The organism is Janthinobacterium sp. TB1-E2 (genome assembly GCF_036885605.1).
Classification (GTDB): domain Bacteria; phylum Pseudomonadota; class Gammaproteobacteria; order Burkholderiales; family Burkholderiaceae_D; genus Janthinobacterium; species Janthinobacterium aestuarii.
Genome location: NZ_CP142523.1, coordinates 2010116 through 2066253, shown reverse-complemented (window position 1 = coordinate 2066253; position 56138 = coordinate 2010116). Strand labels below are relative to the sequence as shown.

Sequence of the window (56138 nt, the reverse complement as noted above, 5' to 3'; positions counted from 1 at the left end):
CGCAAGGATCGCGCCCGGGGAGGACGGTATTGAACAGCACCTTGCCAGCGGTCAGCACGGCACTGTTGATGCTGCGTTCGCCCGTTTGCGCGGTATCGAGAAAATCGAGGTACCAGCCGCGCATCGCGTCGCTGCCTGTGTAGCGCAGTTCGGCGCCGTCCACGCGCACGCCGCCCGCCGTCTCGCCCAGGCTGCGCTGTTCCAGGTCGGACCGGCTGCGCGTTGGGGACGACTCGCGCACATCGTCGTGCACGGCGTAAAACGACTGCGACAGAAAGGCGGCGGGCCAGGTATCGGCCGCTTCTACCAGCTTGCCCGTGCCGAACAGCAGCAGATAGCCGCCACCGGGCGCGTAGGCCACGTTCAGCTGCTGCGTCACGGGCTGGCGCCGGCCCAGCGCATCGCGCGCGACAAAGACGAGCTTGCGCCCCTGCCCATCCTTCCACGGCGGCCCGCCAGTCAAGTCGAAACGCCAGATATTGCCCTGCAAATCGCCCGCATACAGGAAAGCCAGCGCGCCGTCGCCACCCGGCACCACGGCGGGCGGGCCCAGCGCGTGGGGGGCGGCATTGGCGCCCGTATCCGCCTCGCTGTCATGGCCACCATCACCGCCACCGCTGGCCACAGGCACCTTGAGCCGGAAGTAATTACTTCCCAACGTCCATGGCGTGCCGGGCGCCTTGTCCAGCGCCAGCAGGAAGATGGCGGCGGCCGATGCGGGCGCCGTCGTGTCCTTGCCGTCATTGACATGGTTGTTATAGCCGCTGGCGACGACAGCAAAATCGCGGTAGGCAGGCGCGCCCTCCTTGCCGCCCATGTTGATGCGGGCGAAGGCGGGCGGCGCACGCACGTTGCCCATCAGCCTGTCGTCGCGGTCCGTGAATTCCCACAGCGCCCCGTCGTGCGCGAAGCGGGCCGGGTCGGTAATGTCGAGTGCAAACACGCCTTGCGCCCCGCCGCCCATACCCGACACCAGCACCGTCTTCCAATGTCCGAGCGCCATTACTTCCGCCGTGGCCGCCGCACCGTCGAGCAGCGGGCCAGGGCTGTAGTGAGTGCTCGCAACGGCTGACGCAGCGCGCAGCAGCGCTTGCGGCAGATAGGCAAACACTTCGCTGCCCGTACGCGCATCGAAGCCATGCAGCAAGCCGTCGTTGGCGCCCAGGTACAGCATTTTGCGTCGCTGCAGCAGCGCCTTGCGGTGCACGCCATAGCTGGCGCCCGGCATGCCCAGCCCGGGCGCGCCCACGTACAACAGATTGCCATGCGGCGCGGTACCCAGGCTACCTGAGCGGCGCCGCAGGAAGCCGCCCGGCTGGCCCACCTCGTGCGTGCGCTGGCCCAGCAGATACGCCAGGCGCGCTTCTCCCCGTCCATCGCCGCCGTCGAATGCACCGCGCTGTTCCGTATCGAGCCCCTTCCAGGCCAGCGGCATCAGGGCACCCTTGGCATCGAGCGTGTAGACGGGGCGCAAGGCCGGCGGCGCTCCATCCGGCGCAGGCTTATCCAGGCCGCCGGCGCGCCACCATGGCTTGCCGGGAAGCACTGCGCCATCGGCGCCCACGGCAAACGCGGTGCGCGACACGGTCATGCCGCCATCGGCCAGGCGCAGCTGCGTCTGGAACCAGTATGCCTCTTCCGTACCGCTGGCCAGCGCCATCAGGGACGGCCCGGCGAGCGTCGCCGGCAAGGTAGCCTTGTCGGCGGCCGCAAAGGCTGCGCGCAGTCCCGCGATCAGGGCGACCGGATCGCTGCCGGGCAAGTAATGGGCGGGCCAGCGGCCATCCAGGCTCCACTCGTCCAGCGCGCTGCCCGTTGCGCTCGTGAACGGGTTGGCGTCACCGTTCGCATCGAGAAAGCCGCCATATTTGGCTGCCAACAGCAAGGGCGTAGAAAGGGGCATGGCGGCCGGGTCGCCCTGGCGCAAGTCGCCCGCGTAGTGCTCGACCTTGGCAACGCCGTCGTTCTTGCCGCCAGGACGCAAAGCCTGCACATGCGACCAGTAAGCCAAGCCAGCCGCATGGTAGCTGGCGCCGCCAGCCCCGTCGGCCAGCAATTCCAGTGCCGCCAGGTCGGGCCGCGGCGCGGGATTGCCCTGCGCGCCGCCGCTTTCCAGGCTGCCCACCGCATGCGTCCAGGCCATCGCGTCGAACGCCGGCGGCGCGAATCCATCGGCAGCGCGTGCGCGGTCGCCGTTGGATGCGGGAATCACAGGAGCATTGCCGGGCACGTAACGGTCGCCCGCCATGCCAGCATCGCCGAGGCTGACGACGATGTGGCGCTGGCAACTGGCTGTTTGCGGGTCGCTCCATGGCGTCACGACCGGCAAGCCATCGTCGATGGCAGGCGGGGCCGTGGCTGGCGGCACGACAGGGCTTGCCTGCCGTCCCTGCAGGTAGCGCAGCGATTCGTACAGCAATTCAGCCAGCGGCGCCGCCTTCGCGTACGCACCGGGATGCCCGGCATTGCCGCGGCCCAAGCCATTGATGTAAGCGGTCACCCCGCCGCCAAAGCCCGCAGCCTGAGACGTAGATTGAGCCGCATACACGCCGTTGGCGGGATTCCACTCGGCGTCGGCATTGTCTTGCGGCATAAAATCGGGCGCCGCCCAGCGCTGCCTGCCCACGTGGGCCAGCGGCGCGCGCAGCACGCCGCCATACACGGGGCCGGCGCTGGCGGGCTGGCCGTTCAAGTGGCCGAACACGCCCACGCGCACCCTGCCGCCATGGCGCTGCACGGCGCCCACCGGCTTGTAGTTCTTGCCATATGCGAGGCACAAGTCGTCGCGCAACGGCCCCTCTTCCGTGTCGCAAACGCGCACGCGCGCGAGGAACACGCCGTGCGAGGCCGCAGCGCCGGGCGCGTCGCAACTGCCGCCCGGGGGCAAGCTGGCGTCGCCGAACAGCAAGCGGTTGCGGCAAGAAACGATGGCCAGTTGCGCCAGCGCAAACGGCGTCGCGGCCGCCACGCCGGTCTGCAGGAGCTTGCGCGGGAAAAAGACGGGGTGGGCAAAGAAGTCGATGGGGCTGTCCGCGTCGGGCAGGTAGGCGCGCTGCAGCACCGTCTTGCGCACTTCGTCGATGACGCGGTCGCCGCCCGTCAGCGCATAGCGGACGATGTCGAGCATGCTGGCACTGGCCCAGTTGAGAAAATTGCCGCTGAAACTGTCACCGCCGCAGCCGTGCAAGGCATCGGCCGGTTTCAGCACGGAAAAGTAAGCGGTCGCTACGCGCAAGTCCGGCAGCATGACGCCATCCTTGCTGCGGTAAGGATAGCTGTAGCACATGCGCGCATGGAAGTAGCCTGCATACTCGCGCTGCGGCGCATAGTCGCCCCCATGCGCGGCAGCGGCGGCAGCGTGCGTGAGGGACAGGTTGAGCAGGAGATTCGGCAGCACCCTGGCGCCGTACAAACCCGTGTCGGCCCGCGCCAGCACCACGGGAGGAGCGCCCGCGACGGCGGCGCCGCAAGCCAGGAAAATCCAGCCGAACAGCAGCCAGGCAAACATCAAAGCCCTCATGGCCCCGCTCCCACCGCCTGTTTGCGGTAATAACTTTGCAGCACGACTTGCGTGCTTTCCTGCGCCCCAAAACCGATAGCCGTGATGCGGTACACATAGCTTTCCGTGGCCATACCGCCGGCCGCTGCCGCAGCCTGCGCGCCGGGCGGATGAAACGGCAGCAGTTCGATCAGGTAGCGGGGCCGGCGCGACGGCAGAAAACCCTGCCCCGTCTGCATGACGGCGCCCGTAAACTGGCCATACGGCACCGTGCGGCTGCCAGCTTCGGCGCCATCGAGGTCCGTGCTCAGCCACAGCGCCGGTGCGTCCGGGGCGGCGGGCAGGCACAGGCCCAGTGCGCCGCCCTCGCCGCAGCCGTCCGCGAACCCTGCCGCACTACCTGGCGCGAAGAGGCTGCTGCGTCCCGGCGCGCCAGGCAAGCCTTCGATATCGTTCTCCGCATCCACCAATGCCTCCTCCGCCGCCTGAAACGCGATCTGCCGGTCGCGCTCGCCGCGCGCCGCCTTCTCGCCCTGTAATGCCATCTGCGCCGCCGATATGCCCAGCAACAAGATGATCACCAGCAGGCACAGCACATACACGAGGGTCGCGCCACTGTGGCGTACGCAAGATGGACACCAAGGTTCGCACCGGCGGACGCCCCTGCCTGCCATCGCGCCGCCCGCCTAGGCCGGCCCGTTGCGCAGCATGATGCTCGTCTGCACCAGTTGCCGCAGCCGCAAGCGCGTCGCGGCGGGCAAGGACGCGCGCACAATGCGCACGCCCGTGTCGCTGGCGCCGTGCGCCTCGGCATAGGCCTTGCCGAACAGGTCGAACTGCGCCGGCCCCAGTTCCGCCATCTTGTCCGCCTGGCCCGCCTCGCCATGCAGCAGCAGCGCCACACGCACGCTGGCCACGCGCTTCCAGTGCGTGCGGCGGTGCAGATCGCGCTGGCGCGCGGCCGCATCCGCGCCCTCCAGTACCAATGCCGCATCGTAGGCGTCGAGCGCGCTGGCGTTGACATAGCGGTTCGCCACGCCATCGGGCGGCGTATCCGTGTCGAGACCATACAGCACCTGGAAACCGTCGACGCCGCGAATGATGGCGTCCGCGCCCCAACCGTTCGCACCACGGTATTTACAACGCAGCTCGCCCTCGCCATCGGCGCCCTGCGCCACATAGAAAATGCTCCAGCCCCGCTGCGCCTGCGTTTGCGCGACGCCCACGCCGAAGCCCGCGCAATTGAGCACGGAACCGTCACCACCCTCTTCCTTGCCGGCGCCGTAATAGCGCAAGGCCAGCACGTCGCTGCCATGCAGGGCGCCGGGCAGCGCGCCGCTGATGCCCTCGCTGTTCTTGCCCAGGCTGCGCGCGTCGAGCCCGGCCACATTGGCGCTGTCGTCATCGGCATGGGCGACGGGCGCGGCGCTGCTGTCCCAGTTTACGTACGCCGTCTGACGCACGGCGCGGGCGATGGTGTCGAGTGCATAGCGGCCGTTATCGTCCAAGCGCGCGCTGGCGGACTGGTCGCCATAGCTGCCGCTGGCGGCCAGCAGCACGCTACTGGCCGCCAGCATCAGCAGCGCGCCCAGCGACAGGGCCACCAGCAATTCGACGAGGCTCATGCCGCGATGCCGATACAGGACCTCGTTCATGCGCCGCCTCCGCTCAGCTGGAATGCCAGCCTGGGCAACGACTCGCCTGCCGCATTCACGGCAGGCGAGCCATCGGGCAGGCGGCCGCGCCAGCCCAGCTTGATAACGATGGGCGCGCCCTTGCCGCCGCTGCACGCCCACTGCAAGCCTTGGGCGGCGGCATCCCACGCGGAAGTGTCGCGGCAAATATGCAGGCGCGCGCCGGGCAAGGCCGCATGCAGCCGCTGCTTCCATTCGGCGATATCGAATTGCGCCAGTTCGGCCGCGCTGCAGGCGGTGGCGCCGAAGCAGTCGGGCGCACCGCCGCCCGCTTCAGCGTCGTCCGCCGCCGCGTAGGCCACGTTCAGGTAGGGATTGCCAGCATCGGGGCCATTCATGAGCACGCTGTTCGCGCGCATGCGTTCGGCCATGCCGGCAGCCAGTTGCACGCCCGCCGACAATAGCCCCGACTCATGACGCGCGCGCAGCGAGTGCAGTTGCAGGATGCTGGCGCCCAGCAGACCCAGCGCCAACAGCAGCAGCGACACCAGCACCTCGACGAGGCTGCTGCCCCCCACAGGAAACATAGTGCGACCGCTATTGCGCATGCGCTACTCCCTTTCGCAGAAAGAGTCGCAGGAACAGGCGGCCCAGCTACAAGATAGGCGTGCGCAAAAAACCGGGTCTGCGCTGGCGCAAACAGCACGGCGATAAGTCGAGAAGAACAGCGTTGGGATTGATCAGACCGCTTGCCAGGCAAACCTTGGCGTGGTGAAAACGGAGCGCATAAGCAGCCCCGCCTTCACTAAGGTGAACAAGAAGCCGAAGGTCAGGGCTTGCGCGCCTGCCCCACTTCGGCAATCGCATCCTGGAACTCGGCCAGGTCTTCGAAATTTTTGTACACGGAGGCGAAGCGGATGTAGGCGATCTTGTCGAGGCGCTTGAGTTCCTGCATGACGAGTTCGCCGATATAGCCGGAATCGACTTCGCGCAGGCCGCTGGTCAGCAGTTTTTCCTGGATGGACGCGATGGCCGTATCCACGGAGGCGGCCGCAACGGGACGCTTGCGCAAGGCCAGCATCAAACTGCCGCGCAACTTATCCGCAGCGAACTCCGTCCGGCTGCCATTCTTTTTGACGACGGCCGGCATGATAAGTTCAATGCGCTCGTACGTGGTAAAACGCTTGTCGCATTTGCCGCAGCGGCGGCGGCGCCGAATGACATCCCCTTCCTCCGATACGCGCGTATCGAGAACCTGGGTGTCGCCGTGCTGGCAAAATGGACATTTCATGGGCTGGTTACAACTTTATAGTAATAATTACGGGAAATCGCCGTCCTTGTGCAAAGGGCGCCCGAATCACTCCGGGCGCCCTTGGGCACGAAGGAATGTGTCATACAGAATCTTACTCCGTATGACACATTCTGGACAAATTATTATGCGGCGTACACAGGGTGCGCGTCGGCCAGGACTTTCACAGCCGCTTTCACGCGCTCGATGGTGGCGGCGTCATGCGGATTGTCCAGCACGTCGGCGATCAGGTTGCCCACTTCTTCCGCTTGCGCTTCCTTGAAACCGCGCGTCGTCATCGCCGGGCTGCCCAGGCGGATGCCCGAAGTGACGAATGGTTTTTGCGGGTCGTTCGGGATACCGTTCTTGTTGCAGGTGATGTGCGCGGAACCGAGGATGGCTTCGGCTTCCTTGCCCGTCAGGTTCTTGGCGCGCAGGTCGACCAGCATGACGTGCGATTCGGTGCCACCGGAAACGATGCGCAGGCCGCGCTTGATCAGGGTTTTCGCCAGCACGTCGGCGTTCTTGATCACTTGCTTCTGGTATTCGACGAATTCAGGGCTCAGCGCTTCCTTGAAAGCGACGGCCTTGCCGGCGATCACGTGCATCAGCGGGCCGCCCTGGATGCCAGGGAAGATGGCCGAGTTGATGGCTTTTTCGTGTTCGGCCTTCATCAGGATGATGCCGCCGCGCGGGCCGCGCAACGATTTGTGCGTGGTCGAGGTGACGAAGTCGGCGAACGGCACCGGGTTCGGGTACAGGCCGGCGGCGATCAGGCCGGCGTAGTGGGCCATGTCGACCATGAAGTAGGCGCCAACTTCCTTGGCGATCTTGCTGAAGCGTTCGAAGTCGATCTTTTTCGAGAACGCGGACGCGCCGGCGATGATCAGCTTCGGCTTGCGTTCGCGGGCCAGGCGCTCCATTGCCTCGTAGTCGATGTCTTCTTCCGCCGTCAAACCGTAGGAGACGACGTCAAACCATTTGCCGGACATGTTCAGCGGCATGCCGTGGGTCAGGTGGCCGCCTTCGGCCAGCGACATACCCATGATCAGGTCGCCTGGTTTCAACATGGCAAAGAACACGCCCTGGTTCGCTTGCGAGCCGGAGTTCGGCTGCACGTTCGCGCATTCGGCGCCGAACAGCTGCTTGACACGGTCGATGGCCAGTTGCTCGGCCACGTCGACGTATTCGCAGCCGCCGTAGTAGCGCTTGCCTGGATAGCCTTCGGCGTACTTATTCGTCAGCTGCGAGCCTTGCGCTTCCATTACGGCTGGCGACGTGTAGTTCTCCGACGCGATCAGTTCGATATGATCGTGCTGGCGCGTGTTCTCTTTTTGAATGACGGCGAACAATTCAGGATCGACGTTGGCGAGGGTGTGATCTTTTGCAAACATGTAAAAACTCCAAGTATGAGGGTGCTTGTACTGGCAGATTGGATCGAATGAGGGGAGCCGGCGTTAAGTGAATAACAACATTGGACAGGCAGCCTCTTCGTGCTTTTCCATAGTGGCTACCCAGGCGAACGGCTGATGAAAAATCTCACGTTTCCCGGTGGGTGCCCACCTTTCGCCGGATTGCCGATCGCCACTCATGGAGATCGCCCGACTTTTCGCCAGTCACGTGAGACGTAATGGAATGCAAATTGTAAGTTAAGTGCCCAAATTGAGCAAGGAATGCAAGCGTGCGGCTATAATCGCCGCCCGGGCAGCGCCGGCCCATCGTCTTAAGCTGGATGTAAACTTTGCTCAGGCATGTAAGCGTATGTTACGGGGCTTGCCATTGCAGCCCTCCGTTTTACAATGCTGCGGTGCAACTTATATGCAGCTTTTGCATGGCTTTCCAGCAAGCGCCCACAGTCACAAGAAGAAAAATCGCGTAAAATGTTGCTCAATCTCACTACTGGCGCAATAAACATGCCTTCAGTCTTTACCTGGAACGTACGTGTCTACTATGAAGACACCGACGCCGGCGGCATCGTCTATTACGCTAACTACCTGAAATTCTTCGAGCGCGCGCGCACCGAATGGCTGCGCGCCATCGACGTGGGCCAGCAGGAATTGCTGGAACAGCACGACGCAATGTTCGTTGTCAAAAGCGTCAACGCCGACTATCATGCGCCAGCCAGGCTCGATGACACGGTAAGATTAACCTTAAACATAGAAAAAATGGGGCGCGCCTCCATCGTTTTCCTGCAACAAGCCTGGTGCGGCGACCGCCTGCTCAACACGGCCCGCGTCAAGATCGGCTGCGTCGATTCGGCACTGCGTCCGCGCGCCGTGCCTGATGCAGTCGCGGCCCGCATGCGCGCCGCCTGAGCCCTACCCGCCACCTCCGGACAATTCACCCAACAGACTGCCAGCCAATGAACGTTACACAAGATCTTTCTTTCCTCGCGCTCATCTCCAATGCCCATTTGATCGTGCAACTGATCATGGCCCTGCTGCTGCTGATTTCCCTGACCAGCTGGACCTACATTTTCCGCAAGATGTTTGCCGTGCGCCAGGCGCGCAAGCAAACCATCGAATTCGAACGCAGCTTCTGGGCCGGCGGCAACCTGCATGCGCTGCACCAGAACGCCAGCGGCAACCGCGACCAGAGCGGCGCGCTGGCCCGCATCTTCGACGCAGGCATGGGCGAATTCATCAAGGGCAAGGCTTCCTACGGTTCGCGTGAAGCGCTGGACGTCGGCGCCGTGCTCGACGGCGCACGCCGCGCCATGCGCGCCGCCTTCCAGCGTGAAATGGACGTGCTCGAATCGCATCTGGCCTTCCTCGCTTCCGTCGGTTCCGTCTCGCCATACATCGGCCTGCTCGGTACCGTCTGGGGCATCATGAACGCCTTCCGCGGCCTGGCCAACGTGCAGCAAGCCACCCTGGCCGCCGTCGCGCCCGGCATTGCCGAAGCGCTGATCGCCACCGCCATCGGCCTGTTCGCCGCGATTCCCGCCGTCGTCGCCTACAACCGTTTTTCGCATGACATCGACCGCCTGGCGATCCGCTTCGAGAGCTTCGTCGAGGAATTCTCCAACATCTTGCAGCGCCAGTCGCGCTAAGAGGGGGCAGCGTCCATGGGTTCCTCATTCAATAGCGGCGGCATGCGCGGCGGCCGTGGCCGCAAGTTCAAGTCCGAAATCAACGTCGTGCCGTACATCGACGTGATGCTGGTGCTGCTGATCATTTTCATGGTGATGCCGTCGTCGAACAATCCCAGCGTGGTGAACTTGCCCAACGCGGAAAAGTCGGCTAAACCGCCCGATGACTATATTCAGATCGTGCTGAAACCGAATGGTTCACTGTCGATCGGCGTCATCGGCAAGGAACAGCTGTCGCCGGAAACGGAACCGAACCGCGACGCCCTGCTGCGCAAGCTGCGCGGTTTGCACGAGAGCAATCCCGACTATCCCGTGATGATCGCGGGCGACAAGGAAAGCAAGTACGACGATGTGATCCAGCTCATTTCGGAAGCGAAAAAGATGGGCATTACCCGCGTTGGCCTGGCCACCAAGTAAGCGCAGCATCGTGTTTCCAGACTTGACCGTTTTTAGATAGACTAGACTTTGCAGAACAAACAAATCGACCATGTACTCGGCAAGCCCTACAGCGTGCCGCGCGAACGCAGCCGCTGGCCCTCGCTGGGCCTGGCGCTGGCGATGCACCTTGGGCTGCTGTTTTTCCTGTGGGTGGGCGTACACTGGCAAAATACGGAACCTGTCGCCGTCGAAGCGGAAGTGTGGGACATGAAGGTGCAGACGGCCGCGCCGCCGCCCGAAGTGGCGACGGAACCGGAGCCGACACCGGCCCCGCCGCCGGAACCGGAAGTGGAACAGCCGGCCCCGCCGCCACCGCCGCCGGTGGCCGTGCCCGAGCCGAAGGTCGACCTGCGCGAGGCGGAGATCGCCCTTGAGCGCAAGAAGGCCAAGCTGAAGGAAGAAAAAGAGAAAGCGGCAGCGGAAGAGCGCCGCAAGCAGGAACAGAAGGAACGCGAAGAAGAAAAGCGCGAACTGGAAAAACAGAAGCAGAAAGAAAAAGACAAGGCTGAAAAGCTGGAAAAAGAAAAGGCCGACAAGCTGGAGAAAGCCAAGCAGGCCAAAGAGAAAGAAAAAGCGGCGGAAGAAAAAGCCGAGAAGGAACTGTCCGATAAAAAAGCGGCGGCGGAAAAAGCTGCCAAGGCGAAAAAAGCGGCGGAAGAGAAAAAAGCCGCCGACAAGGCACGCGCTGCGGAAATGAGCCGCATCACGGGTGCGGCGGGCGCCGGCACGACGGGCACGGCCGAGAAATCGACCGCGCCACGCAAGGACAGCGGCTATGTCGCTGCCCTGACGAGCAAGATCAAGAGCAATATCGCGTACAGCGGTAGCACGGACGTGCCGGGCAACCCGCGCGCCGTGTTCAAGATCGAGCAACTGCCAACTGGGGAAATTATTTCGGTCCGAAAGATTAAAAGTAGCGGCCTGCCGGCGTATGACAGCTCGGTGGAAAACGCCATTAATAAATCGTCGCCACTGCCGAAGAAAAAAGACGGCACCGTGGAACGCGAGATTGAACTCATATTCGAGATGAAGGATTTGCCTAAATGATGACCATGAAAAAAATGAGCTATGTCGTGCTCTGCGCCAGCCTGGTGCTGGGAGCGTCCAGCGCCCAGGCGCAGTTGCGCGTGGAGATTACGGGGATCGGCAGCAACCAGATCCCGGTGGCTGTCGCCAGCTTCGTCAATGAATCGGCGGCGCCGCAATCGCTGTCGGGCATTATCAAGGCCGACCTGGCGCGCAGCGGCGTGTTCAAGCTGATCGATGCCGATGCGCCCGTATCGGAAACGGCCCCCGTCAGCTACGAGCAATGGAAATCGCGCGGCGCCGACGCGCTGGCGGCCGGCACCGTGCAAAGCATGGCCGATGGCCGCTTGGACGTGCGCTACAAGCTGTTCGACACCATCAAGGGTGCGCAGATTTCCAGCATGAACAATGCGGCCGCACCGCAATTCAACCGCCTGCTGGCGCACAAGATCGCCGACGATATCTATGAAAAGCTGACGGGCGTCAAGGGCGCGTTCGCCACGCGCATCGCCTACGTCACGCAATCGGGCCGCGAATACCGCTTGGAAGTGGCCGACGCCGATGGCGAAGGCATCCAGGTCGCGCTGCGCTCGAACGAGCCGATCATTTCGCCATCGTGGTCGCCGGACGGCACCAAGGTCGCGTATGTGTCGTTTGAAAAGAAAAAGCCGATTGTCTACGTGCAAAACCTGGTGACGCGCCAGCGCACCATCGTATCGAATGAAAAAGGCAGCAATTCGGCGCCGAGCTGGAGCCCGGACGGCTCGCGCCTGGCCGTGGCCCTGTCGCGCGATGGCCATACCCAGGTCTACACCGTCAATGCCGACGGCAGCGGTTTGCGCCGCGTCAGCACCAGCAGCGGCATCGATACGGAACCCCAATTCTCGGCCGATGGCCAAAGCATTTACTTCACCAGCGATCGCAGCGGCGGACCACAAATCTACCGCATGTCGGCCAGCGGTGGCGAAGCCAAGCGCGTGACGTTTGGCGGCTCCTACAACATCAGCCCGCGGATCTCGTCCGACGGGAAGACACTTGCTTATATTTCCCGTCGCGACGGCAATTTCCAGCTCTACGCGCTCGACCTGGCTAGTGGCCAGGAACTGCGCCTGTCGGACACCGCCAACGACGAATCACCGAGCTTTTCGCCCAACGGGAAATATATCATGTACGCGACCGAATCCGGACGACGCAAGTCGCTGGCAGTGGTATCGGTGGATGGCCGCGTCAAACAGCGTTTGACTACGCAAGCTGGCAATATCAAGGAGCCCACCTGGGGTCCTTTTATGAAGTAAATGCTGTACAGTTTCACCTTTAACCATGACCCGGAGAATAAAAATGAGTAACTTTAAAAGTTTGGCTTTCATCGCCGCTACCGCAGCTCTGCTGTCCGCCTGCAGCACCCCAGTCAAAGTAGCAGAAACCCCAGTGGTTGAGCGCGCTCCTGAAAAAGTCGCAGCTCCAGTTGACACCCGTCAAGTTCAGCCAGTGACGACCGCATCGGTCGATCCACTGGACGATCCAAAAGGCGTGCTGGCTAACCGCAGCATCTACTTCGACTTCGACAAATACGTCGTGCGCGAAGCGGACACCCCAGTCGTGCAAAACCACGCTGCTTACCTGGTGAAAACGCCTAGCCGCAAGATCCTGATCCAAGGTAACACCGATGAACGCGGTGGCGCTGAGTACAATCTGGCCCTGGGCCAGAAACGTGCTGAAGCCGTGCGCAAGTCGATGGCAGCCCTGGGCGTGCCAGAAGGCCAAATGGAAGCCGTGTCGCTGGGCAAAGAAAAGCCTAAAGCACAAGGCAGCAACGAAGCAGCATGGGCAGAAAACCGCCGCGCTGACATCGTTTATTGATGTTGACAGGTGAGCGCGGCAGCATTGGCGCTTACCTAACTGGCCAGTCATAGGCATAATAATGGGGCGCAGCGCGGTGATTCACCGCCCGGCGCCCCGTTTGCATGTTTGCGTAACCTTAGAAAGCCCGACCCATGATGACATTCTCGAAAGCCGGCCTCGCCGCCGCCTTGATGGCCGCGTTTGCCTACCTGCCCCTGCACGCCAACGCCGCCCTGTTCGATGACGACGAAGCGCGCAAGGCCATCCTCGAGCTGCGCGCCAAGGTCGACGCCATGGCGCGCGACCTGAACAGCCGCGTCGACACCAAGGCGGACAAGACCAGCACCCTGAGCCTGATCAACCAGCACGACCAGACCATGCAAGAGATCGCCCGCCTGCGCGGCCAGATCGAAGTGCTGGGCAACGACCTGGCGAATGTACAAAAGCGCCAGAAGGATTTCTACACCGACATCGATGCGCGCCTGCGCAAGCTCGAGCCGCGCCAGGTCACCATCGACGGCCAGGAAGCGGCCGTGGGCGTATCCGAGCAAAGCGCGTACGAATCCGCGTTCGGCCTGTTCAAGTCGGGCGACTACAAGGGCGCCGTCACGGCCCTGGACGGCTTCGTGAAACGCTATCCGGAATCGGCCTACGCGGCCAACGCGCAATACTGGCTGGGCAACGCCTATTACGCCCAGCGCGACTGCAAGAGCGCCATCACGGCCCAGCAGGCAGTGCTGAAGAACTACCCGGACAGCCCGAAGGCGCCCGACGCCATGCTCAACATCGCCAGCTGCTACACGGAGCTGAAAGACAAGGCCAACGCGACCAAGACCCTGAACGCGCTGATCTCGCGCTACCCGGACTCCAGCGCGGCCCAGGCTGCCAAGGAACGGGGCGGCAAAAAGTAAAAGCGGGGAAAAAGTTGCCCGTTAGGTTTGACAGAATCCCGGGCACCCCCTATAATCTTTCTTCTTCGGGTCGTTAGCTCAGCTGGTAGAGCAGCGGACTTTTAATCCGTTGGTCGCAGGTTCGAATCCCGCACGGCCTACCACGAATACGCAGTACTGATCTGCTTGCGAGTTGTTATAGCAAGCATTTTTTTACGGCACAGTGTTACCGAAGTTGTTGTAAAAAGTTTTTGGGTCGTTAGCTCAGCTGGTAGAGCAGCGGACTTTTAATCCGTTGGTCGCAGGTTCGAATCCCGCACGGCCTACCAAATACTTCAGAGAAGCCAACCGTTCGCGGTTGGCTTTTTTGTTTTCAGCAGCATCACTTGCACGCGATGCCATCGCTGACACAAATCAAACGCCTTGCCACCTGCGATACAGCTTTATCGGACTGTCGTATAATCAGACAATCATGAACGCCACACCATCCTCGACCATGTCCGAATTTGCTACAACGGAAGCAGCCGAAACCTATGAACAATGGTTTCGCGCAAAGGTGCTGGCGTCGCTCAATGATGACCGCGCTACCGCCTCGCACGAGACAGTCATGGCGCAACTGAGGAAAATCGTCACGCCGCAGACTGACGGCCATGCTGCCGATTCAATGGAAGGTTGAAGCTCAAGAAGATTTGACCGCGATACTCACGTATATCGCGCAGCACAACCGGCCGGCAGCGCTGCAGCTTTACCATGACATCGACAACGCCATCTCCCGGCTTCCCTGCCACCCTCACCTATACCGGTCCGGAAGAGTTTCAGGCACGCGCGAACTGGTTGCCCATCCAAACTATGTCGTCGTGTATCGAGTTGAAGCAAGCGCGATAGAAATTCTTGCCGTCATGCATACGCGGCAACTATATCCTTGAGCAACAATACCTCCACCCTTTTGCATGACGCCCCGAGTTTCTAACGCGACACCAGCGCCTGCCGCCCGGCCAGATGCGCCACCACACTCCCCATCACCCGCCCCAGCGGCACCTCCACCCAGCGGTAAAACGCCGCGCCGGCCGCCAGGCTGGCGCCCCAGGCCGTCAGCATGCCCAGTGCCTGCCACTCGGGATCGAGTGGAACGTAGGTGACAAACAAGGCATTCACCAGCAGGCTGACGGGAAAGTGGACGAGGAACACGGCGTACGAGATGCGGCCCAGCGCGTTGATGATGTTCCAGGCGCCGCCCTGTGCAGGCGTGCGGGCGCGGCCGAACAGGAACAGGGCGCAGGCGACGATCAGGGCCAGCGCGATGCGGCTGCGGTAGTCGACGGCCAGGGCCAGCAGGACGGGCACGGCGGCCATGGCCATGAGCACGGTCATGGCGCCGGGTTTACGGGCCGGATCGCTGGCCCACCAGGCCAGCATGCCGAGACCATAGCTGCCGAAGAAATACGGCGCCCAGTTATCCCAGTCCGCGTCGAGATTGAAATACAGCAGGGAAAAGGTGATGCCCACGGTGACGGCCAGCGGCATCAGCCAGTGCCGGCGCCGCTTTCCCGCCACGCGGCCACTCAGCCACAGCAGCGATACGGTCAGCAGGTACAGCTGAAAATCGATGGCCACGTACCAGGCGCCGGCCGACAGCGATTCGTAGCCCAGCACGCCGTGCAGCAGCAAGGCATGGGCGCTCAGCTGGCCCAGGGTGACGGCGGCCGACATGGAATCGTGTTGCATCCAGATGCCGGCCACAGGCGTGATGATGGCCGCGAGCAAGGTGGCAGCCAGGAAAGGTGGCGCCAGCTTGGCATAACGGCGCCAGACCGCTTGCAGAGGGTTGGCAATGCCGGGGCGGCCTGCGGGCGAGAGCGATTTGGCGACGAGAAAGCCGCCGATGACGAGGAACACTTGCACGGCGATGCGCGCGCTGCCGCCGAGCCAGTCCAGCAGCTCGGGCCACAGCGGCTGCACGTAGTCGGACATAGGCCCGTAAAACGCCAGATGGTGCAACACGATCAACTGCGCCGCGCCTGCCTTCAAACCATTGATCCAGCCAAACTGCGGACGATGTGCCAGGTCCGCCTGTGATACCACTGCTGCTGCCGTCATTCCCTATCCTTGCCGTGCCAGGTAGTCTCGCCGGCCATGCGCGCAACGGGCGCGCGGCCGAGGATTTACCGAAAGGCCGACATCATAGCCGAGCCTGGCATTTCGGTGACGCGCGGCAGACGACCGATATCAATCCTTGCGCGACAAATCGGCACGCAACAGGGTCTGGATCACGCTGCCGCCCTGCTCGTTCGCACGCACGGCGACCACCATGGACGGCATGACGAACAGCACGCCATCGTGCTCTTCCCAGGTATCGAGCAGTTGCTCCAGTTCGCGTCCCAGCGACTGCGCCCGCCCGATCTGCCGAGCCAGCTGCGCCTCGCACTTGCCGTCATAGCCGACGCGGCGGGGGCACTCATCGATGCGCACGAACGGCGTCTTGCTGTCGCGCAAGCGCGCGGACAATTGCGCGGCCACCGCCGCCGGCGCGCCATCGAGATACAAATGGTAAGACGGCACACGGCAGCATCTCCCGGACAACAACAGCAAGCCGACCCTGGCGCCGAATGCGGCCGTGGTGGCTACCGGCACATAGGCAAACGGCGGCGTGTTGCCGTCCCATACAAAAGTCTTGCGCTGCTCGGCGGCGTTCGCCCCGCGCCAGCCGGACAGGCAGACGGCATTGTCGGCGGCAAAACAGGTTCGGTAGCCGGTTTGATCGCTGATAAACAATTGCTCTACCGGATTGCGCGCGCCGGCAGCCTCGGGCGCGGTGCCGTCCGGCCGCACTTCCCAGCTGCCCGCGCCGTTCTTGTGCCATGCCAGCGCCGTGCGCGACCAGGCCCATAGCCGCTCGTAAGGGTGGAATTGGTAGGTAGGCGTATCGGCCAGGTAAATTCTCGGCAGCGGGATCGGGTCTCGCCGCTTGCCGTCCGCATCGACGACAAGCACCACGGACGGCGCATATTCGCTATCGACATATGCAAACGACCTTCCATCAGGCGAGATGGCCGCCAGGACATACGCGTACAGGTTGCCATCGCTTTCTGGCGGACTGGGCAGCACAGTGGTTTTTAGGGGCAAGCCACGCAACAGGAAACCGGGGCGCTGGTCGCCGGGAAAATAGCGCACGCCGGGAAAGAGGGGAAAGCCATGCGGATACGCCTCGGTGCCCCTGTAGCCGTCTCTCGACGCCGCGACCTTCTCGACCACGGCCTTGCCCGCTTGCTCGTGGACCAGCGCCAGCACGCTGTCATCGTCAGGCAATCTGACGAAATAGACGGGCTGGGCGAAGTCGGTCCAGCGTTCGATACCACCGGTGGTCTTGACGATAACTTTATCGCCATATATCAGCCGCATGGAATTGTTGTGCGTGGACATCAGGGAACCGCCGCCCTGGCGGTACTCGACCGACAAGGCGGCAAACCGCCCGTATGTGTCGGCCTTGGTCACCTTTTCGCCGCGCCGCAACACATCGGCATATTCGCCCGTGGCCGGCTCCGTGTAAGGCCAGCAGCCAGTGAGCAGTACGAAAGCGGTGGCGCAGCACCAGCGATACCGTGCAGGAATTCTCATGCGTGATCAACCTTTCAGCTTGAGACTGCACTCCAGTGCTGTAAATTCGGCAATCTTGCAGGCATTCTACGACAGATTCAAGGCTGATTCGCTTGCGGCTGCGCGAGGATGGCGTCGAGCAAGCCGGGAAAACGGCTCTCGATATCGGCGCGGCGCAGGGTGTTCATGTGCGTCGTGCCCGCGTTTTCCGTGTAGACGAGGCCCGCTTCGCGCAAGACCTTGAAATGGTGGGAGACGGTCGATTTCGGCCGCCCGCCGTCCAGATCGCCGCAAGCGGCCGCGTCGACTCTGGCCAGGTGGCGCACGATGTCGAGGCGAATGGAATCGCTCAAGGCGTACAGCACTCTTTCGAGGACGAATTCGCTGGCGGGAGGATGTTTGTGTGGACGCATGTGCAGAATCATACAGCATGCGCTATACTAATTCCATTCTTCGAATATTTACGAACTACCGAATCAGCATTCACCCACATTTCCACCAACAAACACAAAGGCCACCATGTCCGCCCTCTTCCAGCCCTACACCCTCAAAGACATCACCCTGCGCAACCGCATCGCCGTGCCGCCCATGTGCCAGTACATGGCCGTCGATGGCCAGGCCAACGACTGGCATCTGTCGCACTACGCGGGCATGGCCCGTGGCGGCGCCGGCCTGGTGATCGTCGAAGCGACGGCCGTGGCTCCGGAAGGCCGCATCACGCCCGGCTGCACCGGCATCTGGAACGATGACCTGGCGCAAGCCTTCGTGCCTGTCGTGAAAGCCATCAAGGCGGCCGGCTCCGTGCCCGGCATCCAGATCGCCCACGCGGGCCGCAAGGCCAGCGCCAACCGCCCATGGGAAGGCGACGACCACATTCCTGAAGGCGACGCGCGCGGCTGGCAAACCATCGCCCCGTCCGCCATCGCCTTTGGCGGCGGCCTGCCGAAAGTGCCGCGCGCCATGGACCTCGACGATATCGCCCGCGTGAAACAGAACTTCGTCGACGCGGCCGTGCGCGCCCGCGAAGTGGGCTTTGAATGGCTGGAACTGCACTTCGCCCACGGCTACCTGGCGCAAAGCTTCTTTTCCGCCCACTCGAACCAGCGCGACGATATCTATGGCGGCAGCCTGGAAAACCGCAGCCGCTTCCTGCTGGAAACATTGAAAGCCGTGCGCGAAGTGTGGCCCGAACACCTGCCGTTGACGATCCGCTTCGGCGTGCTGGAATTTGACGGCCGCGACGAGCAAACCCTGCTCGAATCGATCGGCCTCGTGCGCCAGTTCAAGGACGCGGGCATGGACATGATCAGTGTCAGCATGGGCTTCACCATTCCCGACGTGTCGATTCCATGGGGCCCGGCCTTCATGGGCCCGATTGCCGAACGCGTGCGCCGCGAAGCGGGCGTGCCCGTCTCGTCCGCCTGGGGCTTCGGCACGCCGGCGATTGCCGAGCGCGTCGTCAAGGACGAGCAGCTCGACGTGGTGATGGTGGGCAAGGCGCACCTGGCCAATCCGCACTGGGCATACTTTGCCGCCAAGGAACTCGGCGTGGAACGCGCCTCGTGGACCCTGCCGGCGCCGTACGCGCACTGGCTCGAGCGCTATTGATCGTCCTTGACCGTTGCCGGATGCCCCTCCAGAGGCAGTTCCGGCAGGAACAGCAGGAAGACCAGTCCCAATAGCAGCAGCACGGCGCCGGCGCCAAACACGCTGGCGATCGCATGGCGGTACACGTCCACCGTCTGCGCCGCCGCCTGCGCACCCAGCGCCGAGACGGCTTCCACGCCGTGCTTGTGCAGCTGATGCGCGAGGATGGCGCCCGACGCCGTCACGCCCAGCAAGCCGCCCAGCGAGCGGAAAAATGCCAGCATGGCCGTGCCAACGCCGCGGCGCGCCAGCGGCAAGGCATTTTGCACGGCGATCGTCATGTTCGGCATCACCAGTCCCAGCCCAGTGCCGAGGAAGAAGATGGCCGGCTCGATGATCCAGTAGCCGCGCGACGTTTCCATGCCCCAGGCCAGCACGGCAAACGCCAGCAGCGCCACGGCCAATCCCGCCACCTGCACCATCTTGTACTTGCCCGAGCGCGACAGCACCCGGCCATTGAAGATCGACGAGGCCACCAGCCCCACCATCATCGGCACCGTCATCACGCCGGACTCCGCCGGACTCGTGCCCATCACCAGCTGGAAGAACAGGGGAAAGAAGACGCTGGCGCCCATCAGGCCCATGAAGGTCACGGCCATCACCAGGCTGGCGATATTGAAGGTGCGGTTTTCGAACAGGTCGGGCGGCAGCACGGGCTCATCCACCTGCCCCACGTGCACCGCCAGCCAGATCCCCAGCAGCACGGCAATGCCGCCGCACACCTTGATGGCCAGCCCATCCCACGGCCACTCGGTGCCGCCCAGCGCCAGCACCAGCAGCGCCGCCGTGATGGCGCCCGTCAGCAAGGCCGAGCCCAGATAGTCGATCTTGTGCGCATGCGTGCGCGCCGGTTTGCGCATGGCGCGCGCGATGATGACAAAGGCGGCGACGCCGATGGGCAGGTTGACATAGAAAATCCAGTGCCACGACAAGGCATCCGTGATCACGCCGCCCAGCACGGGACCGAGCACGCTGGTGACGGCATACACGATGGGCACCATGCCCTGCCGCTTGCCCCGCTCGGCCGGCGGCACGATGTCGCCGATGATGATTTGCGCCAGCGGCATGAAGCCGCCCGCACCGAGACCCTGGATGGCACGGAAGATGATCAGCTCCGTCATGTTCTGCGCCAGCCCGCACAGCACGGATCCGAGCAAGAAGGTCAGCAGGGCCGTAATGATCATGGGGCGGCGGCCGTACTGGTCGGCCAGCTTTCCGTACAGGGGCATGGTGGCCGTCGAGGCCAGCACGTAGGCCGTCACCACCCACGACAGATGGGCCATGCCGCCCAGGTCATCGACAATGCGCGGCAAGGCCGTGGCGACGATGCTCTGGTCCAGCGCACCGAGTCCCAGCACGGCCATCAGGCCCAGATAGATGGCGCGCACTTCGCGCTCGGTGACGGGTTTGGCAGCACCTTTTTCTGCGCCTGTGGCTTGATCGTGGCGGCTCATGCTTGTCCGATCTCAAGCAGCGGCTGCATGGCCGCTTCCAGTGCATCGATCTGCTGCGGCGTCAGACGGGCAATGCGCTGCGCCAGCACATCGCGGCGGCGCGCACGCAGGGTTTCGAGGATGGCCAGGCCTTGCGCGGACACCTGCAGCCCCGAGCGGCGCCGGTCTTGCGGATCGGGCGCGCCGCGCTCGACCAGCCCCGCCTCTTCGAGCGACTTGACCTGCGCGCTGACGGTCGGCCCGCGCACATTCTGCAGGCGCGCCAGCGCGGCCACGCCGATGCCGGGCTGCTCGTGGATCAGGGCCAGCAGCATGTATTGCATCATCGACACGCTGCCTTCCAGCTCGCCCCCTTCGCGTTGCATGGAGCGCAGCAAACGCTTGAACGCCGTGCGCAATTCATCGGACAGCGCCAGCGCGCGTTCGGGGATGGGAAGGTCTTCGGTAGTGGGCATGGGAATATATAAGTAGGTAGGCTATCTACCTATATTAGTGCACCTCCGAGCGCTGCGCAAGGTTTTTTCCATCCCCGCCCTTCCCAAAACCGCCGCTGGCCGTCATAATAGCCGCCCTTGGGTCGTTAGCTCAGCTGGTAGAGCAGCGGACTTTTAATCCGTTGGTCGCAGGTTCGAATCCCGCACGGCCTACCAAGAATTTGCAGTACGCTGACTTGCCGCCATGGCAAGCCCGTACCGCACAGTGTTACCGCAGTAAGTAGTCAAAGTTTTTGGGTCGTTAGCTCAGCTGGTAGAGCAGCGGACTTTTAATCCGTTGGTCGCAGGTTCGAATCCCGCACGGCCTACCAAGAATTTAGCAGGACAGGGCAGGGTTACCCGCTTCGGCGCGTAGCCCTTTTTTGCGTCCCTGTATTTCTATTTTTAAAGTCGCCCTGGCAACGTCGTCTCCTTGCTTAGCTTAGGTTCGTCCAACAGCTTGGCTTTGAAACTAAGCAGTTCCTCAGGCGGCACATCAAAGCGAGCCATCCAGCGAGCGGCAGCAGCGCCACGGATACGCGGCTCACCAAACGCAGATGCGCCGTGAAAACTTCCCATGTTGGTGCTTCTTACTTCCTTCAGCAGCATGTTCGGCAACACATAGGATGCTGGCTGTGGATCATCATCTACTGACGCAGGTGCCGCGTAAGGCCCAGCCTGAATGACTATGCCTTCGCTGTACGGGTACAGGGCAAACCAGTCCATCGGCAACTCCGAGCGCGCCGCCGAAATACCGCCGGCCTTTTCAAGCAATTCGTTATTGATCGCGGTCAGCCATGACACTGTTTTAATCCCAGTCCCGGCACCCTTCATTGCCTTGATAGGACTGCCAATGTCGTAGTCATAGTATTCTTCTGAGGTGATCGCTTCAGTAGGCTCGTTGTCGTAGGCACGCACCAACGACAGCACCAGCCCATTGCCGCCATACCCATGCACGGCTTTCAACAAGTCGGCGAACTTGACAAACATCGCCTGAAAGGCCAGCGGGTGTTCTTCCGCGTACAAATGGGGCATGGAAAAGCGTACGACAGACAGCCCCCAAGTACCCATCTTAGCCTGCCAGTCACCCCTGCCAGCGACTTGAAATTCCCATTCACCCGCGTCTACATTCTGCTCCCCACTCGTGTACCCGAAGCTTACGGCACTAGCCTCCGTTAGCTGCTTCATCAACTCAGCCATAGGCTGGGCGTCACGGTAGGGCAGACGATCCTTGCCATCTTTAGGCTCTTCACGCCAGAGCCAAGTAAGATATTGCCCTGCTATGGCTTCGTACTCGTCGAAGCATGCACAAATTGCAGCCCGTGCAGCAGGCGTATGGGCGTCTTTGAAGAACAACGTACCTGTCAAGGCGGGAATCGCCCCCACGTAGCCTTTCTTCGCACGTTCCATGAATTGGCCACCGGGAATCGCCATCCTTTCCTGATTCTCTTTCAGGAGCTTAATCCTGTCGATTTTTGAAAGTTCATCCATGCTCTTAGTCCTTTAGATTCGGAAGTTTCTTGGGTAGCCTAGGACGTCTTCCACCACGCCCGCCCTTATTGGCGATGATGTCAAGCATTCCCTTCAACTCGTCCTTCAGTTCTTCCGCCTTCAAATCCTCTGTACGCTTCTTGCGGTCTGGATCGTCACAGCTACACATTGTCGGCGTCAGCAATGCCAACTTGTCTTCGCCAGATATTATTTCATAGCTTTCTGCTTGAAGGCTGCCCCAAGGGTCACCATCGAACTTGATCTCGACTACCTGTTTGATATTGTCGTGTGTTGGCGGCTTTGTAGGGTCTTTGACGATAACAACATCCGGGCGGCGCACATAACCTTCGCCCGGCAACCATAGCGGATGCGTAGGGTCGGCGTCCCAGTTCTTCTTAATCCAGCCGGGCGCCCAACGGTGGGCCATCGTTTTTGTATTGAAATCCATGATCGGCACTGGCGGGTACTTGGTCATATCGTAGTTGACTTCAGCCTTGTGCTCGCTCTGATAACCCGCCAAGGCGTCGCGTTTGCTCATCATTTTTGATACGCACACTTGCCGCAGGCTTTGCCCTTTCTTACCAATTTCTGGCACAGCCTTACACTCGCAAACAGCCATACACAGTACGTCTTTGTCTTTTCCGTTTACCTCGGCGAAATTGATATGAACAGGTGTTGTAGTTCCATTGAGCGACATTTCTCCTGTAGGGTAAGGGCCACTCATGCGCCTGACTCCATAAGGTCAAACGCAAGCGCTTCGGAGGCATCACGCTCGATCCATTGAGTGAATCCCTCGCTGTCAGTCTGCCCGGTAAGGTACTGGCCGTCCGTTGATCGTACACGCACGCTAGTAGCTGCAACAGGTTCGCCAGTGATACGGTCAAGCACTTGGAAGCGGCCCTTGAACCTCTGCCCCTCCGAGTCTACAGGTTCGTCTTCGTAGGCCGCAGCCATCGTACCGCTAATCAGCCCAAACCGATCATCAAGTCCACCTCCAGTACCGGGGGCGGCTCCGCCACTAGGAACAGTCGTTGTTATGCCCTGCTTGCCACCGATGAGGGTTGCCCCACACGCGACCTTGCAGCCGTCGTAGGCGACAGGAGCACCATCAGAAATGAAGTTGGGATCGCCTTGCGCAATTGGAAACACGCCTTTACAACGCGGACAACTCACCATATCACCCTGACGCGCCCACGGAAACCCCATAGTGTCCGTCGTAGACCCTGCTGTAATCACTATCCCGCCATGGTCTGTTTTGTCGCCTAATACGATGATAAGCTGCCCCATATTGCCCTCACATTAATCTTATAAAAAAAACATTAACAATTCATTGTAAAGGGAAAATAATAAAACGCAACAAGTTCTAGGTACCGCAGTGAGAAGTCCGGGCAAAGATAGTACTGAGCACAAGAACGGGGAATGCATGCGGGTTCTGACACGTTAGAGGCCTGAACTTTTAATCCGTTGGTCGCAGGTTCGAATCTCGCACGGCCTACCAAGAATTTGCAGCAAACAAAAAGCCAACCGTTCGCGGTTGGCTTTTTGTTTTGCGCACCAGCTATTCCAGCCCCTCCCCATACCTCCCCGGAGTCACGCCCATTACCCGCTTGAACATGGCGATGAAGGCGCTGACGTTGTCGTAGCCCAGGTCCAGCGCAATTGCCGTGACGGGCTGGCCGGCGGCCAATAGCTCCAGGGCGCGCAGGATGCGGGCGCGTTGGCGCCAGGCGGATGGCGTAAAGCCGGTCTCGAGCGTGAAACGGCGGGCCAGGGTGCGCGGCGACACGCCGGCCCAGGCGGCCAGCGCTTCCACGCCCCGCTCGTCGGCCAGGTCATCGAGGATGGCGCGCGCCACGCGCAGCAGGCGCGGGTCCGTGGGCAGGGGCAAGCCGAAGGGCTCGTGCGGCGCGGCGGCGATTTCGTCGAGGATCACGCCTGCGATCCGTTCCTGCCGCGCATCCAGCGCGCCATCGTCCCAGGCGCTGGCGCGGCCCACCGCTTCGCGCAGCAAGCCCGAGACGCGCATCACGCACGGCGCGGCGGGCAAGCTGGCGCAACTGGCTTCGTCCACATACACGCTCCAGCCCGCAAACGGGCCATGCGAACGCAGGCCATGGACGTGATGGGGCGGCATCCACACGCAGTGGCTGGCCGGCACTACCCACTGCCCGCTGTCGGCGGCAACGGAAAGCAGGCCTCGCATGGCGCCGAACAACTGGCCGCTGGCGTGGCGGTGCGCCGCCGTCACCCTTTCCTGCCGCTGGGTAATGCGCATGGCGCGCAGCGGCAGTGATGGCGACAAGATTGGCGGATTTGACGTATTGAATGACATAAACAACGCAGGCAAGACAATCTGGCCATCATACAGTGAAGTCTTTCCAACATTCAGGAGTTCACCATGCGTGCAGAAGACGTATTGCCGGATCAACAAAACCAGGGCCAGTTCAATGGCGTGACCGTACGCAAGGGCACGGTGGGCGCCTTCCTGGCCAATGCCAAGGTATGGCTGGACGAGTCCAGCGGCATCGACGAAAAGGCCATCGCCAAGCGCGACATTGTCGACGCGCTGCCCGCCCTGCGCGCGCTGGGACTGTTCGATATTGTGCAAGTGCGCGATGCGGCGCTGCGCGAACTGGTGGCCGCTTCTGCCGCGCGAGCAGGCTGACTCGTCCACGGCGCGCATTTCCTCTATCATGCTGCTTTGCCCGCCTTCGCACCCGTCATGCCGTTTACCATTGCCACCCACGTCCACAGCGAACTGATCATCAAGAAAAGCCGTTTCATCGGTTGCGTGCAGCCGATGACGGACCGCGCCAGCGCGCAGCAGGTGGTCAATGACTTGAAGGCGCAGCATCCTGGCGCCTGCCATGTGTGCTGGGCGCTGCTGGCGGGCGGGCAGTCGGCGGCCGTCGACGATGGCGAACCGAGCGGCACGGCCGGGCGGCCCATGCTCGACGTGCTGCGCCACCAGGACCTGGAAGGCGTGCTGGCGACGGTCGTGCGCTATTTTGGCGGGATCAAGCTGGGCGCGGGCGGCCTCGTGCGCGCCTACACGGACAGCGTAGCGCAAGCGTTGTTGCAAGCGGAAAAGACGGCCATCGTGCGCCAGCGAACCCTGCGCTGTACGGTGCCGTATGCGATGGAAGGCATGCTGCGCCGCGAACTCGATGGCGCCGGCGCCGCCTTGCTGAACGTGGAACACGGCGAGCACGTGCTGTTCGACTTCAGCCTGCCTGAAACGGCGGCCACCGCCCTGCTCGCGCATCTGCATGAGGCGGGCAATGGACGGATAGCCTGGCTGAAAGTGGAAGCCGAAGAGGAAGAATAAAACTTACAAATTAGGCGGGCGCTTGAGCTGCAGCAAGATGAAATGCGTCCACGCCAGCGCCGGCAGCACCATCAACAGCAGCATCAGTCCGGCCGGCATGTCCGGCACGAAACGCACGAAGCAACCAAGAAAGCCGGCGATGGCCAGCCAGAAGCGCCAGTTGAAGGCATACGCCTTGCGCGCCACCGTGGCCAGCGCGATGCGCCAGAATTCCAGCAAGGCCCACACGCCGCCCGTCAGCAGCAGCGCGGCCAGGGCGTTGGTGCCTGGGGCGTCGGCCCAGGTGCGCACCAGGTTATACAACAGCACGGGATAGCCGGCCGTGATGGCCAGGGTGGCCGGGCCGGCGGCGATGACAGCTTCAAACAGCTGCCCTTTGGAACGATGATCCACTGATACTCCTCAAGCCACGACGCCGGAATGGGCGGCGATCACTTGCAGCGCGCCGGCCGCGTCCTGCGCCCAGACGCGCGTAAAACGGAAGTCGCCATGCGTTTCCACGTCGTGATAGGTGCCCGTCAGCTGCATGCGCACGGAAACGACGGCCACGTTGCCGTTGATGCGCACATGGCGCTCGGACGCGCGCAAGTCGGTGATGGCCAGCAGGCGCTGCTCGTGCGCGGCCAGGTCCGCATGCTTGCTCAGCAAATGGCCCAGGTGATTCGTAAACAACAAGTCGTCGGCCAGCAAGGCGTTCAGCCCGGCCACGTCGGAGGCCATCATGGCCAGGCGCAAGCGCTCTTCCGCATCGAGCACTTGTACTTCAGTTAATGCATTCATCTTCTTCCTATCAAATAGTCTGGCGCATCTTAGCAAACGGGAAAAGCATGCTTGCACGAAATAGCTAAATTCACAATCAGCCACAAGGCTTATACCTGTGAAGCATATTTATATAGCGTAATATTCGCAGCGGTATTGCGCAAAACGCCACCATAGTACTGTACAGTGCTTGCCCTTCCGCCCCGGGCTGGGGCAGCTGTCAGTTGTAGTACTGTTTTATGTGCTCCGTGCAGTCTCGAATAAAACCAAGATAAGGCCCCTTCATGGCAATTAACATCATCCTGAACCTGCTCGTTGCGTTGCTCGTCTTCGCTTTCATGTTCCACCAGCAACGCAAACACGCGACGTTTACCGTGCGCGTCTTCACGGGCCTGGGCCTGGGCGTGCTGCTCGGCGCGGCCGTGCAGTGGCTGTACGGCGCCGGCTCGCCCATCATCGCCGGCACCAATGAATACATGGACATCGTCGGCAGCGGCTACGTCAAACTGCTGCAGATGATCATCATGCCGCTGATCATGGTGTCCATCATTTCCGCCATCCTGAAACTCAAGGACGCGAGCTCGCTGGGCAAGATCAGCGCGCTGACCATCGGCACCCTGCTCATCACCACGACCATCGCCGCCGCGCTGGGCATCCTGATGGCCAAGCTGTTCGGCCTGACGGCTGTCGGCCTGACGTCGAGCGCCGCCGAAGTGGCGCGGGGCATGCAGCTGCAAGGCTCGCTGGAAACGGCGAAAGCCCTGTCCCTGCCGAAACTGCTGGTCAGCTTCGTGCCGACCAACCCCTTCCTCGACATGACGGGCGCGCGCAAGACGTCGACCATCGCCGTGGTCGTGTTCTCGATCTTCATCGGCATTTCGGCCACGGGCATCGCAGCGAAAAAGCCGGAGATTTTCGCCTCGTTCGAGAACTTCATGAAAGTGGCGCACGCCATCGTCATGCGCATGGTCACCCTGGTGCTGCGTCTGACGCCGTACGGCGTGTTCGCGCTGATGTTTGAAGTGGTCGCTTCGTCGAGCTACACGGACATCTTGAAACTGATCAACTTCGTCGTCGCCTCGTACAGCGCGCTGATATTGATGTTCCTCGTGCACCTGGCCATCATCGCCGGCGTGGGCCTGAACCCGCTGCGCTTCGTGAAAAAAGTCTTCCCCGTGCTGGCATTCGCGTTCACGTCACGCACCAGCGCAGGCTCGATTCCAATGAGCGTGCAGACGCAAACCCAGCGCCTGGGCACGCCGGAAGGCATCGCCAACTTCGCCGCCTCGTTCGGCTCGACCATCGGCCAGAACGGCTGCGCCGGCATCTATCCCGCCATGCTGGCTGTCATGATCGCCCCGACAGTCGGCGTCGATCCCTTCACGGTCAGCTTCCTGCTGCCCTTGCTGGCCATCATCACCATCGGTTCCGTCGGCGTGGCCGGCGTGGGCGGCGGCGCCACGTTTGCCGCGCTGATCGTGCTGTCGGCGATGGACTTGCCCGTCGCGCTGGCCGGCTTGCTGATCTCGGTCGAACCGCTGATCGACATGGGCCGCACGGCTCTGAACGTGAGCGGCTCGATCACGGCCGGCACCGTCACCAGCCGGGTCATGGGACAGACCGACCTGGCCGTCTACAACAGCGACGATGCGCCGGACTTGGACGAAGCGGAACACGCCGCCTAAGCAGCTCTCCAGCGGCGCGCCGCGCCTTGCCGCTTTCCTCTATATTTATCAACAATAAATACGGAGGAAGGCGCAAGGCGATGGAACAGAAATGGCCGCAGCAAATCTGGATCGTGCGTCACGGCCAAAGTGCCGGCAACGTGGCGCGCGATGCCGCCGAAGCGGAAAAACAGTTGTTGATCGCCATCGCCGAGCGCGATGTCGACGTCCCCCTCTCCGAGCTTGGCACGCGCCAGGCGCAAGCCCTGGGCGACTGGTTCGCCACCCTTCCCCCTGAACAACAACCGACCGTCGTGCTGTATTCGCCGTACGTGCGGGCGCAGCAGACGGCGCAAGCCGTGCTGGCGCGCATCGATGCGGACAGCTTGAACTCCGTGGTGGCCGACGAGCGCCTGCGCGAAAAGGAATTCGGCATCCTCGACCGCCTGACCGTGCACGGCATCGCCAGCAAGTATCCGGAACTGCACGAGCAGCGCCAGCACGTGGGCAAGTTTTACTTCCGTCCGCCGGGCGGCGAAAGCTGGTGCGACGTCATTCTGCGCCTGCGCAGCGTGCTCGACACCATCACCCGCGAATACAGGGGAGAACGGGTGCTGATCGTCGGCCATCAGGTCATCGTCAATTGCTTCCGCTACCTGCTCGAGCGCTGCGACGAGCAAGCCATCCTGGCCATCGACAAGGCGGCCGACGTGCCCAACTGCGGCGTCACTTCCTATGCTTTCAACCCGGCTTTGGGCAAGCACGGCAAGCTGCAGCTGGACCTGTGCAACTTCGTCGCGCCACTGGAAGAATCGGGTACACCCGTCACGGCCCAGCCCGACATGCCGGCCGCGCCCAAATCCTAGTTTTTTCGGAGGCCATGCATGGACACCACCGACATCACGCCTACCCTGCTGCGCTCCTGGCCCCTGCCCATGCCGCAGCCCGACGGCGACAAGGAAGTGCGCGGCCATCTGCTGATCGTCGCCGGCTCGGCCGAGATGCCGGGCGCCATCGTGCTGGCCGCTACGGCAGCGCTGCGCGCGGGTGCAGGCAAGCTGACCCTGGCGACGGGTGCATCGGTGGCGGCGCAGGTAGCCATCGCCATGCCTGAGGCGCGGGTCATCGGCCTGGACGAAACGGCGCAAGGCGGCTTCCGGCATGAGGCGCAACACCAGCTGGCGCCGCTGGCCGGCAAGGTCGATGCCGTGCTCGTCGGGCCAGGCATGTGCGACACGGCCGCCAGCTGCGAGCTGATGCGACATTTGCTGCCCCTGTTTGCGAATAGCCGTCTGATCCTTGACGCCTGCGCCATGCAGGTCGTGCGCAAGCCCGCGCACTTCCGCTTCGACCAGCCCGTGCTGCTGACGCCGCACGCGGGCGAGCTGGCCCAGCTGATGGGCCTGTCAAAGGACGCCGTGCTGGCCGACCCGCATGCCTGCGCCACGGACGCGGCGCGGCGCTGGAACGCCATCGTCGCCCTGAAAGGCGCGCTGACCGTCATCGCCATGCCCGATGGCACGACCTGGACGCATGCGGGCGGCAATATCGGCCTGGCCATTTCCGGCTCCGGCGACACCTTGGCCGGCATCATCACGGGCCTGGCGGCGCGAGGCGCGCCGCTGGAGCAGGCGTGCGCCTGGGGCATCGCCCTGCATGCGCTGGCGGGCGAACAGCTGGCCCTGCGCTTCGGCATCCTCGGCTACCTGGCGCGCGAAATCCCGGCCGAGATTCCAGCGCTGCTGCGCAATCTGGCGGCATAAAAACAACAGCATAAGCATATCCAGAAAGAATCGTTAGCGCCGGCGGGCGCCTCCCTTAAGCTCATTGCAACTGTTTCCATACGAACACTAATCGAGCCCAAAGGACACCGCCTTGTATCCGCGCCATTCAACCGCCTCCCCATCCCTTCCCGCCACGCCGCTGCGCGCCATCGTGCTGGCCTGCGCCATGCTGGGCACCGCGCCCGCCTGGGCACAGGACGCGCAAACCAGCACCAGCACAGGTACCGCCGCTGAAACGGCCAGCGCCAGCATCGACCAGGTCACCGTCGTCGGTTCGCGCGCGCGCAACCGCACGGTGTTCGACAGCAGCGTGCCCATCGACCGTTTCGGCGCGCGCGAAGTGAGCAATGCGCTGTCGACGGGCGATGTGGGCGCGGCCCTGCAAAACCTGTCGCCGTCGATCAACTTCCCCCGCATCGAGTCAAGCGGCGCGTCGGACTCCGTGCGCGGCATCCAGTTGCGGGGACTGGCGCCCGACCAGGTGCTGGTGCTGATCAACGGCAAGCGCCGCCACACGAGCGCCGTGCTCGACACGGAAAGCAGCTTCGCCGGCACCGTGCCGGTGGACATCAATGCGATTCCGCCCAACGCCATCGACCATATCGAAATCCTGCGCGACGGCGCCGGCGCCCAGTACGGCAGCGACGCCGTGGCGGGCGTGATCAACATCGTGCTGAAAAAGGCGCGCACGGGCGGCTCCGCTTCCGTCAGCTACGGCGCCAACCACACGCATTTCGAGCCGACCGACCAAACCCTGATGGATGGCCAGACCGTCATCGTCAACGCCGACTATGGCGTGCCGCTGGGCGAGGCGGGATTCTTCCGCTTCGGCGCGGAAACGCGGCGCCGCTCGCCCACGGAACGGGCCGGCCCCAGCGACGCGGGCTGGACGTCCTACAACTTTACGCCGGCCGACCAGGCGCTCGACGGCAAGGTCGTGTTCAAGTCCGGCGACTCGCGCCAGCGCAACAACTATGTGTTCTACAACACCCAGCTCACCCTGGCCAACGGCCTCGACCTGTACTCGTTTGCCACCCTCAACGAGCGCAAGTCCGACGGCAGCGCCTACTTCCGCTATCCGGGCGACCCGTCGAACGTACTGGCCCTGTATCCGAACGGCTACCGCCCCGTCACCAACGGCGACAAGCGCGACCTCAGCATCGTAGCCGGCGTACGCGGCAGCGCGGGCGAATGGAACTGGGACGCCAGCGCGCGCCACGGCAGCGACCGCTTTGACTACGGCGTGAGCCACTCCGTCAACGCCTCGCTGGGCGCGGCCAGCCCCACGCGCTTCAGCCTGGCCGGCTTCGATTTCCGCCAGAATGCCTTGAACCTCGATGCCACGCGGACCATCGACATCGGCTTGCCCGCCCCCTTGAGCGTGGCCGTGGGCGCGGAATGGATGCGCGAGACCTACACCAGCTCGGCCGGCGACCCTGCCTCGTATGCGGCCGGCAGCTTCACGGACGCGCCGCCGGGCGCGCAAGCGGGACCGGGCTTGCGCCCATCGGACGCCTACGATGGCAGCCGCCAGATCCGCTCCGTGTATGCGGACGTGGAAAGCGATCTCACGCCGCGCCTGCTGGTGGGCGCCGCCGCCCGCTACTCGCACTACAGCGACTTCGGCAGCGCCAGCACGGGCAAGCTGTCCACGCGCTACAAAGTGACGGACAATTTCCTCGTGCGCGGCTCGCTGTCGAACAGCTTCCGCGCACCGGCCCTCGTACAGACGGGCTTCCGCTTCGCCACACTGAACTTCAACGCCGATGGCACGGCCCTGCAAACGGCGGCCCTGCTGCCGGCCGGCGACCCGCTGGCGCGCAGCTTCGGCGCACAACAGCTGAAACCTGAAAAATCGACCAACGTCTCGCTGGGCCTGGCCTGGAAACCGGCCGCCGCCACCAGCGTGACGGTGGACGCCTACGTGATCCGCATCCGCGACCGCATCACGCGCTCGAGCGACTTGCAAAGCGACGCCGTCACGGCCTACCTGGCCGCGAATGGCCGCAGCGACATCCAGTCCGTGGCCTACCTGGCCAATTTGCTCGACACCGCTACCCGCGGCCTGGACGTGGTGCTGAACCACGACCTGGCGTTCACGTCAGGCAAACTGAACCTGAACGCGGCGCTGAACCTGAACAAGACCAGCCTCGACAAGGTGCGCCAGAGTTCCGCTGCGCTGGCCAATATCGATCCGAGTCTGACCCTGCTGACGGAGACGAGTTTGTTCCGCATCAAACATGCGTCCCCCAACAGCAAATTGATACTCGGTGCCGACTGGCAGGCAGCCGGCTGGGGCGTGCAGGCGCGCGCCACGCGCTTTGGCGAGCTGAAAGATTTTTCGTACGACAGCGATGCGCCCCTGATCGACGGCATCCCCGCACAGCGCTTCGGCGCCGTCTGGTCGCTGGACCTGGAAGGTCAGCTGAAACTGAGCAAACAGCTGACCTTGAGCGTGGGCGGCAACAACATCCTCGACCGCTATCCGCAGCGCGTGCGGGAAACGAATAACGCCACGTATGGCGGCGCCCTGCCCTACAATTTCATCAACCCCATCGGCGTCAATGGCGCGTACTTTTACGCCAAGCTGAACTACACCTTCTAACGCCACGGAAAGAACCCATGATCATCAAGAAAATATCCCACCTCGTCGCCGGCGCCTGCCTGAGCGCCCTCATGCTGTCCGCCGCCCAGGCCGCCGCACCGCTGGTGCTGATGACGGACTTCGGCACGGCCGATGGCGCCGTGTCCGCCATGCATGGCGTCGCCTATGGCGTCGATCCCCAGCTGACCATCTCGGACCTGACGCACCAGATTCCCGATTACGACATCTGGCTGGGCGCCTACCGTTTGTACCAGACGGCCAATTACTGGCCACAAGGCACGGTGTTCGTGTCCGTCATTGATCCGGGCGTGGGTACGGCGCGCAAGTCGGTGGTGCTGAAAACCAAGGGCGGCCGCTATTTCGTGGGGCCGGACAATGGCCTGTTCACCCTGATCGCCGAGCGCGACGGCGTGGCGGAACTGCGCGAAATCGATGAAAAGGTCAACCGCCTGGCGGGCTCCGCCGAGTCCTACACCTTCCATGGCCGCGACGTGTACGCTTATGTCGGTGCGCGCCTGGCCTCGGGTGCCATCCGCTATGAACAGGTGGGCCCACAATTGCCGAGCGAATCCGTGGTCAAGATCGCGTATCAAAAACCGGTACGCGACGGCAATACCATCCGCGGCATCGTGCCCGTGCTCGACGTCAAGTATGGCAACGTGTGGACGAATATCCCGAAATCGCTGCTCGACGAATTGCAGGTGAAACTGCACGATCCGCTGCAAGTGCGCATCCTGCACAAGGGCAAGCAAGTGGCCAAGGTCACGGCGCCGTTCGAGCACACGTTTGGCGGCGTGGCCAAGGGCAAGCCCCTCGTCTACCTGAACAGCCTGCTCGACGTGGCCGTGGCCATCAGCCAGGGCGACTTTGCCGCAAAACACCACGTCGAGTCGGGCGTGGATTGGGAAGTGGAAGTGAGCAAGATTTCTCCGTCGAAATAAGCATGGTCCACGGCCAAGGCACACAGTCCTGGCCGTTTCAAATTTTGCTACTGCAGGTTTGCGCTACGTCAAACCAAACGCTCTCCACGCGCCCACAACGCCGCTCATTTGTAATTGTGGTGAACCTGCGCCCACCTGCCTACTCTAAATTTTGCAAACGATGCCAGCCTTGTTCCAGATGCGCGATCTGGCAAGGCATGCTTTTCCACGACAGCATTCCACTGAAAAGGAACAATCATGACGGCTCCACTCCTGACCACCAGCAAGCTCGTTCTCGGTAGCGCCATCGTCTGTGCGCTGCTGGGCGGATGCAACAAACGTAACGACACCGACACTGGCACCGGTGCCACCACCTCGCCGAACACGACGAACCCGGCAACCGCACCCGGCACCAGCGGAACAAGCGGGACCAGCGGCACATCGGGTACCACCACGCCGGATACCACGACACCCGGCATGACGCCGGGGACGACACCAGGCACGACCAACCCCGATGGCACGACCACGCCGCCAACCACGCCACCCAACGGCACCACGCCGGGCACGGGAACCGGCACCGGAGGTACGGGCACAGGCACAGGCACTGGTACGGGCACTGGTACGGGTACCACCACGCCGCCGCGCAGCAGTTAAGCGCAGGCAAAAAAAGAGCCTTCCGCAGAAGGCTCTTGCAATACCACGGCGTAGCGAAAGCTGCGCCTTGGCCCGGTATTACTTTTGCAGGCTGACCGGCGCCGCTTTCGGTGTGCGGCGTCCCATCAGGAACAGCACGGCCTTTTTCAGCATGCGGTAGACGAAGCGCACCATCAGCAGGGTCAGCACGCACTCGAGCAAGGTCAGGATCATGGCCACGGCCACAGGCATGCGCGCGGCGCGGCGGTGGAACTTGGCCACGGCGCCATCGCGGGCGATCTCGATGCTGTCATAGAAGGTCGGCACGACCAGCAGGGTCAGAATCGTCGAGGTGATGGTGCCGCCGATGATGGCGATCGCCAGCGGACGGTAGAATTCGCCGCCCTCGCCCAGGCCCAGCGCCACGGGGAACATGCCGGCGATCAGCGCAAACGTCGTCATCAGGATCGGTCGCAGACGCATGCGGCCCGCATACATCAGCGCGTCTTCGCGGCCATGGCCCTCTTCCTCGCGCTTGCGCGCCGCATCGAGCAACAGGATGGCGTTCTTGGCGACCAGGCCCATCAGCATGATGATGCCGATAAAGCTCATCAGGTTGAGGGTGTTGTTCGTGATCACCAGCGCCACCACCACGCCGATCAAACTGAGCGGCAAGGACATCATCACGGCCACCGGCGCCGTGAAGGAACCGAACTGCATCACCAGGATCAAATACATCAGGCCGATACCCATCACCAGTGCGATCAGCATTTCCGTGAACAGCTCTTGCTGGTCCTGGCCCGCGCCACCGAGCGCCAGGCCGTAGCCGGGCGGAAAGTCGATGGAGTTGGCCAGCTTCATGGCGTCGCTCGTCACTTCGCCGTTCGAGCGGCCCTGCGCATTGGCCGACACGGTGATCGTGCGCTTGCCATTCTTGTGTTCGATGCCGGACGGCCCCTTGCCCATGGTAATGGTGGCGATCTGGTCGAGCGGCACCATTTGCGACGTGCCCGTCACGCTGATCGGCAGGCGCTCGATGTTTTCCGATGCCACACGGTCGTCGGGATGCAGGCGCACGGCCACGTCGCGCGTCTCGCCCGTCGGATCGACCCAGTCGCCCACTTCCACGCCGGCAAAGGCCACGCGCAGCGATTGCGCCGCGTCGTTGACGGAAATACCCATCGAGTTGGCCAGGCCACGGTTGAGTTCGATCTGCAGCTCATTCTTCGGGTCTTGCTCGGACAGGCCCACGTCGACGGCGCCAGGAATGGCGCGCAGCTTGTCCATGTAGGCATTGGTAATTTCCATCAGTTTGCGCGAATCCGGGCCCGTGAATTCCACCTGGATCGGTTTTTGCGAACCGTTGCTCAAGTCATCCTGCACCACGTATTCGGCACCCACCAGGCGCGACATCTTCTCGCGCAGTTCGACCGCGATTTCCTTGGCCGAACGCTTGCGGGTGTTGCGCTTGCCGATGTCGACATACACTCGTCCGCCGCCCGCGGTGATGGAGCTATTGGTATCCTTGGTTTCAGGCAAGGTACGCGCCAGCACGGCCGCCGCTTCCAGTTTCAGACGCGAATACTCGATGCTGCTCGACGATGGCGTGCGCACATTGATCATCAGGTTGCCCGAATCGGATGCCGGCAGGAAACTCGTGCCGCCATGCGTTGCATGCAGAACGATGGCGCCCACCAGGCTGCCGAAGGCGATGACGGCCATCCAGCGGCGGTGATGCAGGGCCCAGGCGATGACTCTGCCATAGCGGTCGGCCTGGTGGTCGAACCAGTGGTTGAATTTATCGAGCACCCGGCCGATGCCTTTTTTCGGTGCCGAGTGTTCCTCGACCGGGTCGCCCCAGTAGGCTGACAGCATGGGGTCGAGCGTAAACGAAATGCCCAGGCTGACGAGCACCGAGCACGTCACCGTCAAGGCGAACGGGCGGAACCATTCGCCGGAGATACCGGGCATGAAGGCCACGGGGATGAAGACGGCGATGATGGAGAAGGTCGTGGCGGCCACGGCCATGCCGATCTCGGCCGTGCCTTCCAGCGCGGCCGTGCGGCGGTCCTTGCCCATCTGCATGTGGCGTACGATGTTTTCGCGCACGACGATGGCGTCATCGATCAGCACGCCAATGGCCAGCGACAAGCCCAGCAGGGTCATGAAGTTCAGGGTAAAGCCGCACAGCCACACGGCAATGAAGGCGGCAATCACGGACGTGGGCAGGCTCAGCGCCGTGATCAGGGTCGAGCGCCACGAGTTCAGGAAAGCGTAGACGACGAAGATCGTCAGCACGGCACCCAGCACCAGCGATTCGATCACGTTGTTCAAGCTGTGCTGGGCGTTTTCGCCACCGTCGCGCGTCACTTGCAACAAAGTGCCCTTCGGCAAGGTCTTGTTGATTTCCGCCACCATGTCGCGGATCTTGTTGGCCACGCTGACGGTGGACGCGTCGCGCACGCGGGTGATGGAAATGCCCACGTTGGGCTTGCCGCTGCGCATGCTCAGGCTGTTGACTTCGGCAAAGCCATCCTCGATGGTGGCCACTTGCGCCAGACGCACGATTTCCTCGCCGCGGCGCTTGATCACCACTTGTTCGAAATCGGACGGCGACTCGATGCGGCCCACGAGGCGGATGCTTTTCTCGTCCAGGGTGCCGCGCACCTTGCCCACGGGGGCGTTCGTATTCTGGTTGCGCAAGGCGGTCACGACGTCGCTGACGGACACATTGTATTCACGCAATTTTTCCGCGCGCAGCAGCACGGACAGTTCGCGCTTGAGCGAACCGCCCACGTTGACCAGCGCCACGCCATCGACGGTGCGGAAACGGTCCGACAGCACGTCTTCGGCCAGGCGCGAGATTTCCGCATGGCTTTGCGAATTCGACGACAGCGCCAGTTGCATGATCGGCTCGGCAGCCGGGTCGATGCGCTGCAAGATAGGCTCGCGCATTTCCGTCGGCAACTTGTAGCGCACGGCGGCAATCGCATTGCGGATATTGTCGGACGCTTCGATCAAATTGGTATTGAAGGAAAACTTCAGGAAGATACTGGCAGAACCTTCATTCGAATCGCTGTTGACTTCGGTCACGCCGGAAATGCTTTGCAGCGACTTTTCCAGGCGGTTCACCACTTCGCGCTCGACCGTGTCGGGCGAGGCGCCAGGGTAAGGAATGCTGACGACGATGAAGGGCACTTCGACGTCCGGGTTCTGGTTGACGCGCAGTTTCTTGAGCGCCAGCAAGCCGACGCACATCATCGCCAGGATCAGGACGATGGTGGCGGTGGGCCGCTTGATACTGAAATCGGAAAGGAACATGGCTTAGTTTCCTTTACCGGCAACGGCGGCGCTGCTGCTGGCCACGGCAGCGGCGGGCACGGCCTTGGCTGCCGTCAATTCCACTTTCTGCCCATCCTTGAAGGTCGAGCCCGGCGTGCGCAGCACGGTGTCGCCGCTGGCCAGGCCGCTTTGCACTTCCCACTGGCCCGTGCGCACGTCGCGCGCGCCGATGCGCAAGTTGACTTTATGCAAGGCCTTGTCCTTGACTTTCCATGTGTACGTGACGTCGCCCGCCTTCACCAGGGCCGAGTCGGGGATCATCAGCGCGCTGACGGTTTCCGTCTCGATGCGTCCTTCCGCATACAGGCCGGCCACGCGCGGCTGTTCCTTGTCGTTGAAATCGACGAGCACGGCCACCTGGCGCGTGACGGCATTGGCGGCAGGATCGACTCGGCGCACCTTGCCCGCGAAATCCTGGCCCGGATAACCATTGATGCGGAACAGCACGGGCTGGCCCACCTTGACGACACCGATCTTGTCGGCCGACACCAGGCCTTCGAGGCGCATACTGGTCGGATCGATGACCCTGATCAATTCCTTGCCGATTTGCGCCGTATCGCCATTCGATACCTTGCGCTCGCTCACGATGCCGTCGAACGGCGCACGCACGAGGGTGCGCTGCAGCTGCTGGCGGGCCTGGGCGGCGCGGCTTTTCGCGGCGGACAGATCGCTCTGTGCATTGTTGCGGCGGATTTCCGCATCTTCCAGAGCCTGCGTCGACGTCATGCCCGAGGCGCGCAGGGTTTTCATGCGCTGGAACATGCGTTCGGACTGTTCCAGCACCTGGCTCGAGGCGCGGCTCGCTTCTTCGGCCGAATTGAGGCTGTCGCGGATGGCCGTTTCGTCCAGGCGCACGAGCACGTCGCCACGTTTCACGGCTTCGCCGTTTTCCTTCAGGACCTGGATCACCACGGCCGACACTTCGGCGCGCAAGTCCGCGTTGCGCTCGGGCTGCACGGAGCCGGTGATGACAGGGCCCGACGCCAGCGCATTGCTCTGGATGGTCAGCAAGTCTTCCGGCGACACGAGCAGATTGACGCTAGCGCCCGCCTGTTCCTTGCCATCCTTGCCGCCTTTGCCGGGATCTTTGGACTCTTTGCCACAAGCGGCCAAGGCAGAAGCGATTGCCAGAACAAACAGGGTTTTGCGCAACATGGGTAATTCTCCGGATAGATAGCGCCACGACCGTCCCGGCGGCCCGGATAGGGCTGCAGGCGATAGCAAGCATTTATTTTTATTAAAACCACAAGCGCCAAAGTATCCATGAGCGCATCCGGGCATGTCAATCGGCCGTTTCCTGTAACGCTTTAATCAATGGATGAAACGTAGTTTTTACGCCCTGAAACGCAAAACCCCGCCTTGAAGCGGGGTTTTGCGTTTCAGGAAAAGCGAACTTAGCGGGCAAACACGTAGTTGATCAGGAAACCGATCGCCACGCCCGTGCACAGGCCGCCGGCGATTTCCACCAGGGTATGACCCATGCGCTCGCGCAAGGTCTTGTGCGCGGCGCTGTCCGCTTCCTTGGCCAGGCGGTTGATGGCGGCCGCCTGCTTGCCCACGTGCTGGCGCAGGCTGTTGGCGTCGATGATGACGATGAAGGCCAACGTCACGGCCACGCCGAAGGCGGGATGACCGATGCCTTCGCGCAAGGCGATCAGCGTGGCCATGCTGGACACGACGGCGCTATGGTTGCTGGGAAAGCCGCCATTGCCGACCAGGCCGAACGCCCATTGCCGCGTGCGGGCACTGTTGATCAGAAATTTGATCGGTCCGACCAGGATCCAGGCGATCAGGGGCGTGACGAGGTAAGCGATATCCACGGGGTATTCCTTCTTATATATATGTAGAGAGTGTGTCTGGGGCTGCGGCAGCCAGACAGGCGCGCCGCAATTATCGCAGATCAACCGCGTTAGCAGAACCGTCCTTCGCCATGCCATAAAAACGCCGCCAGCGGCGGCGATCATATAAAATCATGGCATATACAACAATTGACGTATATCAACACTGAGTGCGGCGCGCACAGCGGCGCGGATAATCAAACGTCTTCATACTTGCAACGGGGTCCTCATGCGGCATTTCAGAATTTCCTTTTTAGTCACTTTTATCCTGATGGCGGTGTCGGGCTGGTGGGGTTACAGCCATGGCGGCATGGCCGGCATGATCCAGGCACTGTGGATCACGGGCGTGCTGGGCATCATGGAAGTGTCGCTGTCGTTCGACAATGCCGTCGTCAACGCCTCGGTCTTGCGCCACTGGAATGAGTTCTGGCAAAAACTGTTCTTGACGGTCGGTATCCTCGTGGCCGTCTTCGGCATGCGGCTGCTGTTCCCGCTCGTCATCGTATCGGTGGCTACGGGCCTGGGCCTGGTCGACGTGTGGACCATGGCCACCACGACACCGGATGTGTATGCCAAACACCTGACGGACAACCATGCGCAAGTGGCGGCCTTCGGCGGCGCTTTCCTGCTGCTGGTCTTCCTGAACTTCCTGTTCAACGACGAGAAGGAATTGCACTGGCTGGGCTGGGCCGAGGAAAAAGTCAACGCGCTGGGCACCGAAAGCCTGGCCGTGCTGATCACCATGGGCGCCGTGGCTGCCTGCGTGGCGATGGGCCCCGTGGACGAAAAATACAGCGTGCTTGCTTCGGGCATCGTCGGCATCGCCGTCTACATCGGCGTGAACTGGATCAGCGGCTTGCTGGAAGAAGGCGAACCGGACTTGCAGGATGAGGCGGAAGAAGGCGCCGCGCCGGCCAAAAACGGCAATGGCGACCTGGTAAAAACGGTGGCGCGCGGCAGTATCGGCGGCTTCCTGTACCTGGAAGTGCTGGACGCCTCGTTCAGCTTTGACGGCGTGATCGGCGCCTTTGCCATCACCAACGACGTTGTCATCATCATGCTGGGCCTGGCCATCGGCGCCATGTTCGTGCGCTCGATGACGGTCTTCCTCGTACACAAGGGTACCCTGGACGAATTCGTCTACCTCGAGCACGGCGCCCATTATGCGATCGGCATCCTCGCCTTGATCATGCTGGCATCCGTCAAGTACCATATTCCGGAGTGGTTTACGGGCCTGTCCGGCGTGGCCTTCATCCTCGTCTCGCTGTGGTCATCGCTGCGTTATCGCAAACGGCACGCGGCAGAAGCTTGAAATCGGGGGTTCCGCCCCCAGTTGAAAGAGTAATGGCACGAGCGCCATGGCGCTCATCCCATGCAGGTCTGTTTGAGTTATTTATTAAAAAGGAGCACCACATGGCAATCAGTTTGCAAAAAGGCGGCAACGTCAACCTGAGCAAGGAAGCACCGAACCTGAAGAAGATCATCGTCGGCCTCGGCTGGGATCCTCGTTCGACGGACGGCGCCACCTTCGACCTTGACGGTAGCGCGTTCCTCCTGAAAAGCGACGGCAAAGTCCGTGGCGACTCTGACTTCATCTTCTACAACAACCTGAAGTCGACCGACGGTTCCGTCGTCCACACGGGCGACAACACCACGGGCGAAGGCGAAGGCGACGATGAGCGCATCGAAATCGACCTGTCGCGCGTGCCGGCAGACATCGACCGCATCAGCGTCACCGTCACCATTCACGACGCCGACGCGCGCCGCCAGAACTTCGGCATGGTTTCGAAAGCCTTCATCCGCTGCCTGAACGCGGAAGGCGAAAAAGAAATCGCCCGCTATGACCTGTCCGAAGACAGCTCGACGGAAACGGCGATGATCTTTGGCGAAATCTACCGCTACAACGGCGAATGGAAGTTCAAGGCCATCGGCCAGGGCTTCAACGGCGGCCTGGGCCCACTCGCCCGTTCGTTCGGCGTCAACGCCTAATTCACGCTCGTTAAACCTACTGCGCCGCTCACTTTCGGGCCTGCGTTGCTCGCTACCTCGGCGGTCCCGTACCTCCGTACAGCTGCGCGACTTAACCCGAAATCGAGCTTGCTCGCTACGGTTTTCCGAGGTGAATTATCTTAATGTCATATCATTGCTGCCGCCTGCACAGTTCAGGCGGCTTTTTTTTGGAGATTTATCATGCCAGTATTTAGTGTCACCGGCGACGTCGATCCATTCCTGCACGTCAGCATGAAGCAGGGCGAAACCATCTATTGCGAATCCGATGCGATGGTGATGATGGAGACGGCGCTGGACTTGAAAGGCAAGATGACGGGCGGCTTGGGCAGCGCCATCATGCGCCGCTTCGCGAATGGCGAATCGTTCTTCCAGCAGCACATCGAAGCGGTGCGCGGCAGCGGCGACTGCCTGCTCTCGCCCACCCTGCCGGGCGCCATCGAAGTGGTCGACGTGGGCGCGCGCCAGTACCTGCTCAACGACGGCGCCTTTGTGGCCGCCACTTCGGGCACGGAAATGAAGGTGCGCACGCAAAGCATCGGCAACGCCTTGTTCGCCCAGTCGGGCGGCTTCTTCGTCATGGAGACGGCCGGCACGGGACAAGTGGTGGTGTCGGGCTTCGGCTCCATGTTCCAGCTCGACGTCGAGCCGGGCAAGGATGTCGTGATCGACAATTCCCACGTGGTCTGCTGGGACAGCAGCCTGAAATACGAGATTTCCGTGACCACGGGCGGCGGCGCGAGCGGCGGCGGCATCGGCGGCTTCCTCGGCAATATCGTCAACAGCGTGACCAGCGGCGAAGGCATCGTGCTGCGTTTTTCCGGCTCGGGCAAGGTCTTCATCTGCTCGCGCAACCGCGATGCGTTCCTGAAGTGGACGGCGTCGGGCAAAGCCGGCTGATTTCCTCCCTCTAAGGCCAGGTTAAGTCTGGTCGTTTAGAATCCCCGCGCGCGCACCTGCGCGCGGCTCCCCTATTTCCACCCGGTCCCCGTACATGCAAAGAGTCTGGTTCAACAAAACATTTTCCTCGGTCGGCACGGCCATGCGCCTGATCCGCAAGGCCGATATGGCCGCGACAAACGGCGCGCCCCGCTATCACATCGTGTGCAGCAATACGAACGCGCACGCGGCTGCCTTCCTGTCGGCCCACGAATACGCGGTCGAACCATCGGGCCTCACAGGCTTCAATTATGTCGAGTGGTGCCTGGAATTTTGCCGCGAGCGGGGCATCACGATTTTCTGGCCCGGCAAGGAAGCGGGCCTGATCGGCAGCGCCAGTGCGCGCTTCGCCGCCATCGGCACGCGCGTACTCAGCGTGGCCAGCGAAGAGACGCTGACCCTGATGCACGACAAGGCACGCTTCTGCGACGGCCTTGATCTGCCGATGGCGCGCCCGGCCGACTACCGCGCCGTGACCACCATCGCCGAATACGACGCCGCCTACGCCGAACTGCGGCCGCTGCATCGCAAACTGTGCATCAAGCCGTCCGAATCCGTGTATGCGCTGGGCTTTGCCATTCTCGATGAAGAGCGCACCAGCGCCCAGCTGCTGCTGGCCGGCGCCGCCTACCAGATCAATGCACAGGAGCTGCGCAACGGCCTGGCGCAGATGGCATCGTTCAAGACCCTGCTGCTGATGGAATACCTCGATGGCCACGAATACAGCGCCGACTGCGTCGCCGACCAGGGCAAGCTCGTTTGCGCCGTGCCGCGCAAGAAGCTGCACGGGGGCGGCAGCGGCCAGCTGATCGAACTGCGCGACGACCTGCTGGCGGCCTGTGAAAAACTCGCGCGCGACTACCGCCTGAATGGCGTCTTCAACATCCAGTTCCGCGAAGGCGCGAATGGCCTGGCGCTGCTGGAGATCAACCCGCGCATGTCGGGCGGCATCGGCATGGCTTGCGCGGCCGGTCCCAACCTGCCTTACCTGGCACTGGCCGGTTTCGACCAGGGCTTTGACAAGCTCACCGTGCCCGCCGTCCAGGAAGGCATGCGCGTGGGCGAAGCCGCCTACGCCGTGGAGCTGCCATGAACATCGTCAAGCAGCAGATGCCCACGGGCGAGCTGACCTTGACAGTGGACGAGGCGCGCTTTCCGCTGGACTGGCTGATCGGCTTTGCCGCGCGCGCCAACGCCAAGCGGGGCTTCCTGTTCCTGTCCAAGGTGCTGGGCAAGCACTGGCCCGTCACGCCGCGCGCCATGCAAACTATCCACGACGACCTGGCCGCGCAGATTCCTCCCAGCCTGCCCGGTCCCGTCGTCTTCATCGCCATGGCGGAAACGGCCGTCGGCCTGGGCCAGGGCGTGTTCGAGGCATGGCTGCGCGCCAATCCGAATGGCAAGGCCCTGTTCTTGCACAGCTCGCGCTACCGCGTGGGCACGGTGCCCTTCTTCGAATTCGAGGAATCGCACAGCCACGCGCCGCGCCAGTTCCTGCATTTATCGGACGCGGCCAGCGCCCTGTTTTCCACGGCGCGCAGCCTGGTACTGATCGACGATGAAGCGTCGACCGGCAACACCTTCGCCAACCTGGTGCAAGTGTGCCGCGCGCGTTACCCGCAGCTGGAAAAACTGCACCTGGGCGTCATTACCAATTTCATGGGCCAGGCCGCCAACACGGGCTTGAGCGAGCGTTTCGGCCTGCCCACCAGCATCGGCGCGGCGCTCTCCGGCCAGTATGCATTCCAGGCCGGCGATGCGCCGGCGCCGGTGGCGGCCAGCGCGCAGCGCTTCGAGGCGAATGCGGAACGGGGCGCCAGCCCCGCGTTCGGCCGCATCGGCGTGGGCCGCGCCCTGGCGCCGCCGCAAGGCCTGGCCGTGCAGCTTGCGCAGGAAATCGGCGCCGGCGACTCCGTGCTCGTGCTGGGCACGGGCGAATTCATGCACCCGTCGTTTTTGCTGGCGCGCGAACTCGAAGCGCTGGGCAAGAACGTCGTGGTGCAGTCGACCACGCGCTCGCCGATCCTGTCGTGGGGTTCCGTCGGCCACATCGTCAACTGCGACGACAATTACGGCGAAGGCATCGCCAACTACCTGTACAACGTGGCGCCTGGCCAGTACCAGCACGTTTTCATCTGCCATGAAACCCCGGCCAGCCCGGCCCTCATGCAACTCGCCGGCCAGTTGAACGGCCGCCTGTTCCACTTTCAGTCAGAGACCAAAATTGAAGAAATTCCTGTTTGTTGATCTGGACGACACACTGTTCCAGACCCCGAAAAAATGCCCGGGCGAGACCGACCTGCAAGCGGCCGCCTATTTGAAAAATGGCGACGCCTGTTCATTTACGACGGCGCGCCAGCGCGCCTTCTTTGAATTCGCGCAAAGCGGCATGACCCTGATTCCGGCCACGGCGAGAAATGGCGACGCCTTCCGCCGCGTCGACCTGCCGTTTACCAGCTACAGCGTGCTCGATTACGGCGGCATCGTGCTGCAGCCTGGCGGCGCGCTCGACTCTGGCTGGCTGGCCCTGATGCAGGACGACATGCAGACGGCCTTGCCCGGCCTGCGGGACGCCATGCGCATCATTGACGATTTCCAGGCCAAGGCGGGCATGCCTTCGCGCGCGCGCCTGATCGAAGACTACAACACGCCGTTCTACATCGTCGTCAAGGACCATGAAGCGCGCGGCGAACGCCTGGCCGACATCGAAGAGCAGGTGCTGCAGCAGTGGATCGCGAGCGAAGGTTCCGACTACTTCATCCACCGCAACGGCAACAACCTGGCCGTGCTGCCGAAGACTTTGAACAAGGCGCGCGCCGTGGCCTACCTGCGCGCGGAACTGGAAGCCGAACATGGCCCCATCGTCAGCTTCGGCATGGGCGACAGCCGTTCGGACGCGCGCTTCATGGCCGCCTGCGACTACGCCATCATCCCCAACGGCACCCAGCTGGCGGCACTCACGGTGGCGGCGCTATGACCGGCGGCACGCAGCATTTCAGCGGCAGCTACCGCCAGGAAGACGTGGAGTTCCTGCTCACACCGATGGCGCTCGAACCGATACGCGACCTGGCCGAAAAAGAGCGTTTGATCCAGTCCGGCCAGCGCCACTACAGCGAAATGCTGTCGCCAGAGTCCTTGCCTTCGCCCGCCTACCTGGCCCTGTTCCAGAGCGCGTTTGCGGCCAACCGCCTGCAGATGGCGCGCGACTGCCTGCGCCTGGCCGCGCTGATCGCGGCGCGCCGCACGGGTTCCATCACGCTGGTGTCGCTGGCGCGCGCCGGCACGCCCGTGGGCGTCATCCTGGGTCACTTGCTGCGCCAGGTATTCCAGCGCGAATGCAGCCATTATTCCGTCTCCATCATCCGCGACCGCGGCATCGACGCGAACGCCCTGCAGCACATCCTGGCGCAGGGCCATGCGGCCGACTCCCTCGTCTTCGTCGACGGCTGGACGGGCAAGGGCGTGATTTCGCGCGAACTGCGCCAGACGGTCAATGACTTCAATGCGGCGCATGGCACGGCGATCGACGGCGGCCTGTTCGTGCTGTCCGACCTGGCCGGCACGGCCGCCTGCGCCGCCTCGGCCAGCGACTACCTGATCCCATCGAGCATTCTGAATGCCACCGTCTCGGGGCTGGTGAGCCGCTCCGTGCTCAACGAAGCCATAGCCCCCGGCGACTTCCACGGCTGCGTGTACTACGCGCAGTTCGAGCAGCACGACCAGTCGCGCGCTTTCGCCGACGGCCTGGTGGCCGACGCCGTGGCAATTGCCGCCAGCAGCGGCATCCCGCTGGCCGAAGCGAGCGATGCGCCAGCCATGGCGGCCCGCTCGCAAGCCTACATGGCTGCCACGCAGCAGGCATACGGCATCAGCGACATCAACCTGATCAAGCCAGGCATCGGCGAAGCGACGCGCGTGCTGCTGCGCCGCGTGCCCGAGCGCCTGATCGTGCGCGACACGAATGCGCCGGACGTGGCACATTTGCTGCTTCTGGCGCAGGAAAAAGCCATACCCGTCACAGTAGAACCGGCGCTGCCTTACCAGGCGGTCGCCCTTATCAGGAGCGCAGTCGATGGATAACAACTCCCTACACCCACAAAGCGAGCATAAAGCGGCGCTCGGCGCCTCCATGTATGTGCCGACCACGCACAAGGATTTGCTGGCGATCGCCAATGGCGACAAATTCAGCCATTTGCGCTCGGTGATCCTTTGCACCGAAGACGCCATCGCCGAACGCGACCTCAGTTACGCGCTGTTCAACCTGTCGCTGGCGCTGCAAAACATGTGCGACGAATCGGATACCTTGCGCTTCGTGCGCGTGCGTAATCTCGACGTGCTGGCGCGCGTGCTGGCCATGCCGGGCGCCGACAAATTGAGCGGCTTCGTGCTGCCGAAATCCACGCGCAGCAATTTCAACGCGTATTTCGAGCTGGTGCGCCACACGCACCATCTGCTGATGCCGACCCTGGAAACGGCGGAAGTATTCGACGACGAGGAAATGAAGCAGTTCCGCATCATCCTGTCCGCGCCGGAAGTGCGGCGCCGCATCCTGGCCCTGCGCATCGGCGGCAACGATCTGCTGGCCCTGCTGGGATTGCGCCGCCCCACCAGCGGCACCATCTACCAGACGCCGCTGGGCCAGGTCATCGGCCGCCTGGTCACCATCTTCAAGCCGCACGGCTTCCAGCTGACGGCGCCCGTCTTCGAGCACCTGTCGCAGGGCAGCTGGCTCGACGCGGAAGTGGCGCAGGACATGGCGCACGGCATGATCGCCAAGACGGCCATCCATCCGGACCAGGTGCCGCAGATCGAACGCCACTACCAGGTGGCGCAGTCGGACATCGAACTGGCGCTGCGCATCATCGACCCGGACAGCCCGGCCGTGTTCCGCATGCAGGAATCGATGTGCGAAGTGGCGACCCATTCCAGCTGGGCGCTGCGCATCATCGAGCAGGCGCGCCTGTTCGGCATCCGCCATGCGGCCGATGGCGCCGCCGCGCACCATCCGACTACCTCATTGACTCAACTCTCAAGCGACGAAGGGATTGCACGACCATGACCAATTTCACACGCGGACAAAAAGGCAAACTGGCGGACCTGGGCCTGAATGGCCCGTTTGCCGTCACGCTCGATATCGTTTCGGGTTCGATGGAAGTGGACGTCAGCTGCTTCGGCGTCGATGCGGCCGGCAAGCTGTCGGATGACCGCTACATGGTGTTCTTCAACCAGAAAAGCGCACCCGATAACGCCATCACGGTGGACTTGAACGGCCCCCGCTCGACCTTCCAGGTCGACCTTGCCCGCCTGCCCGCCTCGATCGACAAGCTGGTATTCACGGCGGCGACGGAACAGGGCAGCATGCGCGCGCTGGGCAACTCCAGCATGGCGCTGGGCCAGGCAGCCACGTTTGCCTTCACGGGCAACGACTTCCAAGACGAAAAAGCCGTCATCATCGGCGAACTGTATCGCCGCGACGGCAGCTGGCGCTTCGGCGCCGTGGGCCAGGGTTTCGCGGGCGGCCTGGCAGCGCTGCTGAAGCACTTCGGCGGCAGCGAAGCGGGGGCGTCCTCCCCCGCGCCAGCACCGGCTTCCGTGCCCGCGCCAGCGCCTCCGCCTGCGGCGAATAAAATCTCGCTGTCGAAAATTCGCCTGGAAAAACGCGGCGACAAGATCTCGCTCGACAAGCGCGACAGCGGCGGCTATGGCCGCATCAAGGTCAACCTGAACTGGAACCAGAATGCGTCGCAAGGCCAGGCGCCCGCATCGAAACTGGACACGGGCTTCCTCGGTAAGCTGTTCAACAAGCCGGCTGGCCGTTCGGGCGGCATCGACCTCGATATCGGCTGCCTGTTCGAAATGAGCAATGGCAGCAAAAGCGCCGTGCAGGCGCTGGGCAACAGCTGGGGCGCCTACGACCGTCCACCATACATCCACCTGGAAGGCGACGACCGCACGGGCAGCATCAGCAGCGGTGAAAACATCTTCATCAACGGCACCCATTTCGACCAGATCAAGCGCGTGCTCGTCTACGCCTTCATCTACGAAGGCGTGCCGAACTGGGCCGCCACCGATGGCGTCGTGACGATCGAGATTCCCGGCCAGCCCACCGTGGAAGTGCGCCTCGACAGCGACAGCCAGCACGCCATGTGCGCCATCGCCATGCTGGAAAACCACGGCGGCAACCTGCAGGTGACAAAATTGGTGGAATACTTCGGCGGCCAAGGTAAAATCACGGCGCACCAGGCCATGGACGAAAGATATAACTTTGGCTTGAACTGGAAAGCCGGACGGAAAGACTAACTCTTTCTCCAACTAAACAATTCACCCCCTAACATGACCCCTACGACCAAAAAAGTCACCTTCGCCTTTGCCATCTTCCTCGTGGCCGGCTTCCTGCTGCTGGCAGCCTACACGTGGATGGCCCTCAGCTTCTCGTACTCGGAAGGCGAACGGGCGGGCTACCTGCAAAAGTTCTCCAAGCGGGGCTGGATCTGCAAGACATGGGAGGGTGAATTGCTGCTGACGGCGCTGCCGGGCACCATCCCGGAAAAATTCCAGTTCAGCGTGCGCGATGAAGACGTGGCGAAGCAATTGACGGCCGCCGCCGGCAAGCGCATCCTCGTCACCTACAGCCAGCACAAGGGCGTGCCCACGCAATGCTTCGGCGAGACGGAATATTTTGCCGATAAAGTCGTATTGAGCCAGTAACACCGTAATTTCGCAGCATCGCGCCGGCCGGCCCTGCCAGGCCGGCGCCTCCCTCCCGCCTCATCGCTGGCGCGCCTCACACATTCTCACTTTCTTATACACTTGTGATGAGTTCTGGCCAGTACAGTCCATAAATGTAGCCAATGTGCAAGATGCTTGCGCAATCGCATGATGCTCCGCCAGACGACCGTTAGCGTGTATTCACCTCTGTCACTGGAAACGTCATGCGCCTGCCATACACCGTCCTGGCCCTGCTGGCCGCCGCCCTCCCCCTGTCTGCCCGGGCACAGGATATCTCCGGCATGGCCGGCGCCCTGAAAGTGCACTCGACCAATGAACGCACCTTTGTCGGCGCCATCAGTTACACGCAGCCGGTGGGCAATTACAATGCGGTGAGCCTGTCGTATATCAACGAGGGGCATCCGGAAGACCATCACCGCGACGGCATGGCGGGCCAGGTGTGGCTGCGCACGAAAAACGTGGACCAGGGACTGATGCTGGGTGCCGGCATCGGCCGCTATTTTTTCTTCGACACGGCCAAGACGGACGAAGCGCCGCACAATTTCGACAATGACCACGGCTGGGGATCCATCGCCAGCCTGCAGGCGCGCTGGCAGTTCGACAACCGCTGGTATGCCTTGGCCCAGGTCAACCGCATCCGTCCCAGCGGCAAGGACGCCACCACGCACCTGCTGATCGGCGCCGGCTACCGCTATGACGGCGTGCCGGGCGCCAAGCTGCACTTGCAGAACTGGGCGTATGACGACACCTTGACCCTATCGACAGGCCACACCATCGTCAACAGCTTCCGCTCCGAATCCTCGCGCCCGTTCACCTTGGAATACCGGCGCGCGGCGGGAAAATACGTGGACTGGAGCGCCACCGTCATCGACGAAGGCAGTACGGCGCTGGCGCACCGGCGCGGCGCGGCCGCCCAGCTGTGGCTGATCCGCTCGCTCAATGAAAAGGTGGAATTCGGCATGGGTGCCGGGCCATACATGGCCTGGGACGGCCGCGACACCCGGGGCCACGACGCGCGCCTGACTGGCTTGCTGTCAGCCGTGGCCCGCTACCACGTCAACCGCCACTGGCTGGCGCAAGTGGCGTGGAACCGGGTGGTAACGGATTACCACCGCGATGCGGATGTGCTGCTGGTGGGCGTGGGCAGGAAGTTTTAAACGTTCGAGCCTAGCGCGAACGCCAGACGGCTCCCGCGTCATTCGGCTGCGTCAGCCGCTCGATCACTTCCCGCGTCAGACTGGCCGAGCTCACCTGTTCGGCTTTCGCGCGGGCGGCGGTCAGGGAGCTGGAAAACGCGCTTTGCGGTTGCTCCAGGCTGGCGCGCAGGGCGGCCAGTTCGCGCTCCTGCTGCTGCGCGCGCTCCAGCTCCCGTTCCAGCAACTGCTGCTTGGCGGCGGCCATCGCACGCGTCGTCTCGGCCGCCTTGCGCTGCAGGGCCGCATGGGCCTGGGCGCTGGCCAGCAAGGCTTGCTGCGCGTCGAGTTTCTCGCTGGCCGCTTGTTGCGCGGCCAGTTCCAGCTGCTCGCGCTGGCGCATGGTGTCGAGCGCCTGCTGTTCCATGGCGGCGCGCGTTTCGGCGGCCGCCGTCGCCTGCTTTTCCGCTTCCAGGCGGCCGGCGATGGCTTGCGAGGCGCGCTCTTCGGCGCTGCTGGTCTGGCGCTGCTGCACCAGTTTTTGCGCGATCAGGGCCAGCGACTCGCGTTCGGCCGCGACGAAATCGCGCTCGGACGCCAGCAGCGCATCGGCCGCTTGCGCCTTGTCTTCTTCCACGCGGGCGCGCTCGCTATGTACCTGTCCCAGTTCCACGGCCAGGCGCGCCTGCGCCTGCACGGCTTGCGCGGCAGCCGCTTTCTGTTCGCCTTCGACCAGGGCCTGGTCCATCAGGATGCGGATGGCGTCCGCTTCCTTTTGCGCCGCTTCCCGCAAGGCCTGTTCGGCTGCGTGCTGGCCGCGTAGCAGTTCCGCTTGCGCGCCTTCGGCGGCGATGCGTTCCTGCGCCGCGTTGAATGCCAGCGCTTCCGCTTCCAGTTTTTCTTTCAGGGCGACGATGGCGGCTTGTTCCGCGGCCAGGCGTTCCTGCTCCGCTTGCAGCAGCTGCTCCGCCTGACGGGCTTTTTCCTGCGCCAGTTGCGACGCTTGCTCCTGCGCGGCCAATGTCGCCTTGCCGGCATCGACTTCGGCCTGCTCGGCTTCGTTCTGGCTGGCGGCCAGCTCCGATGCCTGGCGCGCCAGTTCGGCCCGTTCCTGCGCCAGGCTGGCGGCGCGCTGCTGCTCTTCCAGTTCACGGGCGGCGGCCACGGCGGCCGCCTGCTCGGCCGCTTCGCGTGCCTTGGTTTCTTCGAGGGCCGCCGTTTCCGCTTCCAGCTTGGCGTGGCCGGCGATTTCCGCATCCTGTTCGGCGGCCACCCGGGCCAGCGCCACGGCGCGCAGCTGGCGGTCCACCTCGATGCGTGCCTCGGTGGCGGCAAGGATGCGCACGTCGGCATCGCGGCGCGCCTGCGCGCTGGCCACGGCGACCATTTCCAGGCGTTCGCGGTGGATGGCCGCGTCGCGCAATTCCTTTTCCGTCTGCAGGCGCAAACGCAGCGATTGCGCCGCATGGCGTTCCGATTCCGCCTGCGCCAAGGCGATGGCTTCGCGCTCCTGTTCCAGGTGCGCCAGCGCGCGCGCTTCTTCCAGGGCGCGCACTTCGGCGGCGGCGCGGTTAAAGGCCGATTCCAGCGCGATCTGGTCGGCGCGCTCGCGCTGCACCGTCAAGTCCAGCGCTTCGCTTTCCGCTTCGGCCAGCATCTGCGCCGTCTGGCGCGCACCGTGCGCATGGCGCTCGCGTTCACGGGCCAGCACGGCCACTCGTGCATCGGCCGAAGCGATGCCCACCATTTCTTCCTTGGCCGCCTGCACGGCGGCGACGCGCTCGACGGCCTGCAGGCGCGCCTGCTCCGTCTGCACTTGCAATTCTTCGGCGGCGCGGGCGGCCTGCTCGGCCAGTTCCGACTGCACGGCCACCTGTTCGCTGGCGCGCAAGCGGCTTTCCTGTTCGGCACGCGAACGCTGTTCGGCCGCCAGGCGGATTTCGTTATCGGACTCCACGCGAGCGCGCAGTTCGGCCGTCTCCTGCTTGACGGCTTCCAGGCGGGCCACGCTCGCTTGCGCGGCGGCACGCATGGTATCGAGACGTTCGCGGTTGGCGGCAATCGCTTCTTCGGCTGCCTGCGCATTTTGCTGGGCAGCGGCGGCGGCGGCCGCGTCGATGGCGGCGCGATCCTCGGCCAGCGAGCGCACGCGCGCCTCGGCCAGGGCCCGGCTTTCGGCGGCGCAGGTAGCTTTCGCTTCCGCTTCCACGCGGGCAATCGCCTCGTGGATGGCTTTCAATTCCATTTTCTGGCGTTCGACGGCGGGCGCCTTGCTGTCGGCTTCAGCTGCCGGCTCGGCCTGCGGTTCGGCTTGCAGCTCGGACGCGATGGCAGCAGCAGGCGCTTCCGCCTTGCTTTCCAGGTCCTTGAAATCATGCAGCGAGACGATGCTGTCCTGGTCGAACTCGTCGTCGGCGGAATACGCGACGGTGAGGGAGGCGGCCTGGCGCTGATTTTGCTGTGCTTGCATGATTTCTCGCTTGTTCGGGTGAATTCCATTGCTTCTAGGAATTTATTAGCACCATTATCGAACAGGCATGCACAAATCAGCGCGGCAAGAAGAGGGGCGTTTACCGCCCTTTTCGGGCGTTTAGGTCAAACAGGCCACAATGGCGCTTCATCCATCAAGGCCACCTGCTCCCTGAGTTCCAATATCCGGTCCTGCCAATACCGCTGCGTGTTAAACCACGGGAAGGCGACGGGGAAGGCGGGGTCATCCCAGCGGCGCGCCAGCCAGGCCGAATAATGGATCAGGCGCAGGGTGCGCAGCGCTTCGACCAGGTACAGCTGGCGCGGGTCGAAATCGCAAAAGTCTTCGTAACCGGCCAGGATGTCGCTCATCTGGCGCACCTGGTCGCTGCGCTCGCCCGACAGCATCATCCACAGGTCCTGGATGGCCGGCCCCATGCGGCTATCGTCGAAATCGACAAAATGGGGACCGGCGTCCGTCCACAGCACATTGCCGCCATGGCAGTCGCCGTGCGTGCGCAGCATGGCCACGTCGCCCGCGCGGTCATAGCAGCGCTTGACGCCATCGAGCGCCTGCTGCGCCACGCTGGAATAGGCGGCCAGCAGTTCGGGCGGCAAGAAATTGCCCCCCAGCAAAAACTCGCGCGGTTCGACGCCGAACGTCTGGTGGTCGAGCGCCGGCCGTTCCTTGTAGGTCGACAGCGCGCCGACGGCGTGGATGCGGCCGATGAAGCGCCCTATCCATTCCAGGGTGGCCGGGTCGTCCAGCTCTGGCGCGCGGCCGCCGTGGCGGGGGAAGACGGCAAAGCGGAAGCCCTGGTACTGGTGCAGGGTGCTGCCATTGATGGACAGCGCCGGCACCACCTGGATTTCGCGCTCGACCAGTTCGGACACAAACGCGTGTTCTTCCAGGATGGCCGTATCGCTCCAGCGCGCGGGACGGTAAAACTTGGCCACCAGCGGCGCGCTGTCTTCGATGCCCACCTGGTAGACGCGGTTTTCATAGCTGTTCAAGGCCAGCAGGCGGCCATCGCCGCGCAGTCCCACGCTGTCGAGGGCGTCGAGCACGCAATCGGGGCTCAGGGCGGAAAAGGGATGGACGGGCCGGTCGTCCTCGTGCGGCTGGTTTTCATTGTGCATAAGCGACATTGTAAGGCGCGCGCGGGCCGCCGGTGCAAACACTTGGGCGGCAAGCCGCAGCAAGGCGTATACTGGCGCCTTACATTCAATCAAAGAGCAAGCCATGCAACTCGAACAGCCATTATCAGAAAAAGAATTTGACGAATTAGACCAATTCCTGTTGTCGGACCGGTGCTCCGAAGACGCGATGACCATGGATATGCTGCACGGCTATCTGACGGCCGTGGCCATCGGTCCGGAACCGATCATGCCGGCCGAGTGGTTGCCGCGCGTGTGGGGCGAAGATGTCAACGACGCGCCGAAGTTCAAGAACAGCAAGGAAGAAGAGCGCATCGTCAACCTGATCATGCGCTTCATGAACGAAGTGCTGGTGACGTTCGAAGTGGCGCCGAAAGAATTCGAAGCCCTGTTCGTCGAGCACGACTACGAAGGCCAGACCCTGATCGACGCCGAAGCGTGGTGCTGGGGCTTCTGGGACGGCATGGAACTGCGTCCGGGCTCGTGGAACGAGATCTGGGATTCCGAAGTGGCCGAACTGATGCAGCCTATCTACCTGCTGGGCGCCGACGAAATCAAGGAAGAAGAACTGAAACTGGTGGAAGACCCGGTCAAGGCGCACAAGCTGGCGCAGGAACTGGAAGCGAACCTGCCGGCCATCCACCGTTTCTGGGTCCCGCGCCGCAAGGCACCGGTGCAAACCATGAAGCGCGAAGAGCCGAAAGTGGGCCGCAACGACGACTGCCCTTGCGGCAGCGGCAAGAAGTTCAAGAAATGCTGCGGCGCCGAGCCGGCAGCCGAGTAATCGCGCAGTAGCATCCCTGTTGCGCCGGCGTCCTGCCGGCGCAGCGCCGGCGCTGGCCCCCGGGCTATAATCGGCGCATGAAACTCCCCGACCTGAACCTGCTCGTCGCCCTCGACATCCTGCTCGAGGAAGGCAGCGCCGTGGCCGCCGCGCGGCGCATGAACTTGAGCGCGCCGGCCATGAGCCGCACCCTGGCGCGCATCCGCGACGCCATCGGCGACCCCGTCTTCGTGCGCTCCGGGCGCGGCCTGGCGCCCACCCCGCGCGCGCTGGAATTGCGCGAGCAGGTGCGCGGCGTGGTGGAGCAGGCGCACGCCATCTTCACGTCGGGCCGCGAAGTCGACTTGCGCACCCTGGAACGCACCTTCAGCCTGTGCGCCAATGACGTGTTTGTCGGCGCCTACGGCGGCAAGCTGCGCGACCTGCTGGCCGTGCACGCGCCGCACACCGTGCTGCGCTTCGTGCCCGAAGGCGACGGCGCCACGGAAAACGACGCCCTGCACGCGGGCCGCATTGACCTGTACATCAGCGCGCGGCGCGCCTTTGCGCCCGACATCAAACTGCAGCAGCTGTTTAGCAGCGGCTTTGTCGGCATCGCCCGCAGCGACCACCCGATCTTCGACGGCCCCATCAACCTCGACAGCTTTACCGAGTACGAACATATCAGCGTCTCGCGGCGCGGCCTGGCGCGCGGCCCGTTCGATACGGCCCTGGCGGAGCGGGGCTACACGCGCAGGGTTTCGCTGATCAGCCCCAACTTCCAGTCTGCCATCTTCGCCGTGGCCGATTCGCGCCTGCTGCTGCCCTTGATGCCCACACCGCTGCTGGCCATCGTCGAGCGCCTGGGCCTGAAGCTGCGCACGTTCGAACTGCCCATCCCCGTCGACAGCGTGGAAGTCTTCCAGGCCTGGCACCCGCGCCTCGACCACGACCACGCGCACCGCTGGCTGCGCCGCATGATCAAGGAGCTGTGCACGGGGTCAGACCCTTGCGGGTCTGACCCCAGCATTTGATTGGGGTTGATCTGAACTCACACGCCAAACCCAACGACAAAGACCGGGGTCAGACCCACAGGGTCCGACCCCAACCATCATTGCGCCAGACGCAATTCACACTTCCTTAATTATCAATTTTCACAAGATTAACGGCTACCTATACTGCGTGGACTGATCCTCATCCACGGAGTTCCCTGTGTCCGCTGTCCCCCTTCCCGGCGCCGCCCCTGCGGCCGCGCCGCCTCCCTCACCTCCTATCTTCGGCCTGCGCCTGGCCACGGGCCTGACCGGTGTGCTGCTGGCCGTGCTGGTGTCAGGCCTGAATGAAAACATCACCAAGATCGCGCTGGCCGACATTCGCGGCGCCATGGGCATCGCGCGCGACGACGCCAGCTGGCTCGTGGCCCTGTATGCGGCTGCCTCGGTGTCGGCCATGGCGTTCGCGCCGTGGTGTTCCGTCACGTTCTCGCTGCGCCGGTTGACGGCCGCCGCCATCATCGTCTGCATGGCCGCCGGCCTGCTATGCCCGTTTGCGCCGAACCTGTCCGTGCTGATGTTCCTGCGCGTGGTGCAGGGCGCGGCCGGCGGCGCCCTGCCGCCCATGCTGATGACGGTGGCGCTGCGCTTCCTGCCGCCGAACATCAAGCTGTATGGCCTGGGCGGCTATGCGCTGAGCGCCACTTT

54 protein-coding genes, 4 tRNA genes and 1 riboswitch (2 of these 59 running past the window's edge) are annotated in these 56138 nt (G+C 63.1%); of the genes, 36 read left to right on the top strand and 22 right to left on the bottom strand.

Annotated features, from left to right (window positions below):
* The 6 genes from OPV09_RS09315 to glyA form a co-directional block, all read right to left on the bottom strand.
* Positions 1 to 3520: the 5' portion of a pilus assembly protein gene (locus OPV09_RS09315; protein ID WP_338681351.1), read on the bottom strand. The gene continues 338 nt to the left of window position 1, outside the view; 3520 of the gene's 3858 nt are visible here — the first part of the coding sequence; the start codon lies at positions 3518 to 3520; its stop codon lies beyond the left edge, outside the window.
* Positions 3517 to 4173, bottom strand: coding sequence for a pilus assembly PilX family protein (locus OPV09_RS09310; RefSeq protein ID WP_338681350.1), 657 nt, complete (start codon positions 4171 to 4173; stop codon positions 3517 to 3519). The genes OPV09_RS09315 and OPV09_RS09310 overlap by 4 nt, the downstream gene beginning before the upstream one ends.
* Positions 4174 to 4185: 12 nt before the next feature.
* Positions 4186 to 5154 (bottom strand): PilW family protein, encoded by a 969-nt coding sequence (locus OPV09_RS09305; RefSeq protein ID WP_338681349.1) that lies wholly within the window; start codon positions 5152 to 5154, stop codon positions 4186 to 4188.
* Positions 5151 to 5720, bottom strand: coding sequence for a type IV pilus modification protein PilV (gene pilV / locus OPV09_RS09300; protein WP_338681348.1), 570 nt, complete (start codon positions 5718 to 5720; stop codon positions 5151 to 5153). The genes OPV09_RS09305 and pilV overlap by 4 nt, the downstream gene beginning before the upstream one ends.
* A 242-nt stretch (positions 5721 to 5962) precedes the next feature.
* On the bottom strand, positions 5963 to 6424 hold the full coding sequence (nrdR, locus tag OPV09_RS09295; protein WP_338681347.1) for a transcriptional regulator NrdR: 462 nt from the start codon (positions 6422 to 6424) through the stop codon (positions 5963 to 5965).
* Between the two features lie 143 nt (positions 6425 to 6567).
* Complete coding sequence (gene glyA / locus OPV09_RS09290; protein ID WP_034759173.1) at positions 6568 to 7815, bottom strand: serine hydroxymethyltransferase; 1248 nt, start codon at positions 7813 to 7815, stop codon at positions 6568 to 6570.
* A gap of 111 nt (positions 7816 to 7926) precedes the next feature.
* A riboswitch (ZMP/ZTP riboswitch) is annotated at positions 7927 to 8051 on the bottom strand.
* A gap of 283 nt (positions 8052 to 8334) precedes the next feature.
* Between glyA and ybgC the strand changes: the two genes are divergently transcribed.
* The 11 genes from ybgC to OPV09_RS09235 all read left to right on the top strand — a co-directional run bounded on the left by ybgC (position 8335) and on the right by OPV09_RS09235 (position 14634).
* Positions 8335 to 8736 carry a tol-pal system-associated acyl-CoA thioesterase gene (gene ybgC, locus OPV09_RS09285; RefSeq protein ID WP_070300900.1) on the top strand — a complete coding sequence of 134 codons (402 nt, stop codon included), beginning with the start codon at positions 8335 to 8337 and terminating at the stop codon, positions 8734 to 8736.
* 47 nt (positions 8737 to 8783) lie between these two features.
* Positions 8784 to 9473, top strand: coding sequence for a protein TolQ (gene tolQ / locus OPV09_RS09280; RefSeq protein WP_034759183.1), 690 nt, complete (start codon positions 8784 to 8786; stop codon positions 9471 to 9473).
* 15 nt (positions 9474 to 9488) lie between these two features.
* Positions 9489 to 9929, top strand: coding sequence for an ExbD/TolR family protein (locus OPV09_RS09275; RefSeq protein ID WP_223278896.1), 441 nt, complete (start codon positions 9489 to 9491; stop codon positions 9927 to 9929).
* Between the two features lie 48 nt (positions 9930 to 9977).
* Positions 9978 to 10997: a cell envelope integrity protein TolA gene (gene tolA, locus OPV09_RS09270; RefSeq protein ID WP_338681345.1), complete on the top strand. Its 1020-nt coding sequence runs from the start codon at positions 9978 to 9980 to the stop codon at positions 10995 to 10997.
* Between the two features lie 5 nt (positions 10998 to 11002).
* Positions 11003 to 12271 carry a Tol-Pal system beta propeller repeat protein TolB gene (gene tolB, locus OPV09_RS09265; protein WP_425324050.1) on the top strand — a complete coding sequence of 423 codons (1269 nt, stop codon included), beginning with the start codon at positions 11003 to 11005 and terminating at the stop codon, positions 12269 to 12271.
* A 43-nt stretch (positions 12272 to 12314) separates the two neighbouring features.
* Positions 12315 to 12836: a peptidoglycan-associated lipoprotein Pal gene (gene pal / locus OPV09_RS09260; protein WP_034759187.1), complete on the top strand. Its 522-nt coding sequence runs from the start codon at positions 12315 to 12317 to the stop codon at positions 12834 to 12836.
* Positions 12837 to 12970: 134 nt separating this feature from the next.
* Positions 12971 to 13729 carry a tol-pal system protein YbgF gene (ybgF, locus tag OPV09_RS09255; protein ID WP_338681343.1) on the top strand — a complete coding sequence of 253 codons (759 nt, stop codon included), beginning with the start codon at positions 12971 to 12973 and terminating at the stop codon, positions 13727 to 13729.
* 67 nt (positions 13730 to 13796) lie between these two features.
* Positions 13797 to 13872 (top strand) — tRNA-Lys (locus tag OPV09_RS09250).
* A gap of 89 nt (positions 13873 to 13961) precedes the next feature.
* Positions 13962 to 14037: transfer RNA gene (locus OPV09_RS09245), tRNA-Lys, on the top strand.
* Between the two features lie 143 nt (positions 14038 to 14180).
* The gene (locus tag OPV09_RS09240; protein WP_070300899.1) at positions 14181 to 14384 is read left to right on the top strand and encodes a hypothetical protein; all 204 of its coding nucleotides are present in this window, start codon (positions 14181 to 14183) and stop codon (positions 14382 to 14384) included.
* Complete coding sequence (locus OPV09_RS09235; protein WP_034759194.1) at positions 14359 to 14634, top strand: type II toxin-antitoxin system RelE/ParE family toxin; 276 nt, start codon at positions 14359 to 14361, stop codon at positions 14632 to 14634. Before OPV09_RS09240 ends, OPV09_RS09235 begins: the two co-directional genes overlap by 26 nt.
* 40 nt (positions 14635 to 14674) lie before the next feature.
* Here the strand turns inward: OPV09_RS09235 and OPV09_RS09230 are convergent, their stop codons facing one another.
* The 3 genes from OPV09_RS09230 to OPV09_RS09220 form a co-directional block, all read right to left on the bottom strand.
* Positions 14675 to 15805 (bottom strand): acyltransferase, encoded by a 1131-nt coding sequence (locus tag OPV09_RS09230; RefSeq protein ID WP_338681342.1) that lies wholly within the window; start codon positions 15803 to 15805, stop codon positions 14675 to 14677.
* A 129-nt stretch (positions 15806 to 15934) separates the two neighbouring features.
* Entirely contained in the window at positions 15935 to 17323 is a 1389-nt protein-coding gene (locus OPV09_RS09225; RefSeq protein WP_338681341.1) for a hypothetical protein, read from the bottom strand.
* A 77-nt stretch (positions 17324 to 17400) separates the two neighbouring features.
* Positions 17401 to 17715, bottom strand: coding sequence for an ArsR/SmtB family transcription factor (locus tag OPV09_RS09220; RefSeq protein ID WP_034759577.1), 315 nt, complete (start codon positions 17713 to 17715; stop codon positions 17401 to 17403).
* 106 nt (positions 17716 to 17821) lie between these two features.
* On the opposite strand from OPV09_RS09220, the gene OPV09_RS09215 reads away from it, so the two are divergent.
* Positions 17822 to 18910: an NADH:flavin oxidoreductase/NADH oxidase gene (locus OPV09_RS09215; protein ID WP_070300894.1), complete on the top strand. Its 1089-nt coding sequence runs from the start codon at positions 17822 to 17824 to the stop codon at positions 18908 to 18910.
* Here the strand turns inward: OPV09_RS09215 and OPV09_RS09210 are convergent.
* Together OPV09_RS09210 and OPV09_RS09205 are read right to left on the bottom strand one after the other, a co-directional pair.
* On the bottom strand, positions 18904 to 20403 hold the full coding sequence (locus OPV09_RS09210; RefSeq protein ID WP_338681340.1) for an MDR family MFS transporter: 1500 nt from the start codon (positions 20401 to 20403) through the stop codon (positions 18904 to 18906). The genes OPV09_RS09215 and OPV09_RS09210 overlap by 7 nt on opposite strands.
* Positions 20400 to 20858, bottom strand: coding sequence for a MarR family winged helix-turn-helix transcriptional regulator (locus OPV09_RS09205; protein WP_034759213.1), 459 nt, complete (start codon positions 20856 to 20858; stop codon positions 20400 to 20402). The genes OPV09_RS09210 and OPV09_RS09205 overlap by 4 nt, the downstream gene beginning before the upstream one ends.
* A 119-nt stretch (positions 20859 to 20977) precedes the next feature.
* Here OPV09_RS09205 and OPV09_RS09200 point away from each other — a divergent pair.
* Positions 20978 to 21053 (top strand) — tRNA-Lys (locus OPV09_RS09200).
* A gap of 79 nt (positions 21054 to 21132) precedes the next feature.
* A tRNA-Lys gene (locus tag OPV09_RS09195) sits at positions 21133 to 21208 on the top strand.
* Positions 21209 to 21281: 73 nt separating this feature from the next.
* Here OPV09_RS09195 and OPV09_RS09190 read toward each other — a convergent pair.
* The 4 genes from OPV09_RS09190 to OPV09_RS09175 form a co-directional block, all read right to left on the bottom strand.
* Entirely contained in the window at positions 21282 to 22367 is a 1086-nt protein-coding gene (locus tag OPV09_RS09190) for a type VI immunity family protein (RefSeq protein WP_338681339.1), read from the bottom strand.
* 4 nt (positions 22368 to 22371) lie between these two features.
* The gene (locus OPV09_RS09185; protein ID WP_338681338.1) at positions 22372 to 23091 is read right to left on the bottom strand and encodes a VRR-NUC domain-containing protein; all 720 of its coding nucleotides are present in this window, start codon (positions 23089 to 23091) and stop codon (positions 22372 to 22374) included.
* Positions 23088 to 23654 carry a PAAR domain-containing protein gene (locus OPV09_RS09180; RefSeq protein ID WP_338681337.1) on the bottom strand — a complete coding sequence of 189 codons (567 nt, stop codon included), beginning with the start codon at positions 23652 to 23654 and terminating at the stop codon, positions 23088 to 23090. The genes OPV09_RS09185 and OPV09_RS09180 overlap by 4 nt, the downstream gene beginning before the upstream one ends.
* A 271-nt stretch (positions 23655 to 23925) precedes the next feature.
* Positions 23926 to 24672 (bottom strand): AraC family transcriptional regulator, encoded by a 747-nt coding sequence (locus OPV09_RS09175; RefSeq protein WP_425324049.1) that lies wholly within the window; start codon positions 24670 to 24672, stop codon positions 23926 to 23928.
* Between the two features lie 93 nt (positions 24673 to 24765).
* On the opposite strand from OPV09_RS09175, the gene OPV09_RS09170 reads away from it, so the two are divergent.
* Both OPV09_RS09170 and OPV09_RS09165 read left to right on the top strand, forming a co-directional pair.
* The gene (locus OPV09_RS09170; RefSeq protein WP_338681335.1) at positions 24766 to 25032 is read left to right on the top strand and encodes a hypothetical protein; all 267 of its coding nucleotides are present in this window, start codon (positions 24766 to 24768) and stop codon (positions 25030 to 25032) included.
* 57 nt (positions 25033 to 25089) lie between these two features.
* The gene (locus OPV09_RS09165) at positions 25090 to 25695 is read left to right on the top strand and encodes a YigZ family protein (protein ID WP_338681334.1); all 606 of its coding nucleotides are present in this window, start codon (positions 25090 to 25092) and stop codon (positions 25693 to 25695) included.
* A 3-nt stretch (positions 25696 to 25698) separates the two neighbouring features.
* On the opposite strand, the gene OPV09_RS09160 is transcribed toward OPV09_RS09165, so the two are convergent.
* Both OPV09_RS09160 and OPV09_RS09155 read right to left on the bottom strand, forming a co-directional pair.
* Positions 25699 to 26088 (bottom strand): hypothetical protein, encoded by a 390-nt coding sequence (locus OPV09_RS09160; protein WP_338681333.1) that lies wholly within the window; start codon positions 26086 to 26088, stop codon positions 25699 to 25701.
* A gap of 9 nt (positions 26089 to 26097) precedes the next feature.
* The gene (locus tag OPV09_RS09155) at positions 26098 to 26475 is read right to left on the bottom strand and encodes a nuclear transport factor 2 family protein (RefSeq protein WP_338681332.1); all 378 of its coding nucleotides are present in this window, start codon (positions 26473 to 26475) and stop codon (positions 26098 to 26100) included.
* A 263-nt stretch (positions 26476 to 26738) separates the two neighbouring features.
* Here OPV09_RS09155 and OPV09_RS09150 point away from each other — a divergent pair, with 263 nt between their 5' ends.
* From OPV09_RS09150 to OPV09_RS09125, 6 genes are all read left to right on the top strand, one after another.
* On the top strand, positions 26739 to 28139 hold the full coding sequence (locus tag OPV09_RS09150) for an L-cystine transporter (RefSeq protein WP_338681331.1): 1401 nt from the start codon (positions 26739 to 26741) through the stop codon (positions 28137 to 28139).
* Positions 28140 to 28219: 80 nt separating this feature from the next.
* Positions 28220 to 28984, top strand: a complete 765-nt coding sequence (locus OPV09_RS09145; protein WP_070300876.1) for a histidine phosphatase family protein — start codon at positions 28220 to 28222, stop codon at positions 28982 to 28984.
* Positions 28985 to 29002: 18 nt separating this feature from the next.
* Positions 29003 to 29881: an NAD(P)H-hydrate dehydratase gene (locus tag OPV09_RS09140; RefSeq protein WP_070300875.1), complete on the top strand. Its 879-nt coding sequence runs from the start codon at positions 29003 to 29005 to the stop codon at positions 29879 to 29881.
* A 112-nt stretch (positions 29882 to 29993) separates the two neighbouring features.
* Positions 29994 to 32507 (top strand): TonB-dependent receptor, encoded by a 2514-nt coding sequence (locus OPV09_RS09135; RefSeq protein WP_338681330.1) that lies wholly within the window; start codon positions 29994 to 29996, stop codon positions 32505 to 32507.
* Between the two features lie 17 nt (positions 32508 to 32524).
* The gene (locus OPV09_RS09130; RefSeq protein ID WP_080698823.1) at positions 32525 to 33448 is read left to right on the top strand and encodes an SAM hydrolase/SAM-dependent halogenase family protein; all 924 of its coding nucleotides are present in this window, start codon (positions 32525 to 32527) and stop codon (positions 33446 to 33448) included.
* Between the two features lie 237 nt (positions 33449 to 33685).
* The gene (locus tag OPV09_RS09125; protein WP_338681329.1) at positions 33686 to 34081 is read left to right on the top strand and encodes a hypothetical protein; all 396 of its coding nucleotides are present in this window, start codon (positions 33686 to 33688) and stop codon (positions 34079 to 34081) included.
* Between the two features lie 78 nt (positions 34082 to 34159).
* Here the strand turns inward: OPV09_RS09125 and OPV09_RS09120 are convergent, their stop codons facing one another.
* The 3 genes from OPV09_RS09120 to OPV09_RS09110 form a co-directional block, all read right to left on the bottom strand.
* Positions 34160 to 37381: an efflux RND transporter permease subunit gene (locus tag OPV09_RS09120; protein ID WP_072456308.1), complete on the bottom strand. Its 3222-nt coding sequence runs from the start codon at positions 37379 to 37381 to the stop codon at positions 34160 to 34162.
* Between the two features lie 3 nt (positions 37382 to 37384).
* The gene (locus OPV09_RS09115) at positions 37385 to 38557 is read right to left on the bottom strand and encodes an efflux RND transporter periplasmic adaptor subunit (protein WP_338681328.1); all 1173 of its coding nucleotides are present in this window, start codon (positions 38555 to 38557) and stop codon (positions 37385 to 37387) included.
* 239 nt (positions 38558 to 38796) lie between these two features.
* The gene (locus OPV09_RS09110; RefSeq protein WP_338681327.1) at positions 38797 to 39222 is read right to left on the bottom strand and encodes a divergent PAP2 family protein; all 426 of its coding nucleotides are present in this window, start codon (positions 39220 to 39222) and stop codon (positions 38797 to 38799) included.
* A 247-nt stretch (positions 39223 to 39469) separates the two neighbouring features.
* Between OPV09_RS09110 and OPV09_RS09105 the strand changes: the two genes are divergently transcribed.
* The 11 genes from OPV09_RS09105 to OPV09_RS09055 all read left to right on the top strand — a co-directional run bounded on the left by OPV09_RS09105 (position 39470) and on the right by OPV09_RS09055 (position 50072).
* Positions 39470 to 40552, top strand: coding sequence for a DUF475 domain-containing protein (locus OPV09_RS09105; protein ID WP_338681326.1), 1083 nt, complete (start codon positions 39470 to 39472; stop codon positions 40550 to 40552).
* Positions 40553 to 40653: 101 nt separating this feature from the next.
* Positions 40654 to 41229: a TerD family protein gene (locus OPV09_RS09100; RefSeq protein ID WP_034759261.1), complete on the top strand. Its 576-nt coding sequence runs from the start codon at positions 40654 to 40656 to the stop codon at positions 41227 to 41229.
* Between the two features lie 201 nt (positions 41230 to 41430).
* Positions 41431 to 42147 carry a TIGR00266 family protein gene (locus tag OPV09_RS09095; RefSeq protein WP_034759265.1) on the top strand — a complete coding sequence of 239 codons (717 nt, stop codon included), beginning with the start codon at positions 41431 to 41433 and terminating at the stop codon, positions 42145 to 42147.
* 94 nt (positions 42148 to 42241) lie between these two features.
* On the top strand, positions 42242 to 43279 hold the full coding sequence (locus OPV09_RS09090) for an ATP-grasp domain-containing protein (protein ID WP_338681325.1): 1038 nt from the start codon (positions 42242 to 42244) through the stop codon (positions 43277 to 43279).
* Positions 43276 to 44433, top strand: coding sequence for a phosphoribosyltransferase domain-containing protein (locus tag OPV09_RS09085; RefSeq protein ID WP_070300865.1), 1158 nt, complete (start codon positions 43276 to 43278; stop codon positions 44431 to 44433). Before OPV09_RS09090 ends, OPV09_RS09085 begins: the two co-directional genes overlap by 4 nt.
* Positions 44411 to 45163, top strand: coding sequence for an HAD family hydrolase (locus OPV09_RS09080; RefSeq protein ID WP_319993167.1), 753 nt, complete (start codon positions 44411 to 44413; stop codon positions 45161 to 45163). The genes OPV09_RS09085 and OPV09_RS09080 overlap by 23 nt, the downstream gene beginning before the upstream one ends.
* Positions 45160 to 46266, top strand: a complete 1107-nt coding sequence (locus tag OPV09_RS09075; protein WP_338681324.1) for a cysteine protease StiP family protein — start codon at positions 45160 to 45162, stop codon at positions 46264 to 46266. Before OPV09_RS09080 ends, OPV09_RS09075 begins: the two co-directional genes overlap by 4 nt.
* Positions 46259 to 47245: an HpcH/HpaI aldolase/citrate lyase family protein gene (locus tag OPV09_RS09070; protein WP_034759282.1), complete on the top strand. Its 987-nt coding sequence runs from the start codon at positions 46259 to 46261 to the stop codon at positions 47243 to 47245. Before OPV09_RS09075 ends, OPV09_RS09070 begins: the two co-directional genes overlap by 8 nt.
* Positions 47242 to 48486 carry a TerD family protein gene (locus OPV09_RS09065; protein WP_338681323.1) on the top strand — a complete coding sequence of 415 codons (1245 nt, stop codon included), beginning with the start codon at positions 47242 to 47244 and terminating at the stop codon, positions 48484 to 48486. The genes OPV09_RS09070 and OPV09_RS09065 overlap by 4 nt, the downstream gene beginning before the upstream one ends.
* A gap of 33 nt (positions 48487 to 48519) precedes the next feature.
* Positions 48520 to 48894: a hypothetical protein gene (locus tag OPV09_RS09060; RefSeq protein ID WP_034759290.1), complete on the top strand. Its 375-nt coding sequence runs from the start codon at positions 48520 to 48522 to the stop codon at positions 48892 to 48894.
* A gap of 224 nt (positions 48895 to 49118) precedes the next feature.
* Complete coding sequence (locus tag OPV09_RS09055) at positions 49119 to 50072, top strand: hypothetical protein (protein ID WP_338681322.1); 954 nt, start codon at positions 49119 to 49121, stop codon at positions 50070 to 50072.
* A 10-nt stretch (positions 50073 to 50082) separates the two neighbouring features.
* Here the strand turns inward: OPV09_RS09055 and OPV09_RS09050 are convergent, their stop codons facing one another.
* Together OPV09_RS09050 and OPV09_RS09045 are read right to left on the bottom strand one after the other, a co-directional pair.
* Positions 50083 to 52518, bottom strand: coding sequence for a hypothetical protein (locus OPV09_RS09050; RefSeq protein WP_072456295.1), 2436 nt, complete (start codon positions 52516 to 52518; stop codon positions 50083 to 50085).
* Positions 52519 to 52643: 125 nt separating this feature from the next.
* The gene (locus OPV09_RS09045) at positions 52644 to 53657 is read right to left on the bottom strand and encodes a serine/threonine protein kinase (protein ID WP_338681321.1); all 1014 of its coding nucleotides are present in this window, start codon (positions 53655 to 53657) and stop codon (positions 52644 to 52646) included.
* Between the two features lie 103 nt (positions 53658 to 53760).
* Between OPV09_RS09045 and OPV09_RS09040 the strand changes: the two genes are divergently transcribed.
* From OPV09_RS09040 to OPV09_RS09030, 3 genes are all read left to right on the top strand, one after another.
* On the top strand, positions 53761 to 54459 hold the full coding sequence (locus tag OPV09_RS09040) for a UPF0149 family protein (RefSeq protein WP_034759318.1): 699 nt from the start codon (positions 53761 to 53763) through the stop codon (positions 54457 to 54459).
* A gap of 77 nt (positions 54460 to 54536) precedes the next feature.
* Positions 54537 to 55472, top strand: a complete 936-nt coding sequence (locus OPV09_RS09035; protein WP_072456293.1) for a LysR family transcriptional regulator — start codon at positions 54537 to 54539, stop codon at positions 55470 to 55472.
* Between the two features lie 178 nt (positions 55473 to 55650).
* Positions 55651 to 56138 carry the 5' end (the start) of an MFS transporter gene (locus OPV09_RS09030; protein ID WP_331778930.1) on the top strand. 1039 nt of this gene lie beyond the right edge of the window, so the window shows 488 of its 1527 coding nt (coding positions 1-488); the start codon lies at positions 55651 to 55653; the stop codon falls past the right edge of the window.

Coding starts and splice junctions, on each gene's coding strand:
- OPV09_RS09095 (WP_034759265.1), top strand. CDS start 41,431: ATGCCAGTATTTAGTGTCACCGGCGACGTCGATCCATTCCTGCACGTC.
- OPV09_RS09205 (WP_034759213.1), bottom strand. CDS start 20,858: ATGCCCACTACCGAAGACCTTCCCATCCCCGAACGCGCGCTGGCGCTG.
- OPV09_RS09125 (WP_338681329.1), top strand. CDS start 33,686: ATGACGGCTCCACTCCTGACCACCAGCAAGCTCGTTCTCGGTAGCGCC.
- ybgC (WP_070300900.1), top strand. CDS start 8,335: ATGCCTTCAGTCTTTACCTGGAACGTACGTGTCTACTATGAAGACACC.
- pilV (WP_338681348.1), bottom strand. CDS start 5,720: ATGTTTCCTGTGGGGGGCAGCAGCCTCGTCGAGGTGCTGGTGTCGCTG.
- OPV09_RS09310 (WP_338681350.1), bottom strand. CDS start 4,173: ATGGCAGGCAGGGGCGTCCGCCGGTGCGAACCTTGGTGTCCATCTTGC.
- OPV09_RS09140 (WP_070300875.1), top strand. CDS start 29,003: ATGGACACCACCGACATCACGCCTACCCTGCTGCGCTCCTGGCCCCTG.
- OPV09_RS09035 (WP_072456293.1), top strand. CDS start 54,537: ATGAAACTCCCCGACCTGAACCTGCTCGTCGCCCTCGACATCCTGCTC.
- OPV09_RS09055 (WP_338681322.1), top strand. CDS start 49,119: ATGCGCCTGCCATACACCGTCCTGGCCCTGCTGGCCGCCGCCCTCCCC.
- OPV09_RS09210 (WP_338681340.1), bottom strand. CDS start 20,403: ATGAGCCGCCACGATCAAGCCACAGGCGCAGAAAAAGGTGCTGCCAAA.
- OPV09_RS09100 (WP_034759261.1), top strand. CDS start 40,654: ATGGCAATCAGTTTGCAAAAAGGCGGCAACGTCAACCTGAGCAAGGAA.
- OPV09_RS09120 (WP_072456308.1), bottom strand. CDS start 37,381: ATGTTCCTTTCCGATTTCAGTATCAAGCGGCCCACCGCCACCATCGTC.
- OPV09_RS09185 (WP_338681338.1), bottom strand. CDS start 23,091: ATGAGTGGCCCTTACCCTACAGGAGAAATGTCGCTCAATGGAACTACA.
- OPV09_RS09115 (WP_338681328.1), bottom strand. CDS start 38,557: ATGTTGCGCAAAACCCTGTTTGTTCTGGCAATCGCTTCTGCCTTGGCC.
- tolQ (WP_034759183.1), top strand. CDS start 8,784: ATGAACGTTACACAAGATCTTTCTTTCCTCGCGCTCATCTCCAATGCC.
- OPV09_RS09045 (WP_338681321.1), bottom strand. CDS start 53,657: ATGCACAATGAAAACCAGCCGCACGAGGACGACCGGCCCGTCCATCCC.
- OPV09_RS09275 (WP_223278896.1), top strand. CDS start 9,489: ATGGGTTCCTCATTCAATAGCGGCGGCATGCGCGGCGGCCGTGGCCGC.
- OPV09_RS09085 (WP_070300865.1), top strand. CDS start 43,276: ATGAACATCGTCAAGCAGCAGATGCCCACGGGCGAGCTGACCTTGACA.
- ybgF (WP_338681343.1), top strand. CDS start 12,971: ATGATGACATTCTCGAAAGCCGGCCTCGCCGCCGCCTTGATGGCCGCG.
- pal (WP_034759187.1), top strand. CDS start 12,315: ATGAGTAACTTTAAAAGTTTGGCTTTCATCGCCGCTACCGCAGCTCTG.
- OPV09_RS09075 (WP_338681324.1), top strand. CDS start 45,160: ATGACCGGCGGCACGCAGCATTTCAGCGGCAGCTACCGCCAGGAAGAC.
- OPV09_RS09145 (WP_070300876.1), top strand. CDS start 28,220: ATGGAACAGAAATGGCCGCAGCAAATCTGGATCGTGCGTCACGGCCAA.
- OPV09_RS09170 (WP_338681335.1), top strand. CDS start 24,766: ATGCGTGCAGAAGACGTATTGCCGGATCAACAAAACCAGGGCCAGTTC.
- nrdR (WP_338681347.1), bottom strand. CDS start 6,424: ATGAAATGTCCATTTTGCCAGCACGGCGACACCCAGGTTCTCGATACG.
- OPV09_RS09235 (WP_034759194.1), top strand. CDS start 14,359: ATGCTGCCGATTCAATGGAAGGTTGAAGCTCAAGAAGATTTGACCGCG.
- OPV09_RS09230 (WP_338681342.1), bottom strand. CDS start 15,805: ATGACGGCAGCAGCAGTGGTATCACAGGCGGACCTGGCACATCGTCCG.
- OPV09_RS09040 (WP_034759318.1), top strand. CDS start 53,761: ATGCAACTCGAACAGCCATTATCAGAAAAAGAATTTGACGAATTAGAC.
- OPV09_RS09105 (WP_338681326.1), top strand. CDS start 39,470: ATGCGGCATTTCAGAATTTCCTTTTTAGTCACTTTTATCCTGATGGCG.
- OPV09_RS09065 (WP_338681323.1), top strand. CDS start 47,242: ATGACCAATTTCACACGCGGACAAAAAGGCAAACTGGCGGACCTGGGC.
- OPV09_RS09240 (WP_070300899.1), top strand. CDS start 14,181: ATGAACGCCACACCATCCTCGACCATGTCCGAATTTGCTACAACGGAA.
- OPV09_RS09225 (WP_338681341.1), bottom strand. CDS start 17,323: ATGAGAATTCCTGCACGGTATCGCTGGTGCTGCGCCACCGCTTTCGTA.
- OPV09_RS09165 (WP_338681334.1), top strand. CDS start 25,090: ATGCCGTTTACCATTGCCACCCACGTCCACAGCGAACTGATCATCAAG.
- OPV09_RS09155 (WP_338681332.1), bottom strand. CDS start 26,475: ATGAATGCATTAACTGAAGTACAAGTGCTCGATGCGGAAGAGCGCTTG.
- OPV09_RS09150 (WP_338681331.1), top strand. CDS start 26,739: ATGGCAATTAACATCATCCTGAACCTGCTCGTTGCGTTGCTCGTCTTC.
- OPV09_RS09060 (WP_034759290.1), top strand. CDS start 48,520: ATGACCCCTACGACCAAAAAAGTCACCTTCGCCTTTGCCATCTTCCTC.
- OPV09_RS09180 (WP_338681337.1), bottom strand. CDS start 23,654: ATGGGGCAGCTTATCATCGTATTAGGCGACAAAACAGACCATGGCGGG.
- glyA (WP_034759173.1), bottom strand. CDS start 7,815: ATGTTTGCAAAAGATCACACCCTCGCCAACGTCGATCCTGAATTGTTC.
- OPV09_RS09050 (WP_072456295.1), bottom strand. CDS start 52,518: ATGCAAGCACAGCAAAATCAGCGCCAGGCCGCCTCCCTCACCGTCGCG.
- OPV09_RS09090 (WP_338681325.1), top strand. CDS start 42,242: ATGCAAAGAGTCTGGTTCAACAAAACATTTTCCTCGGTCGGCACGGCC.
- tolB (WP_425324050.1), top strand. CDS start 11,003: ATGAAAAAAATGAGCTATGTCGTGCTCTGCGCCAGCCTGGTGCTGGGA.
- OPV09_RS09215 (WP_070300894.1), top strand. CDS start 17,822: ATGTCCGCCCTCTTCCAGCCCTACACCCTCAAAGACATCACCCTGCGC.
- OPV09_RS09130 (WP_080698823.1), top strand. CDS start 32,525: ATGATCATCAAGAAAATATCCCACCTCGTCGCCGGCGCCTGCCTGAGC.
- OPV09_RS09220 (WP_034759577.1), bottom strand. CDS start 17,715: ATGCGTCCACACAAACATCCTCCCGCCAGCGAATTCGTCCTCGAAAGA.
- OPV09_RS09305 (WP_338681349.1), bottom strand. CDS start 5,154: ATGAACGAGGTCCTGTATCGGCATCGCGGCATGAGCCTCGTCGAATTG.
- OPV09_RS09070 (WP_034759282.1), top strand. CDS start 46,259: ATGGATAACAACTCCCTACACCCACAAAGCGAGCATAAAGCGGCGCTC.
- OPV09_RS09190 (WP_338681339.1), bottom strand. CDS start 22,367: ATGGATGAACTTTCAAAAATCGACAGGATTAAGCTCCTGAAAGAGAAT.